A 57,671-nucleotide genomic window follows, 5' to 3' on the forward strand; every position below is an offset into this window, starting at 1 on the left:
TTCCCAGCCCGTCGCACGGAGTGGTGTACCTCGGTCCCATTCCGCTGCGCGGCTACGCGTTCTGCATCATCATCGGCGTCTTCGTCGCCGTCTGGCTCGGCAACAAGCGCTGGGTCGCCCGCGGCGGACGGGCCGGCACGGTGGCCGACATCGCGGTCTGGGCCGTGCCGTTCGGCCTGGTGGGCGGCCGGCTCTACCACGTGATCACGGACTACGAGCTGTACTTCAGCGAGGGCCGTGACTGGGTGGACGCCTTCAAGGTGTGGCAGGGCGGACTCGGCATCTGGGGCGCGATCGCGCTCGGCGCGCTGGGCGCGTGGATCGGTGCCCGCCGCCGGGGCGTCCCGATGCCCGCCTACGCGGACGCGGTCGCCCCGGGCATCGCCTTCGCGCAGGCCCTCGGCCGCTGGGGCAACTGGTTCAACCAGGAGCTGTACGGGCGGGAGACGCACGTCCCCTGGGCGCTGCACATCACCTCGTCGGCGGACGGCCGGGTGCCGGGGTACTACCACCCGACCTTCCTCTACGAGTCCCTGTGGTGCATCGGCGTCGGCGTCCTGGTCATCTGGGCCGACCGCCGCTTCAAGCTGGGCCACGGCCGGGCGTTCGCCCTGTACGTGGCGGCGTACTGCGTGGGCCGCGGCTGGATCGAGTACATGCGCGTCGACGACGCCCACCACATCCTCGGTCTGCGTCTGAACGACTGGACGGCCCTGGTGGTCTTCCTCCTCGCGGTGGCCTACATCTGGATCTCGGCGAAGAAGCGGCCGGGCCGGGAGGCAGAGGTCGAACGGGGCGTGTCCGCCGACGCGGAGGGCACCGGACCGGACGGGGCGGAGACGGAGGCGGCCCAGGCCCCGGCGGGCAAGGGCACCGCCGCCCCCGCGGACTCGGTCCCGCGGCCCGCCGCCGGCACGGCGGACGCCCCGAAGGTGAGCGTCACCAAGGCGGGCGCCACCGAGGCCGCCGGCACGAAGACCGCGGGCGCCAGGACCACCGGCACCGAAGCCACCGGCACCGAGGCGGCCGGTGCGGCTCCCGTTGACGGGGACGCCGCCGGAACCGGCGGCGGCGCCTCGGAGGCGGCCGGTGTGAAGGACGAGGCGGGCTCGGCCAAGAAGGGCTGACCGCCGGCGGTCGTACGTGCGTGGAGGGCGCCCCCGTTCCGGGAGGCGCCCTCCACGCGTGCGGGGTCAGTACCTGCGGGCCAGCGCCAGGGTCCGCCGGGCCGCCGCCACGACCGCCGCGTCGATGAAACGGCCGTCGGGCAGGGCGTGGGCGCCCCGGTCCACGGTGGCCGCCTTGACGACCGTCTCGGCCTCCTCCAGCTCGCGGTCGGTCGGCAGGTAGGCGCGTTCGATGATCGGCAACTGCCGGGGGTGGATGGCCGCCCGGCCGAGGAACCCCAGGGCGCGGCCGTGCGCGCAGGAGGCCGCCAGTCCTTCCAGGTCGCGGATGTCGGGGTGGACGGACTGGGCGGGCGGGGCGAGCCCCGCCGCGCGGGCGGCGACGACGACCCGCGCACGGCACCAGTCGAGGCCGGCGTCCTGGCGCACCCCGAGGTCGGCGCGGAGATCGGCCTCGCCGATCGAGACACCCCGCAGGGACGGGTGCGCGGAGGCGATGGCATAGGCCTGCTCGACGGCCAGGGCGTTCTCCAGCAGGGCGTACAGCGGCGGTCCCGCGCCGTGGGCAGCGTCCCCCGGCAGGGCGTACCCGGGCCCGGTGGCCTCCTCCGGCAGGGCGTGCCCGGGCCCGGAGGCCGCCCCGCGCTCCCCGTCCGCGGCACACCCGCAGGCTGCGGCCGCCGGTTCCCGGCAGGTTCCCTGCCCCCGGACCGCGCACCGGCTCGCCCCGGCCCCACCGCGCCCGCGCGTCCCGGCCGCCTCCACGGCCTCCTCGCCCCCGTGTCCGCCCCCGCCGCACTCGCGGTGCGCGCCGCGCCCCCCGTGCGCCGCGCACCCCGCGAGCCGCGCCCGGGGGCCGCCGGGCTCCGTGCGCTCCGCGATCCGGATCACCTGTCCGGCCGACGTCACCTTCGGCAGCCGCAGTCCGGCGAGGCCCACGCGCGGGACCACGGCCGCGAGGTCCGCCGCCACCAGCGGTCCGTCCAGCGCGTTGACGCGCACGTGGACCGGGACCGGCGGCGGTTCCGTCAGGAGTTCGGCGGTGGCGGCGCGGGCGTACTCCTTGCGGTCCGGCGCGACCGCGTCCTCCAGGTCGATCACGACCACGTCCGCGCCGGAGGCGAGGGCCTTGGTCACGACGTGGGGGCGGTCGCCGGGGACGTAGAGCCAGGTGAGCGGGAAGGGGGCGGTGGCCGTCACAGGGCGCCCTCCGCGCGCAGCGCCGCCAGCTCCTCGGGGGTCAGACCGAGTTCGGTCAGCACCGCGTCGGTGTCCGCGCCGTGCGGGCGGCCCGCCCAGCGGATCGCGCCTGGAGTGGCGGACAGCCGGAAGAGGACGTTCTGCATCCGCATCCGGCCCAGCTCCGGGTCGTACAGCGTGGTCAGGCTGCCCAGGGCCTGGTACTGCGGGTCCGCGACCACGTCCCGGACGTCCTGGATCGGGGCGATCGCCGCCTGGGCCTTCTCGAAGGCGGCCATGACCTCGGTGCGGGTGTGCCGGGCGATCCAGCCGCCGACCGCCTCGTCGAGGACGTCGGCGTGGGCCGCCCGCCCGGCGCCGGTCGCGAACCACGGTTCGCCGGTCAGCTCCGGGCGTCCCACCAGCCGCAGCACGCGCTCCGCCACCGACTGCGCCGAGGCGGACACGGCGACCCAGGTGCCGTCCGCGGTGCGGTAGGTGTTGCGCGGGGCGTTGTTCTGGGTGCGGTTGCCGGTGCGGGGCTGGACGTAGCCGAGCTGGTCGTACCAGAGGGGCTGCGGCCCGAGGACGGTCAGGATGGGTTCGATGATCGCCATGTCGACGATCTGTCCCGCTCCGGTGCGTTCCCGGGCGGCGAGGGCGGTCATCACGGCGTACGCCGTGGCCAGGCCCGCGATCGAGTCGGCGAGCCCGAAGGGCGGCAGGGTCGGCGGTGCGTCGGGCTCGCCGGTGATCGCGGCGAAGCCGCTCATCGCCTCCGCGAGGGTGCCGAACCCGGGCCGGGACGCGTACGGGCCGAACTGGCCGAAGCCGGTGACCCGGGCGAGGACCAGGCGCGGGTTGGCCGCGGACAGTTCCGGCCAGCCCAGTTCCCACCGCTCCAGGGTGCCGGGGCGGAAGTTCTCCACGATCACGTCGGCGGTCGCGGCCAGCCTGAGCAGGGTGGCACGGCCGCCGGGCCGGGACAGGTCCAGGGTGATGGCGCGTTTGTTGCGGCCGAGGAGCTTCCACCACAGGCCGACGCCGTTCTTCGACGGGCCGTGGCCCCGGGCGGGGTCGGGTCTGGCCGGGTGCTCGACCTTGATGACCTCGGCACCGAAGTCACCGAGCATCATGGCGGCGATCGGCCCGGCGAACAGGGTGGCCAGGTCCAGGACCCGCAGCCCGGCGAGCGGCGGCGAGGCCTGCGGCGCGTCCGGGTCCGGGGCGGGGCCGTGCGCGTGTGGGCCGGGCGTGGGGCCGTGCGCGTGCGGGGTCATGGGCGGGATGCCTCCTGGTGGGTGAGGCGGGCCAGGGCGTCGAAGCCGGTGCCGTCGAAGTCGCCGACGGTCGTGGCGAGCCGGTTCTTGAGCGGCGCGGTCCACCGGTCGGGGAGCGCGGCGGGCGAGCCGGCGAGGAGACCGGCGACGGATCCGGCGGTGGCGCCGTTGGAGTCGGTGTCCCAGCCGCCCGAGACCACCCGGCAGATGGAGGCCGTGAAGTCGCCGTCGGCGTGGGTGAGGGCGGCGGCGATCAGAGCGGTGTTCGGCACGGCGTGCACCCAGTGGTAGCCGGCGTGCGCGGCGTGCAGTTCGTCCACGACGGTGTCGAAGTCCTCGTGCGCGGCGGCCAGCCGGATGGCGTGACGGACCGCGCGGGCGAGCCGGGAGCCGGGCGGTACGACCTTCAGTCCCGTGGCCAGGCAGGCGTGCACGTCATGGGTGCCGGTCGCCGCGGCGGCGATCACGGCGGCGGCGAACATGGCGGCGTAGACGCCGTTCGCGGTGTGGCTGAGGACGGCGTCGCGGTACGCCTGTCCGGCCGCGGCGGCCGGATCGCCCGGGTTGGTCCAGCCGTGCGCGTCGGCGCGGATGAGGGCGCCGATCCACTCGCGGAACGGGTTGCGGTGGCGGGCGGTGCGCGGTGGTTCGATGCCGAGCAGGAGGTTGCGGTAGGCGACGCGTTCGGCGGTGAAGGTGCGGCCCGCGGGCAGTTCGTCCAGCCAGAGGCGGGCCAGGTCGGCGGTGGTGAAGTCGCGGCCGTGGCGGCGCAGGAGGAGCAGCGCCAGCAGCGGGTGGTCGAGATCGTCGTCCTCGGGCATGCCGTCGATGTTCTCGGCCAGGCAGGTGCCCGCCGAGCGGCGGTTCCAGGGGTGGGCGGCCGCCAGGTCCTCGGGCACGCCCCGCGCGGTGAACCAGGTGCTGAGCGGCCAGTTGCCGGTGGCGCGGGCCAGTTGGCGGATGCCGTCGAGGGGGAGTTTCTCCACGGGTTTGCCCAGCAGGCAGCCCGCGGCCCGGCCCAGCCAGGCGGCTTCGAAGCGGTCCGGGGCGGGCACGGCGGGCCGGTCCCCGGCTCCGGCCTCCCCGGCTCCCTTCTCCGGGGTCCTGCCTGCCCCGGCTCCGCTCTCCGGGGCAGGCCAGTCGGGGCACAGGGCCCTGATCGCCGCGAGGCCGGTGGGTTCCGCCTCCGCGAACCGGCTCGGCAGTTCGGCCAGTTCGTCCAGGAGGTCCTCGGCCAGCAGGCGGAGGTAGCGGGAGGCCGGCTGCGGCGAGGCGCCGGACCGGGCCGGGGCGTCGAAGCCGCCCGCGGCCCGCCACCGGGCGGCGACCGCGGAGGGCTCGCGGCCGTCCTGCACCGCCTGGCGCAGCTCGTGGCCCAGCAGGTCCTCCGGCTGGACCCAGGTCAGGCGGAGCATCCCGGACCTCCCATCCCGGCGAACGCCCGTTCGTGCGCCCGCCGCCGTCGTACGTCCTTCTCGAAGACCTCCCGGGCCACCGCGGCCAGCGTGCGCGCGGGCTCCCACAGGTCCAGCCGGCTGGCCTCCGCCACCGTCTTCGCCCAGTCCTGCGGCACCGGCGAGCCGAGCGCTCCCGCCAGCGCCCCGGCCATCGTCGCGATGGAGTCGCAGTCACGGCCGTAGTTCACCGCGCCGAGGACGGCCCGCCGGTAGTCGCCGCGCGCCACCAGCAGCATGCCCAGCGCGACGGGCAGTTCCTCGATCGCGTGCAGCCGGGAGGGGCGGCGGGCGCCGAGCGAGGGGCTGCGGTAGTCCGGCCCGACCGTGTCGTACGGGGCGACGGCCGCCCGCAGCGGGCCCAGCGCCGACTCGAAGTCGGTGTGGTCGCGGGCCACTTCGCACACGTCCTCGATCGCCGCCCGGGTGCCGTCCTTGGCCAGGGACAGACAGGCCGTCACGACCGAGTCGGGCGTGGCCCCCGGCGCGCAGGCCGCGGCCACCCCGGCCGCGAGCACGCCCGCCGCCTCCCGCCCGTACGACGACTGGTGGGCGCCCGCGACGTCCAGGGCCTCGGCGTACGCGGCCCGGGGGTCGGCCGCGTTGACCAGGCCGACCGGGGCCATGTACATCGCGGCACCGCAGTTGACGATGTTGCCGGTGCCCGCCTCCCGCGGGTCGACGTGGCCGTAGTGCAACCGCGCCACGAGCCACTTCTCGGCCAGGAAGACGCGGTGCAGCGGCAGGGCCTCCGCCTCCAGTTCCGGGATCCAGCGCGGCTCGGTCATCAGGTCGGGGACGAGGCGGTCGGCGACGGCGTAGGCGTCGAGGTGGTCGCGGACCTGCGCGTATACCCGCACCAGTGCGTGCGTCATCAGGGTGTCGTCGGTGACGTGGCCGTCCCCCTTGTGGTACGGCGCGATCGGGCGGGCGGTGCGCCACTCGTCGCCGTTCCAGGGGCCGACGATGCCGTGGACCCGGCCGCCGTGGCGCTCCACGATCTGATCGGGGGAGTAGCCCTCGACGGGACCGCCGAGCGCGTCGCCGACGGCCGCGCCGACGAGGGAGCCGGTGATCCGTTCGTCCAGACTCGCACCCGGTCCGATGGTTTCTTCTCCTCTGGGCGTCATGCCCCGAATCATCCTCCTGGCGGGACTGGTTGCGCGGCTTCCAGGAGTCCGGCGAGTTCCACCAGGTCGGTGCCGGTGAGGCGGGGCAGTACGCAGCCGGCCAGGGTGCGGCAGGCGTCGCGCCAGGACCGGGGGACCGCCGCGCCGCCGCCCAGCGCGCCGGTGAGCGCGCCCGTCAGGGCCGGGGCGGAGTCCGCGACCCGGGACAGGCAGGCGGCGGCGGGCAGTGCCCGCGCGAGACGGCCGTCCGCCGCGGTGGCCAGGGCGAGTGCGACCGGTACGGTCTCGGCGGCGGCGACGCCGTAGCTGTAGACGTGGTCGACGATCTGGTGCTCCAGCAGCGGCACCAGCTCGAACGCGTCCTCGCAGTCGGCCGTCAGCGCCAGCGCGTGCCGCGCGTTGCGGCCGATCTCGGTGCCCTCGGGCAGCTCGGCGAGGGCGGCCGAGACGCAGGTGCCGACCTGTGCTCCGGTCAGGGCCAGGGCGAGCGCCGCCGCCATCGCGCGGGCGCCGTGCACGCCGTCGCCGTCCTGCGTGTAGCGGGCGTCGAACTCGGCGAGGTCGGCGGCGGCCCGGGCGTCTCCCGGGTGGGCGACGGCCAGGGCGCAGGCCCGCACGCAGGCCGCGTCGTCGAAGTAGTGCGGGTTGTCGTGGCCGGTGGCGGGCGGGCGCAGGCCGGTGGCGAGGTTGCCGAGACCCGCCCGGACGGAGATGCGGGCCCGCAGCGGCAGCACGGCGGACTCGATCTCGGCGGCGCGTTCGGCCGCCGCCGCGACCTCGCTCGCCACGGCGTTCCAGGTGAGGTCGATCGCGGCCCGCATCCGGCGCTCCCGGCTCAGGTCGCCGAGCGCGCCGTCGTCCCCGGCCCGCAGCACCGCCTCCGCCGCGAACGCCGCCCACTCGGCGTCGTCGGAGGGGCCCAGGCGCAGCGGCTCGGGGGACTGGTTGAGGGCGACGGGGACGGGCAGCGTGGTGGTCGCGTTCTCCTCGGCGAAGGTGTCCAGCTCCCGGGTGAGCCGCCGGGTCCACCGCGGCATCCGGGCGGCCCGGTGCCGCGCGGCCGGCCACCCGGCGGCGTCCCCCGCCGCCAGCCCGAGCAGCAGACCCTCGACCCGCCGGTGCCCGCTCACCGCCCGGCCTCGCCTTCGTCGCAGGTGAGGACGTAGGTGGCGGGGTCGGGTCGGGGCTCTGAAGGGGGATCGGCGGGGTCGTCCTGGGGTGTGCCGGCCGTTCGTGCGTCACCTCGGGGGTGCGCGGGGGCGCCGACGCCGGCGGGGGAGGAGGCGTGGGGGCAGGCGGGGGTGGACGGGGCCGCGGCCGTCGCTGCGGCGCCGGCGAGCGCCGGTGCGGGAAGGACCGGGTCCGGGCGGCGCTCGCCGGCGGGTCCGGCCTGACCGGTCACCGGGGAGCCGGGCCGCCCGGCGGAGTCGGGGCGGGCGGGAGCGGACGGGGTGCCCGGCGCGGCGGTGGCGGCGGGGGCGGTCTTGGCCGGAGGTACGGAGGTGGGGTTGGAGGCGGTCGTCGCGAGGGGGAGGGAGGCGGTGGCGGGCGTGCTCGCCGCCATGGGTACCGGGGCAGCGGCGGCGGTCGTCGCGGGTGCGGGGGTGGTGGCGGTCGTGGTCAGGGGCGCGGGGGTGCCGGGGGGCGGGGGAGCGGGCGAGTCGTCCCGTACGGGCGCGCCCGCGGCCGGACGGGCGGGGGCGGCCGGGTGACCGGCCGCGGCGGCCCGGGTCAGCAGGAGGTCGGCCACCTCCAGCACGTGCCGCCCGGCCACCGACGGCAGGCAGCTGCCCCGGGCCGGGCCGATGGGGGCCGCCCATTCCTCCGGGATGGCGGTCACCCCTTGGGTCGCGCCGGCCAGGGCGCCCGCGACCGCGGCCGTGGTGTCGGCGTCGCGGCCCATGTTGACGGCGGTCAGCACGGCGTCGCGGAAGTCACCGTCGGCGGCGGCGTACGCGCCGAAGGCGAGGGCGACCGCCTCGGGGGCGAGGTCGGACCACGGGTAGCCGGCGATGACGACGGCGGAGCGGACCGCGCGTTCGCCGCGGTGGGCGGCGGCCGTGGCGCGGCGCAGTGAGCGGGCCGTCCAGGAGTCGTCGGGGACGACGGCGAGCGCGGCGGCCACGACCGCGACCGGCGGCGCGCCCGCCATGGCCGCGGCGACTCCGGCCGCCACGGCCCGGCCGCCGTGGATGCCCTCGCCCTCGTGGCTGACGGAGCCGTCGACGGCCACCAGGCGGGCCGCCTCGGCGGGGCGTCCGGCGGCGAACACGCCGAAGGGCGCCGCCCGCATGGCCAGCCCGTCGCTCCAGGCGTGCCGGTGCTGTGCGGAGACCGGCGCGGCCAGGCCCCGGCGCAGGTTCTCCAGGGTGCCCCGCTCGCTGAAACCCGCGCCGCGGAAGGGCGCCTCGGCGCGGACGGTGATGTGCTCGTGCCAGGCCGCTTCCACGTCGGCGGGGGTGAGGGCGGCGCCGTGCCGGGCGAGCAGCAGGCCCGAGAAGAGGGCGTACTCGGTGTCGTCGGTGCCGGCCGGGTGGTCGGTGACGTAGCCGGTGACGCGGCCCCAGCGGGCGCGGATCTCGGAGGGTCTCAGGTTCTCGGCGGGCGCGCCGAGCGCATCCCCGACGGCCAGGCCGAGCAGTGCGCCGCGCGCACGGTCCCGCAGGCGGGCCGGTGCGGCGCAGGCGGTCGATGCCATCGCGGACTCTCCTCTCCAGGGCACCGCCGGTGACCCGCGCGGGACGCGGCCGGTTCCGCGCGGGCCCCGGCGGCACACCAGCGCCTCGCGCGGACGCAGGCGGTCCCCGTGGGCCCCAGCGGTCCTCACGGATCCCGGCGCCCACGGAACGCCGGCACACGCGCGGCCCTCGCGGGCCCGCCAGGCCGCACGGACTCCTGCGGCCCCGCGGACGCCGTCACGTCCGTGCCGGCCCCAGGGGGCCGGCGGTCTCGGAGGGCAAGTGGACCGGCGGTCCCGGCGGGCTCCTCTGCGGAACTGTCCCCGGTCACGGCCCCGACGCAGCCTGAACCGCCTCAGCATCACCCGTACGACATTTGTGCGTACTTCTGCACGGATGAGCAAAGAATGGTAAAGCCCCAGGTTAGCCCAGCCTTTCCTTGCTGGCGGCGGTGAAATTTCCGGCGTAGGTTCTGTGTTGTCAAAAAGTAGAACCAGTCCAAAAGCAAGCCTTGCCTAAGCTCCTGGGGGGACTCTCATGGCCATCCTCGACACCGAAGCGACCCTGCACGAGGCGCACCGCGACAACCACACGCACCGTGACGTGAACGGCGGCTGGCTGCGCCCGGCGGTCTTCGGCGCGATGGACGGCCTGGTCTCCAACCTCGCCCTGATGACCGGTGTCGCGGGCGGCGCCGTCAGCCGGCAGGCCATCGTCCTCACCGGCCTCGCCGGCCTGGCCGCCGGCGCCTTCTCCATGGCGGCCGGCGAGTACACCTCCGTCGCCTCCCAGCGGGAGCTGGTCGAGGCCGAGCTGGACGTCGAGCGGCGCGAGCTGCGCAAGCACCCGCAGGACGAGGAGGACGAGCTGGCCGCCCTGTACGCGGCGCGGGGTGTCGAGCCCGAGCTGGCGCGGGAGGTGGCCCGCCAGCTGTCCAGGGACCCGGAGCAGGCCCTGGAGATCCACGCCCGCGAGGAGCTGGGCATCGACCCCGGAGACCTGCCCTCCCCGCTGGTCGCGGCCGTCTCCTCGTTCGGCTCCTTCGCGCTGGGCGCGCTGCTGCCGCTGCTGCCCTACCTGCTGGGTGCCGGCGCGCTGTGGCCCGCCGTGCTGCTCGCCCTGACCGGCCTGTTCGCCTGCGGCGCGGTGGTGGCCAGGGTGACCGCGCGCACCTGGTGGTACAGCGGTTTGCGGCAGCTTGTCCTGGGTGGTGCCGCCGCCGGTGTGACGTACGCCCTGGGCACCCTGTTCGGAACGGCCGTAGGATGACGTCACTGGAACTTATGCGAGGGACCGCATAAGTAAGCCGTTACCCGCTGGTTTCGACCGTATGACCGCGGGGCATGAGCCGTAAGCGCTGTGGGCAATGAGGCCCGCCGCGCACCCCTGGGACGGGTGGCGACGCCGCCCACCCCCGCCTTCCTGGGCCCGGCCGAGGGCCAGGGATCCGAACGATTCCCGCCTCCCGCCGGCCCCCGCACAGACCTCCACCGCCGGGCGCGGAAACCCCCGCCGCCGACCCCGCGGTGTCCGCATGCTGGAACGGAGTATCCGGTTCCCGAGAACCGCTCCATCATGTAACCTGCACGAAATTTCGCACTTCACGCAGAGGGCCAACGTCGTCCCTCGGCACCAGCACATGCCAGATGACGACGACGGGAGAGCCGATGCGTACGCCGCGCCAGCCGTCCCAGCACTCCGCGAATGGCCAGAACTGGTCGTTCATGGATGCTCGCCCTGCTGCGCAGGGTATGTACGACCCCCGCGACGAGCACGACGCCTGCGGCGTCGGATTCGTGGCCACCCTCACCGGCGAGGCGAGCCATGCGCTGGTCGAGCAGGCGCTCACGGTTCTGCGCAACCTGGAGCACCGCGGCGCCACCGGCTCCGAGCCCGACTCGGGCGACGGCGCCGGCATCCTCTCCCAGGTGCCCGACGCGTTCCTGCGCGAGGTGGCCGGATTCGAACTGCCCGCCGCCGGTGCCTACGCCGTCGGCATCGCCTTCCTGCCCGAGGAGGGCACCGAGGACGCCGTCTCGCGCATCGAGACGATCGCCGCCGAGGAGGGCCTGACCGTCCTCGGCTGGCGCGAGGTCCCCGTGGCCCCCGCACTGCTCGGCGCCACCGCCCGCTCCACCATGCCCGCCTTCCGCCAGCTGTTCGTCGGCGACGGCGTGAGCGAGGGCATCGCCCTGGACCGCAAGGCGTTCGTGCTGCGCAAGCGCGCCGAGCGCGAGGCCGGCGTCTACTTCCCCTCGCTGTCCGCGCGCACCATCGTCTACAAGGGCATGCTGACCACCGGCCAGCTCGAACCCTTCTTCCCGGACCTGTCCGACCGCCGCTTCGCCTCCGCGATCGCGCTCGTGCACTCCCGGTTCTCCACGAACACCTTCCCGAGCTGGCCGCTCGCCCACCCCTACCGGTTCGTCGCCCACAACGGCGAGATCAACACCGTCAAGGGCAACCGCAACTGGATGCGCGCCCGCGAGTCCCAGCTCGCCTCGCAGCTGTTCGGCGGCGACGGGAACCTGGAGCGGATCTTCCCGATCTGCACCCCGGACGCCTCCGACTCCGCCTCCTTCGACGAGGTCCTGGAACTCCTGCACCTCGGCGGACGCTCGCTGCCGCACTCCGTGCTGATGATGATCCCGGAGGCGTGGGAGAACCACGAGTCCATGAACATCAAGGACTCGGCCCGCCGCGCGTTCTACGAGTACCACTCCACGATGATGGAGCCCTGGGACGGCCCGGCCTGCGTCACCTTCACCGACGGCACCCAGGTCGGCGCCGTCCTCGACCGCAACGGCCTGCGCCCCGGCCGCTACTGGGTCACCGACGACGGCCTCGTCGTCCTCGGCTCCGAGGTCGGCGTCCTGGACATCGACCCCGCCAAGGTCGTCCGCAAGGGCCGCCTGCAGCCCGGCCGCATGTTCCTCGTCGACACCGCCCAGCACCGCATCATCGAGGACGACGAGATCAAGGCGTCCCTCGCCGCCGAGCAGCCGTACGCCGAATGGCTCCAGGCCGGCGAGATCGAGCTGGGCGACCTGCCCGAGCGCGAGCACATCGTCCACACCCACGCCTCGGTCACCCGCCGCCAGCAGACCTTCGGCTACACCGAGGAAGAGCTGCGCGTCATCCTCGCCCCGATGGCCAAGACCGGCGCCGAGCCGATCGGCTCCATGGGCACCGACAGCCCCATCGCCGCCCTCTCCGAGCGGCCCCGCCTGCTCTTCGACTACTTCACCCAGCTCTTCGCGCAGGTCACCAACCCGCCGCTGGACGCCATCCGCGAGGAACTCGTCACCTCCCTGCGCTCCTCGCTCGGCCCGCAGGGCAACCTCCTGGACCCCACCGCGGCCTCCTGCCGCAGCGTCGTCCTGCCCTTCCCGGTGATCGACAACGACGAGCTGGCCAAGCTCATCCACATCAACGCCGACGGCGACATGCCCGGCTTCAAGGCCGCCACCCTCTCCGGCCTGTACCGGGTCTCCGGCGGCGGCCAGGCGCTGGCCGCGCGGATCGAGGAGATCTGCGCCGAGGCCGACGCCGCCATCGACAACGGCGCCCGCCTGATCGTCCTGTCGGACCGGCACTCCGACGCCGAGCACGCGCCGATCCCCTCGCTGCTGCTCACCGCGGCCGTCCACCACCACCTCATCCGCACCAAGCAGCGCACCCACGTGGGCCTGCTCGTCGAGGCCGGCGACGTCCGCGAGGTCCACCACGTCGCCCTGCTCATCGGCTACGGCGCCGCCGCCGTCAACCCCTACCTGGCGATGGAGTCCGTCGAGGACCTCGTCCGCGCCGGCACCTTCCTGCCGGACATCGAACCCGAGAAGGCCATCCGCAACCTGATCTACGCCCTCGGCAAGGGCGTCCTGAAGGTCATGTCCAAGATGGGCATCTCCACGGTCGCCTCCTACCGCGGCGCCCAGGTCTTCGAGGCCGTCGGCCTGGACGACGCCTTCGTCGAGAAGTACTTCGACGGCACCACCACCAAGATCGGCGGCGTCGGCATCGACGTCATCGCCCAGGAGGTCGCCGCCCGCCACGCCAAGGCCTACCCCGTCTCCGGCATCGCCCCGGCGCACCGCGCCCTGGACATCGGCGGCGAGTACCAGTGGCGCCGCGAGGGCGAACCGCACCTGTTCGACCCGGAGACCGTCTTCCGCCTCCAGCACTCCACGCGCTCGGGCCGCTACGACATCTTCAAGAAGTACACCGACCGCGTGAACGAGCAGTCCGAGCGCCTGATGACGCTGCGCGGCCTGTTCGGCTTCACCTCCGACCGCGCCCCGATCCCCGTCGACGAGGTCGAGCCGGTCTCCGAGATCGTCAAGCGCTTCTCCACCGGCGCCATGTCGTACGGCTCCATCTCCAAGGAGGCGCACGAGACCCTCGCCATCGCCATGAACCAGCTGGGCGGCAAGTCCAACACCGGTGAGGGCGGCGAGGACCCCGACCGCCTGTACGACCCGGCGCGCCGCTCCGCGATCAAGCAGGTCGCCTCCGGCCGCTTCGGCGTCACCAGCGAGTACCTGGTCAACTCCGACGACATCCAGATCAAGATGGCCCAGGGCGCCAAGCCCGGCGAGGGCGGCCAGCTGCCCGGCCACAAGGTCTACCCGTGGGTCGCCAAGACCCGGCACAGCACTCCCGGCGTGGGCCTCATCTCCCCGCCGCCGCACCACGACATCTACTCCATCGAGGACCTCGCCCAGCTCATCCACGACCTGAAGAACGCCAACCCGGCCGCCCGCATCCACGTGAAGCTGGTCTCCGAGGTCGGCGTCGGCACGGTCGCGGCGGGCGTGTCCAAGGCGCACGCGGACGTCGTGCTGATCTCCGGCCACGACGGCGGCACCGGCGCCTCCCCGCTGACCTCGCTGAAGCACGCGGGCGGCCCCTGGGAACTCGGCCTGGCCGAGACCCAGCAGACCCTGCTCCTCAACGGCCTGCGCGACCGGATCGTCGTCCAGACCGACGGCCAGCTCAAGACCGGCCGCGACGTCGTCATCGCCGCCCTGCTCGGCGCCGAGGAGTTCGGCTTCGCCACCGCCCCGCTCGTCGTCTCCGGCTGCGTCATGATGCGCGTCTGCCACCTGGACACCTGCCCGGTCGGCATCGCCACCCAGAACCCGGTGCTGCGCGACCGCTTCGCCGGCAAGGCCGAGTACGTGGTGAACTTCTTCAGGTTCATCGCCGAGGAGGTCCGCGAACTCCTCGCCGAACTCGGCTTCCGCTCCATCGAGGAGGCCGTCGGCCACGCCGAGATCCTCGACGTCACCCGCGCCGTCGACCACTGGAAGGCACAGGGCCTCGACCTGGCACCGCTCTTCCACGTGCCCGAGCTGCCCGAAGGCGCCGCCCGCCACCAGGTGATCACCCAGGACCACGGCCTGGAGAAGGCACTCGACAACGAGCTGATCAAGCTCGCCGCCGACGCCCTCGCCGCACCCGGCGCCACCGAGGCCCAGCCGGTGCGCGCCCAGGTCGCCATCCGCAACATCAACCGCACCGTCGGCACCATGCTCGGCCACGAGGTGACGAAGAAGTTCGGCGGCGCCGGACTGCCCGACGACACCATCGACATCACCTTCACCGGCTCCGCCGGCCAGTCCTTCGGCGCCTTCCTCCCGCGCGGCATCACCCTGCGCCTGGAGGGCGACGCCAACGACTACGTCGGCAAGGGCCTGTCCGGCGGCCGCATCGTCGTCCGCCCCGACCGCGCCGCCGACCACCTCGCCGAGTACAGCGTCATCGCCGGCAACACCCTCGCCTACGGCGCCACCGGCGGCGAGATGTTCCTGCGCGGCCGCACCGGCGAACGGTTCTGCGTGCGCAACTCCGGCGCCCTCGTCGTCTCCGAGGGCGTGGGCGACCACGGCTGCGAGTACATGACCGGCGGCCACGCCGTCGTCCTCGGCGAGACCGGGCGCAACTTCGCGGCCGGCATGTCCGGCGGCATCGCCTACGTGATCGACCTGGACCGCGACCACGTCAACGCCGGCAACCTCGACGCCGTCGAGGCCCTGGACGAGACGGACCGGCAGTGGCTGCACGACGTCGTGCGCCGCCACGCCGAGGAGACCGGCTCCACCGTCGCAGAGAAGCTGCTCGCCGACTGGTCCGCCTCCGCCGACCGCTTCAGCAAGATCATCCCCCGTACGTACAAGGCAGTGCTCGCCGCCAAGGACGCCGCCGAGCGAGCCGGTCTGTCCGAGACCGAGATCACCGAGAAGATGATGGAGGCGGCGATCAATGGCTGACCCGAAGGGCTTTTTGAACCACGGCCGCGAGGTCGCCACGTCCCGCCCGGTCGAGGAGCGCAAGAAGGACTGGAACGAGGTCTACGTCCCCGGCTCCCTGCTGCCGATCATCTCCAAGCAGGCCAGCCGGTGCATGGACTGCGGCATCCCGTTCTGCCACAACGGCTGTCCGCTCGGAAACCTCATCCCCGAGTGGAACGACTACGCCTACCGCGAGGACTGGGCCGCCGCCCAGGAACGCCTGCACGCGACCAACAACTTCCCCGAGTTCACCGGTCGCCTCTGCCCGGCCCCCTGCGAGTCGGCGTGCGTGCTCGGCATCAACCAGCAGCCGGTCACCATCAAGAACGTCGAGGTCTCCATCATCGACAAGGCGTGGGAGACCGGGGACGTCGCCCCGCAGATCCCCGAGCGCCTGTCCGGCAAGACCGTCGCCGTCATCGGCTCCGGCCCGGCCGGCCTCGCCGCCGCCCAGCAGCTCACCCGGGCCGGCCACACCGTCGCCGTCTACGAACGCGCGGACCGCATCGGAGGCCTCCTGCGGTACGGCATCCCCGAGTTCAAGATGGAGAAGCGGCACATCAACCGCCGTATCGAGCAGATGCGCGCGGAAGGCACCCGCTTCCGCACCGGCGTCGAGGTCGGCCGCGACATCCTGGCCACGGACCTGAAGAAGCGCTACGACGCCGTCGTCATCGCCGCCGGCGCCACCACCGCCCGTGACCTGCCCGTGCCCGGCCGCGAACTCAACGGCATCCACCAGGCCATGGAGTACCTGCCGCTGTCCAACAAGGTCCAGGAAGGCGACTACGTCACCGCGCCGATCTCGGCCGAGGGCAAGCACGTCGTCGTCATCGGCGGCGGCGACACCGGCGCCGACTGCGTGGGCACCGCCCACCGCCAGGGCGCCGCCTCCGTCACCCAGCTGGAGATCATGCCCCGCCCGAACGACGAGCGGCACCCGACCCAGCAGCCCTGGCCGACCTTCCCGATCCTCTACAAGGTCACCTCGGCCCACGAAGAGGGCGGCGAGCGGATCTACTCCGCCTCCACCACCCACTTCGAGGGCGACGAGGACGGCAACGTACAGTGGCTGCACCTGGCCGAGGTCGAGTTCGTCGACGGCAAGCTCCACCAGAAGCCGGGCACCGAGCGGAAGATCCCCGCGCAGCTGGTCACCCTCGCCATGGGCTTCACCGGCACCGACCGCGCCAACGGCATGGTCGACCAGTTCGGCCTGGAACTCGACGAACGCGGTAACATCGCCCGCGACGCCGACTTCCAGACCAACGTGCCCGGAGTGTTCGTCGCCGGTGACGCGGGCCGCGGCCAGTCGCTCATCGTGTGGGCGATCGCCGAGGGCCGCTCGGCAGCCCGCGGTGCCGACCGGTACCTGACCGGTGCCAGCGACCTGCCGGCCCCGATCCGCCCGACGGACCGCGCACTGACGGTCTGACCCGCGGCCACCACACAAAGACGTCCCGTACAACGGCGTACGGGCGGGTCATCTGGGGGGACCTCCCCCCAGACCCCCCGTGCCGGCGCCTGCCCGCCCGTCCCCGACCGGACAACAGGGCAGGCGCCGTCGCATGTCCCGAAACCATCCGCCGCGCCCCCGCGTCCCCCATGCTGAACGACAGGGGAGGAGCAGGCGACATGGCCGCGATCAGTCTGAGCAAGGTGGAGGAGACCGCCCCCGCGCTGGTCAGCCTCTACAAGAGCGCCGGGACCTCACTCGTCGAGCACGGGCTCGACCAACAGCGGGCCGCCGTGTACCTCGTCCTCGACCACTCCGGCTCCATGCGCCCCTACTACCGCGACGGCAGCGTGCAGGCCCTCGCCGACCGCGTGCTGTCCCTGTCCGCCCACCTGGACGACGACGGACGCGTCCCCGTGATCTTCTTCTCCACCGACGTCGACGCCGTCAGCGAGATCTCCCTCGACGACCACCAAGGCGGCATCCGGCGCATCGCCGCCGGTCTCGCCCACATGGGCCGCACCCACTACGAAGCCGCCATGGACGCCGTCATCGACCACTACCTCGACTGCGGCGCCACCGACCCGGCCCTGGTGATCTTCCAGACCGACGGCGCCCCCACCAGCAGGGCGGCCGCCGAACGCCACCTGTGCAAGGCCGCGAAACTCCCCCTCTTCTGGCAGTTCATCGGCTTCGGCGACGTCCGCAGCCACCAGTTCGACTTCCTGCGCCGACTCGACGACCTGCCCGTACCCGGCAAGAGGATCGTCGACAACGCCGGCTTCTTCCCCGCCGGCCGCGACCCGCGGCGCCTCACCGACGCCCGGCTCTACGACAGCCTCCTCGCCGAATTCCCCCTCTGGCTGACCGCGGCCCGCGCCCAGGGCATCATCACCTGAGCAGCACCACCACCCACCGGAACGCCACGCCAGGACCACCTCGAAGGACTTCCGCCCGGGCCCCGCCTGACCCCGGACGGCACACCCTAGGCCCTGTCGTCACATTCCCGCCTGCCTCGCGACGCCATGCACGCACTCTCGCCGCACCGGGCCCAGACCCGAGTACGTCCAGTACGAGGGTCAGGGCCCGGCACGCCGAGAGCACGCACCTGACGCCGCGAGGCCCGCCCTCCGGGCGGACGACGGGAATGTGACGACAGGACCTAGGTATCGCACTCCAGCACCGTCCGGCACAACCCGCACCGCGCCCGCACCCTGCCCCGCACCGGCACCCTGATCCGCTGATGACACGTCGGACACGGGAACGACACCCGCAGCGGATCGGAACCACCCGCCGTGAACGAGTACGGCACACCCGCCGCCGCCCCCGCCCCCCGGACGTGCTCCTGGGCGTACCGCCGCTCCCGCGCATAACGGCGGCGCCCCGCCCACCCCGCCGCCGTCAGCGGCGGCTGCCGCCCGTCCTCCCGCGCCCGCGCCAGACCCTTCACGTACGCCTCATAACCCTGCGCACTGGTGAACCACGTCGAAGGATCCTCCCCGAACACCAGCGCCCGCTTGCCCAGCACGTAACCGAACTCCTCCGGCGTGAGATAGCCCAGCTTCTGCGAGGACGCCCCGTCCTCCCGGAACGCGTCCAGCAGCAGCCAGCCCGCCCCCAGATACGTCGCCGCCGTGTCCGTCAGGATCTCGTTGTCCCGCGTCCCCGGGAACGACAGGTCCAGCCGGTGCAGATAGACGTGCATCACCTCGTGCGCCAGCGCCGCCCCGATGTCCCTGCGATGCGTACGGAACCGGTCGTTCAGCTCGACGAAATACTCCGGGCCCGCCGTCAGCTCCACGTTCGCCGCATGCGTCATCTCCCGGAAACTCACGATCAGCCGCGCATCCGGCAACCCGTAGTGCCGCACCAGCTCCCGGGCCACCCGCTGCGCCCCCAGATGCAGATCGTCACTGTCGCAGAACGCCACGTCCACCGGCGCCACACTCGTCGCGAACGTCCGCACCGTCTCGTACGACAACCGCCGGTACAGCGCCGTGATCGCGGCACGCACCGTCTCCAGATGCGGGAAGCCGTGCTCGACCGGTCCGCCGTCCGCCACGTCCGCACCCCCAAAGACGCCCCTGAACCCCTTCCCACTCTACGGCCCGCCCCCCTGGACGGCCCGCCCACCGGACACCCCCGGCCACGGCCCCGCCCACCCCGTAGGGTTGACCCCCATGACCACCAGCAGCACCGGTAACGGCGACGTCGACCCCGCCGTCCGCAAGGAACTCGCACGGCTGCGCGACAGCATCGACAACATCGACGCGGCCGTCGTCCACATGCTCGCCGAACGCTTCAAAGCCACCCAGCAGGTCGGCCACCTCAAGGCCGCCCACCAGCTCCCGCCCGCCGACCCGGCCCGCGAAGCCCGCCAGATCGCCCGCCTGCGCGGCCTGGCCGAGGACGCCAGACTCGACCCCGCCTTCGCCGAGAAATTCCTCAACTTCATCATCGCCGAAGTCATCCGCCACCACGAACGCATCGCCGAGGACTCCACCGGCGACCGACCCGCCACCACCAGCTGAACCGAGCCCCCGCACGCCCCTCGCGCGCCGGCCCCACCGGCGCGCACGCCCCCGTCCACGCCCCCGGCGCACCCCCGCACAGCCCGGCGAAGCCCCTCCCCGAGCCCGTCCTCCGAACCCCCTCGTGCCCCGCCCCCGCCATCAGGCAGCATGGCGTCCATGTCCGTACTCACGCGCGACGAAGCGCAGACCCGTGCCCAGCTCCTCGACGTCCACCACTACACCGTCGACCTCGACCTGACCGGCGGCGAGGACACCTTCGACTCCCGCACCGAGATCCGGTTCACCGTACGCACCGGCCCCGACGGCACAGGCAGCACGGACACCTTCGTCGAGCTGAAGCCCGCCGAACTGCGCTCCGCCACCCTCGACGGACACCCCCTCGACCCCACCGCCCTCACCGGCAACCGCCTCCCCCTGACCGGCCTCACCCCCGGCGCACACACACTGCGCATCGACGCCCTCATGCGCTACTCCCGCACCGGCGAAGGCATGCACCGCTTCACCGACCCCTCCGACGGCGAGACCTACGTCTACACCCAGCTCTTCATGGAAGACGTCCAGCGCGTCTTCGCCGCCTTCGACCAGCCCGACCTCAAAGCCGTCTTCGACCTCACCGTCACCGCCCCCGACGGCTGGACCGTCCTCGCCAACGGCATCACCGAACACACCGGCGACGGCACCTGGAAAGCCGCCACCACCCCGCCCGTCTCCACCTACCTCGTCGCCGTCGCCGCCGGCCCCTGGCACTCCGTACGCACCGAACACCGCGGCCTGCCCTTCGGCCTCCACTGCCGCCGCTCCCTCGCCCCCCACCTCGACGCCGACGCCGACGAGATCCTCGGCGTCACCCGCGCCTGCTTCGACCGCTACCACGAGAAGTTCGACGAGCCCTACCCCTTCGACTCCTACGACCAGGCCTTCGTCCCCGAATTCAACGCCGGCGCCATGGAGAACCCCGGACTCGTCACCTTCCGCGACGAGTTCGTCTACCGCTCCGCCGTCACCGACACCGAACGCCAGACCCGCGCCATGGTCATCGCCCACGAAATGGCCCACATGTGGTTCGGCGACCTCGTCACCCTCAAGTGGTGGGACGACATCTGGCTCAACGAGTCCTTCGCCGAGTACATGGGCTACCAGACCACCGCCGAAGCCACCCGCTTCACCGGCACCTGGACCGAGTTCGGCCTCTCCCGCAAATCCTGGGGCTACGACGCCGACCAGCGCCCCTCCACCCACCCCGTCGCCCCCGAGAACGTCGAGGACACCGCCTCCGCCCTCCTCAACTTCGACGGCATCTCCTACGCCAAGGGCGCCTCCGCCCTGCGCCAGCTCGTCGCCTGGCTCGGCGAGAAGGACTTCCTCGCCGGCATCAACACCCACTTCCGACGGCACAAGTTCGCCAACGCCACCCTCGCCGACTTCATCGACTCCCTCGCCTCCGCCACCGACCGCGACGTCCACGCCTGGGCCCAGGCCTGGCTGCGCACCACCGGCGTCGACACCCTCACCCCCCGCATCGCCCCGGCCGCCGACGGCACCTGCACCCTCACCGTCGACCACCACGGCAGCCGCCCCCACCACATCACCGCCGGCCTCTACGACCAGGACCTCACCGACGAGGGACGCCTCACCCTGCGCACCCGCCTCCCGCTCGACATCCCCCACACCGGACCCCACCCCATCGGCAAACGCCCCGCCCTGCTCGTCCTCAACGACGGCGACCTCACCTACGCCAAGATCCGCTTCGAGCCCGAATCCTTCCGCGCCGTCCGCGAAGGCCTGTCCGCACTGCCCGACCCGCTCACCCGCGCCGTCGTCTGGAACGCCCTGCGCGACGCCGTCCGCGACGGCGAACTCCCCGCCGGCACCTACCTCGACACCGCGCGCACCCACCTGCCCCACGAGAGCGACCTCGCCCTCGCCGAAGCCGTCCTCGCCTTCGCCCGCACCCACATCGCCGACCGCTACCTCACCCCCGACCGGCGGCCCGCCGCGCTCGCCACCCTCACCGGCCTGTGCCGCGACCTCATCCGCCGCACCGAGGACGGCGACAACCCCGGCCTGCGCCTGATCGCCGTACGCCACTTCATCGACGTCGCCGCCCACCCCGACACCATCGCCGCCTGGCTCGCCGACGGCACCGTCCCCGGCGGCCCCGAACTCGACCCCGAACTGCGCTGGCGCATCCTCGCCCGGCTCGCCGTCCTCGGCGCCACCGACGAGGCCGCCATCGCCGCCGAACTGGACCGCGACCCCTCCGCCACCGGCCAGGAAGGCGCCGCCCGCTGCCGCGCCGCGCTGCCCGACCCGGACGCCAAACGCGCCGCCTGGGACGCCATGTTCACCTCCGACGACCTGTCCAACTACCTGTTCACGGCCACCGCCAGGGGCTTCTGGCAGCCAGAACAGGCCGACCTCGTACGGGACTACGTACCGCGCTACTACGAGGACGCCGTCGCCGTGGCCGCCCGCCGCGGCCCCGCCATCGCCGACGCCGCCGCCCGCTGGGCCTTCCCCGCGCACGCCGTCGACGCCGAGACCCTCCGCCTGGGCGAGGCCTGCCTGGCCGGCGGCGACCCGATCCCCTCCCTGCGCCGCAGGCTCGCCGACCAGCTCGACGACCTGGCCCGCGCGCTGCGCGTCCGCCAGGCCCAGGAGACAGGGGAGCCGCAGACCCCGGCGCAGGTGCCGCAGCCGTAGGGGAGGCGCGGACGCGGACGCGAGCGTGGCAGCCGGCGAAGACGCAGGCGCCTTCGCCGGCTGCCGGACGGGGGCGTACGACCGGGACGTACGACCCGGGACGTACGACGCACCTGGTCCCTGACGACGATGCGGAGGCCGATCGTCCTTTCTAGGCTCGCAGGCCTGAAGGGTGATCAGCCCGAGACCAGCCCGAGCCACGGAGGAAACCGTGATCGTAGTCACCGGCGCCACCGGAAACGTCGGCCGTGCCCTCGTCGAGCGCCTCGCCGCCGCCGGCCGGCCCGTGCGGGCGCTGACCCGCGACCCGCAGCGGGCCGGACTGCCCGGACACGCCGAGGTGGTCCGGTTCCAGCCGGACGACCCGGCCGCCCTGTTCACCGGAGCGAGCGGACTCTTCCTCTACGTCCAGGCCGCCGGCGACCGCACCGCCGAGTTCCTCGCGGCGGCGCGCGAGGCGGGCGTCCGGCACGTGGTCTTCCTGTCCTCCGCGATCATCCACGAGGGCGCGGACGAGACCCACCCCATCCACGTCATGCACGCCGGCGTGGAACGGGCCGTCCGCGACAGCGGCCTGGAGTGGACGTTCCTGCGCCCGGGCGCCTTCGCCACCAACGCCTTCCAGTGGGCCGGGCAGATCCGCGCCGGGGACACCGTCCGCGGAGTCTTCGGGAACGGCACGAGCGCGCCCATCCACGAGGACGACATCGCCGCCGTCGCCGAACGCGCCCTCCTGGACGGCGGCCACGAGGGCGCCGTCCACCGCCTCACCGGACCCGAGGCCATCAGCAACGCCGACCAGGTCGCGGCGATCGGCCACGCCCTCGGCCGGGAGCTGACCTTCACCGAGGTGCCGCCCGAGGAGGCCGGACCCGAACTCTTCCCGCACGTCCCGCCGCACGCGCTGCAGGGCCTGCTGAACACCCTGCGCGACTCCGTCGGCGCGACCCCCGAGATCACCGACACCGTGGAGAAGATCACCGGCACCCCGGCCCGCACCTTCGCCCAGTGGGCGAAGGACCACACGGCGGACTTCCGCGCCTGACCCCCGGGGGGTGCCTCTATGTCTTTCGTCAAGCGAGTCGAGGGTTCCTCGGTTCGTAGAAGGTTCCGTCGCGGAGCATGGCGAACAGGACGCTGATGCGGTGGCGGGCGAGGCGGAGGAGGGCCTGGGTGTGGGTCTTGCCGCGGGCTCGGCAGCGGTCGTAGTAGGTGCGGGAGGCGGGATCGTGGAGGGCTGCGAACGCGGAGAGGAACATCGCCCGTTTCAGCTGCCGGTTCCCGCCTCTGGGGGCGTGTTCACCATGGATCGACGTGCCGGACTGCCGGGTTGCCGGGGCGAGGCCGGCGTAGGAGGCCAGGTGGGCGGCGGTGGGAAAGCTGCTGCCGTCACCGACGGTGGTCAGGAGGACTGCGGCGGTCCTGACTCCGATGCCGGGCATCGACGTCAGGACCTCGGAAAGAGGGTGGGCCTCCAGCAGGGCTTCGATCCTGGCCTGAAGGGCCCGGCGTTGTTCGTGGACGGCGGCCAGCGACTTCGCCAGCGACGGGACGATCACGTCGAGAGTGCCGGTGCCGGGGACGGTGACGGTCTGTTCGTCGAGTGCGGTGAAGATGTCGTCGACCAGCCGCTCGGCCATCCGCGGTGCCCTCGGACGGACGATCTCGACCAGCCTGCGGCGGCCTGCCTTGCGCAGGGCCTGCGGGGATCCGTAGCGCTCGAGGAGCCAGGTGACGGCCTGGTGGTCCAGGCGGGGGCCGAGGACGCGTTCGAGGCTGGGGTGGAACTGGGTGAGCAGGCCGCGGATGCGGTTGGAGGTGCGGTTGGCCTCGCCGGCGAGGTCCTGGTCGAAGCCGACCAGCATGGTCAGCTCGGCGGTGGCCTCGTCGGTCAGGTCGAGGGTGCGCAGGGTGTGGGGCATGGTGCGGGCGGCGTCCGCGATGACGGCGGCGTCCTTCGCGTCGGTCTTGGCCTCGCCGGGGTAGAGGTCGGCGATCCTGCGCATTGCCAGGCCGGGCAGGTAGGCGACCTGGCAGCCGGTGTCCCGGGCGACGGTCAGCGGCAGGGCGCCGATGGAGGCGGGCTGGTCCACGACCACCAGGACGGTGCCGAACTTGGTCTTGAGCTTGTCGAAGACGGCCCGCAGCTTTGGTTCGCTGTTCGGCAACGCCTTGTCGAAGACCGTCTTCCCGGCCGGGGTCAGACCGTGTCCGTGATGCGTCTGCTTGCCGACGTCCAGGCCCAGGAAGACGTCCACCCCGTCGATGCTGATCACCGTGCCCCCACATGCGTCGATGCGTGCCGGCCCCAGGGTCGGGAGCCGTTCTCGCGCAGCCACGTTATGCAGACCTGCCGCCCGCGAGCGGCCGGGCATTGCGCCCGGCAGGACGGTGGTCGGACCTCTGATCAGCGTCTCCGACGGCACCCCTCGGACCCGGTGACACCACCCCCCAGGTCATCCGATCGACAGGGGGCAACAGTCATGCCGGGCCCGGAGGCCAGCGGCCCTCTTGCAGGACCGCGAAAAAGATAACGGGGCAGGGCGGGAGCGGGGGAGTGGGGGACGGGGGGCGCCGGGGGCCCGGGTGAGTGGGGTCGAGGGGGGCGCAAGCAGACCAGGGACCCGGGATCTGCGTTCCCAGGGGACGGCCCGGAGCCCCCGCAGGCCCGGCGCTCGGCCGGCGCGGCCGAGCGCCTGCCGCCCGGGCCCCACGTGCTCCTCGCGCGGCAATACCACTTCCGGGTTCCGGTCGTTGGACTTTCCGGGCACCACGGACTCCAGGCGGACAAGCCGGGCGCCCCGCCCCGCGCACCCCGGAGGACAGCCCATGGGTACTCCGCACCCGCCCGCACCCCCAGTACCGCCGACCCCACCGGCCCCCCAGGACCCGGCGGCAACTCCGCAAACCCAGGCTGAGGCACAGGCCCCGCCACGCCCGGAAGTCCCGCGGGGTCCCCATGACCCGGCGGGTCCGCAAGCCTCCCCGGAGGTTCAAGCCCCGCCACGCCCGCAAGTCCCTCCGGACCCAGCCTCACGACCGGACCAGCAAGCCTCACGACCGGACCCGCAAGCCTCACGACCGGACCCGCAAGCCTCACCCCGCCCGCAGAACCCGCCGCCGCCCGCCCCGCTCGCCTCCGGCCACGGCGGCACCCACGCCCTGCGGCCCCTGCTCGACACCGTGCTCGGCGCACTCGACAGCGGACGGCGCGCCCGCGGCGGCCCGCTGCCCGCCGGCGGCCCCGACGCCGTCGCCGCCCGGATCCGTGCCGCCGCCGGTGACCTCCTCCCCGACGACGGCGACCCCCACGCCCTGCGCGCCCTCGTCCACGCCCTCGCCGAAGGCGCCGCCGACCCCGCCGACCCGCTCTGCGCCGCCCACCTGCACTGCCCGCCCCTCGCCGTCGCCACCGCCGCCGACCTCGCCGCCAGCGCCCTCAACCCCTCCCTCGACTCCTGGGACCAGGCCCCCGCCGCCTCCGTCCTCGAAACCCTCGTCACCCACGCCCTGGCCCGGCAGGCAGGACTCACCGACGCCCTCGTCACCACCGGCGGCACCGAGTCCAACCACCTCGCCCTCCTCCTCGCCCGCGAGACCCACCCCGGCATCCGGCTCCTGTGCGGCGCCAACGCCCACCACTCCCTGCCCCGCGCCGCCTGGCTCCTCGGCATGCCCGAACCCGTGATCGTCCCCGCACCCGCCGGCACCCTCGACCCCGCCGCCCTCCACGCGGCCCTCACCGGCCTCGGCGGCCCCCGCACCCCCCTCCTCGTCGCCGCCACCGCCGGAACCACCGACGCCGGCCTCATCGACCCGCTCCCCGAGATCGCCGCCCTCTGCGCCACCCACGGCGCCCGCCTGCACATCGACGCCGCACACGGCGGCGGCCTCCTCTTCAGCGACCGCCACCGCCACCGCCTCACCGGCCTCGACGCCGCCCACACCGTCACCCTCGACCTGCACAAACTGGGCTGGCAGCCCGTCGCCGCCGGCCTCCTCGCCGTCCGCGACCCCGCCGACCTCACCGCCCTGCACCAGCACACCGACTACCTCAACGCCGACGACGACACCGAAGCCGGCCTCCCCGACCTCCTCGGCCGCTCCCTGCGCACCACCCGCCGCCCCGACATCCTCAAGATCGCCGTCACCCTCAAGACCCTCGGCCGCAGCGGCCTCGGCGCCCTCGTCGACCAGGTCTGCGACCTCGCCCGCACCTTCGCCGACCTCATCGACGACCACCCCCGCTTCGAACTCCACGACCGCCCCACCATCAGCACCGTCCTCTTCCGGCCCGCCCACGCCGGCGACGACACCGTCGCCGCCCTGCGCCGCAAACTCCTCACCGACGGCCGGGCCGTCCTCGGCCGCGCCCGCCTCGACGGCCGGCTCTGGCTCAAAGCCACCCTCCTCAACCCCCGCACCCGCCCCGCCGACCTGGCCACCCTCCTCGAACTGGTGGAAGGAACCACCCCCCGATGAACCACCCGGACACCCCCGCACCGCCCCTCCGCCACACCCCCGCCACACCCCGCGACCTCGTCGGCATCGGCATCGGACCGTTCAACCTCTCCCTCGCCGCCCTCGCCCACCCCCTCACCGGACTGTCCACCGCCTTCTACGAACAACGCCCCGGCTTCCACTGGCACCCCGGACTCCTCCTCGACGGCGCCCGCATCCAGGTCCCCTTCCTCGCCGACCTCGTCACCCTCGCCGACCCCACCAGCCACTGGACCTTCCTCAACTACCTCAGATCCCGCGAACGGCTCTTCCCCTTCTACTTCGCCGAACACCTCCACATCCAGCGCGCCGAATACGACGCCTACTGCCGCTGGGTCTCCGACAACCTCCCCGCCCTCCACTACGGCCACCAGGTCGACGCCGTCCGCTGGAACCCCGAACACGCCCTGTTCGAAGTCGACTTCACCCAACTCGACACCGACGGCGAAGCCGAAGCCCTCGGCCGCACCTACACCCGCAACATCGCCATCGGCATCGGCACCGAACCCCACGTCCCCGAACCCCTGCGGCCCCTCGCGAACGCCCCCGGCACCCCCGTCGTCCATGCCGCCGACTACCTCGACCACCGCGACACACTCCTCGCCGCCGGCCACGTCACCGTCGTCGGCTCAGGCCAGTCCGGCGCCGAAGTCTTCCTCGACCTGCTCCGCGCCCGCCCCGCGGGCCGCGAACGCCTCCACTGGATCGGCCGCACCCAGGCCTTCGCCCCCATGGAGTACTCCAAGCTCGGCCTGGAACACTTCACCCCCGACTACACCCGCTACTTCCACGCCCTGCCCGAACCCGTCCGCGACCGGCTCGTCCCCGCCCAATGGCAACTCCACAAGGCCGTCGACGCCGACACCCTCGCCGCCATCCACGACGAGCTCTACCGCCGCACCCTCCACGGCGGCTGGCCCGACACCACCCTCACCCCCGGCGTCCGCGTCCGCACCGCAGGCCGCGTCGCCGGCACCAAAATCGAACTCCACCTCGAACACGTCGAACAGGGCGCCCGCACCAGCCTCACCACCGACGCCGTCGTCCTCGCCACCGGCTACCGGCCCCGCCCCCTCAGCCCCCTCCTCACCGCCCTCGACCCCTACATCCACCGCGACACCGGCGAACGCCCCAGCATCGACGAGCACTACCGCCTCGTCCTCGACCCCGCACTCACCACCGCCGGCTGCCACATCTACGTCCAGAACGCCGAACACCACACCCACGGCGTCGGCACCCCCGACCTCGGCCTCGCCGCCTGGCGCAGCGCCACCATCCTCAACACCGTCACAGGGAAAGCCACCTACCCGCTGCCCGCCCGCACCGCCTTCACCACCTTCGGACTGCAACGACAACGGCCCCAGATCCCACCCGCACACCAGCTCAGGGCACTCACCCCCCTGGCAGACGGAATCTGAGGCCGCCCCCCACCACCGGACCACCCGCCCACCGGTCACAACACCCGCGTACGGTTCAGGACACCGGCGTACCCGTCAGAACACCGGCACACCGTCCCGCGTCAGCCGCCAGTCCACCGACGCGAAGTCCTCCGGATCCAGCACACCCTTCGCCGTCACCCACTCCGCGATCCGGGTCCGGATCTCCGTCGACTCCGACCACAACTCCTTCGCCGACGCCACATGCGGGAACGCCCCACCACCATTGGCCCGGTAGTTGTTCACCGCCAGCACGAACTGCTGCGCGTCATCCAGCGCCACACCCTGATACGTCAGGTTCCTGATCCGCGAACCGGCAGGCTGCGCCACGTCGATGTCGTACGCGAGCCCCGACACATAGTCGTAGTTGTAGTCCGGACGGCCCCCCGCGTTCGTCAGCTTCTCCACGTCCACCGCCGCACCCGCCGCCGTCTGCACGAAATACCCCGCCGAATACTCCAGGTACGCCCGCACCTGCGCACCCGTCATCAGCTTCGCCACCAGCGTGTTGTCGTACACGTACAGACTCGACAGGTCCCGGATCGTCACATCCCCGGCATGGATCTCCGACGTCCGCGAGAACGGCGACGCCTGCGCGATCACCGGCAGCGCCGCATACGCGGTACCCGCCAGCGCCGACCGCACCACGTCCTCCTGCACCTTCGTGATCAGGTCGATGATCGGCGCGTCCTTGTACCGCGCCTCCACCGTCGTCAGCGTCTGCGTCGCCCGGCCCACCACCTGATTGACGTACCCCACGACCTTCTCGTGCTCATCCGCCAGCAACCCGCTGATCCGCGGATCGTCCGCCACCGTGTTCGAGTTGCGCAGCGACGCCGAGACCGACTCCACCTCCCACCGGCCCCGCGAGAACACCAGCTCGATGTCGAACAGCGTCAACCGCTCCGCATAACACAACGGCTCCGACAGCACCACCGTCCGCCCGGACTTCTCGTTGACGACCTTCAGCTCCGGAATCTCCAGATGCGCGTGCCCCACCAGGATCGCGTCGATACCCGGCACCTGCCGCGCCACGTTCGCCGCCGCGTCCTCCACGTACGGCAACTGGTCACCGTACGACGACTGACCCGACGTACCCGAGTGCGCCGACACGATCACCACGTCCGCACCCATCGAACGCAGCTTCGGCACCCACTTCGCCGCCTGCTCCTCCAGACCCGGGAACGTCAACTTCCCCTGCACGTACGCCTTGTCCCAGATCGCGATCCCCGGGTTCGTCAGCCCCAGCACGGCCACCTTCACCGGCCGGGCCCCGTGCACACGGAACTCCTTCATCACGTACGGCGCGAAAGCCGGCCGCTGCGTCCTCGCGTCCAGCGCGTTCGCACCCAGCAACGGGAAGTCGCACTGCTGCTCGAACTTCCGCAGCGTCTCGATACCGTAGTTGAACTCGTGGTTGCCCAGCGCCGCCGCGTCGTACCCGATCGCGTTCATCGCCTGCGCCATCGGGTGCACCGGACCACCCTTCGCGGTGATCGGGTCCACCTTCGCGTAGTAGTACGTCAGCGGAGTGCCCTGGATCGTGTCACCCGCGTCGATGAGCAGCGTGTTCTGCCGCCCCTTCTCCGCACGCACCTGATTCACCAGCGTCGAGATACGCGCCAGACCCTGCGCGTTGCCCGTCGCGTCCTTGTACTCCCCGTCCTTGAAATAATCCCAGTTGAAGACGTGCCCGTGCAGGTCCGTCGTACCCATCACGGTCAGCGAGTACCGCTTGGGGTGCGGGCCCCGCCCGTGCCCGGCACCGGGCGCGGCAGCCGCGGCCTGCGCCGCCGGAGCCGCCGCCGCACCCGTCAGCGCCACCCCCGCCCCGGTCACGGCGGACTTCTTCAGGAACTTCCGGCGGTTCAACGCCATGTCAGGCACTCCTCGCGAAGGATCGGCTTGCGTACGACCGGCCCGCGGCCGGCCCCGCCCGCGGACAGCCCGGCTCACGGACGGTCCGCGGACGAGCGACGACGCGCGTAGATGGACGCGCGTAGATTCTGGCCGGGACACGCCGGACCGCAACAGCCCCCGCAGGTTGCGATCTGATGACCGCCCCCCCCACACCCCCGCCGACGAGTGACACAGTGGAACCCATGACCCCACCCACCCCCGACGACCCCCACCCCACCGCCCCCTACGGCACCCCCGACGCCCCCCGCATCACCGTCCGCGGCGAAGCCCACCTCGAAGTCGACCCCGAGATCGCCCGCATCGGCATCACCGTCTCCGCCCGCGGCAAGGACCGCCGAACCGCCCTCGACGACCTCACCCGCCGCAACACCACCGTCCTCGACCTCGTCAGGTCCTACGGCCCCGCCGTCGAACACCTGGAGACCGGCACCTTCTCCCTCACCCCCGAACTCACCCGCCACGGCCGCACCGAACGCATCCGCACCCACCACGGCACCGTCCACCTCACCGCCACCCTCACCGACTTCACCGCCCTCGGCGAACTCACCACCCGACTGGCCGACTTGGACCTCACCCGAGTGGACGGCCCCTGGTGGACACTCCGCCCCGACTCACCCGCCCACCGGCAGGCCCGACGGCAAGCCGTACACGACGCCGTCCAGCGCGCCAAGGAGTACGCCGAAGCCCTCGGCACCAGCCTCGCCGCCCTCATCGAGATCGCCGACACCGGCGCCGAGGGCCCCGCCTCCCTCCCACCGCACTTCGGAGCCGCCCGCGGGACAGCTGCCTACGGCAAGGCCCCCGGAGCCGTCCCCGACGAGGCGACCCCCCTCGACCTCGAACCCCAGCGCCAGCACGTCCATGCGCAACTCAACGCGCGATTCACCATGAAACCGCCCAAACTGTAAACACGTCAGTCACCCGACCCGCCGACCACAGCCCACCACCGACCACCCCTCCGGACGCTCGCAGGAGCACCACCCCGCACACCTCGACACCCGTCAACACCCCTTCACCCAAAGGTCGTTGAACAGACACCTCACACCAGATCGCTACCGACAGGTAAGGCCTAGGCTCACACCATGCGCCGAGCGAAGATCGTCTGCACCCTGGGGCCCGCCACCGACACCTACGACCAGATCAAAGCCCTGGTCGACGCCGGAATGGACGTAGCCCGCTTCAACCTCAGCCACGGCGAACACGCCGAACACGAAGCGCGCTACCAGCACGTACGCGAAGCCGCCGACGAAACCGGCCGCAGCGTCGGCCTCCTCGCCGACCTCCAAGGCCCGAAGATCCGCCTCGGCCGCTTCCACGAAGGCCCCGTACTCCTCGAACGCGGCGACACCTTCACCATCACCGTCGAAGAAGGCGTCGAAGGCGACCGCCACCACTGCGGAACCACCCACGCCGGCCTCGCCGACGACCTCACCCCCGGCGAACGCATCCTCGTCGACGACGGCAGAGTCGCCCTCCGCGTCACCGCCGTCGACGGCCCCCGCGTCCACACCGAGGTCACCGAAGGCGGCATCGTCTCCGACCACAAAGGCCTCAACCTCCCCGGCGTCGCCGTCTCCGTCCCCGCCCTCTCCAAGAAGGACGAGGACGACCTCCGCTGGGCCCTGCGCACCGGCTTCGACGTCATCGCACTCTCGTTCGTACGCAGCGGACGAGACATCCTCGACGTCCACCGCATCATGGACGACGAAGGCCGCCGCCTCCCCGTCATCGCCAAAATCGAAAAACCCCAGGCGGTCGAAGCCCTCGGCGAGATCATCGACGCCTTCGACGGCATCATGGTCGCCCGCGGCGACCTCGGCGTCGAAATGCCCCTCGAACAAGTCCCCATCGTCCAGAAACGCGCCGTGAAACTGGCCAAACGCAACGCCAAACCGGTGATCGTCGCCACCCAGATGCTCGACTCCATGATCGACAACTCCCGCCCCACCCGCGCCGAGGCCAGCGACGTCGCCAACGCCGTCATCGACGGCACCGACGCCGTCATGCTCTCCGGCGAGACCAGCGTCGGCAGGCACCCCGTCGTCACCGTCCGCACCATGGCGAAGATCGTCACCGCCGCCGAGGAGGGCATCCTCGCCCGCGGCCTGCCCCCGCTGACCGAACACAACAAGCCCCGCACCCAGGGCGGCGCCGTCGCCCGCGCCGCAGCCGAGATCGGCGACTTCCTCGGAGCCAGGTTCCTCGTCGCCTTCACCCAGTCGGGCGACACCGCCCGCCGCCTCTCCCGCTACCGCTCACCCATCCCCCTCCTCGCCTTCACCCCCGAACCGGCCACCCGCTCCCAGCTCAGCGCCACCTGGGGCGTCGAAACATTCGTGGGCCCCCAGGTCGACTCCACCGACGCCATGGTCGCCCAGGTCGACGAACTGCTCCTCAAGTACGGCCGCTGCGAGAAGGGCGACGTCGTCGTCATCACAGCGGGCTCCCCGCCCGGGGTGCCGGGCTCCACGAACCTGGTCCGGGTCCACCACATCGGCGAGGACGACCGGCCCCGGTAGGGAAGCCGTCAGTACTTGGGACCGACGTGGGCGTCCATGAGGGCTACGGAGGCTTTGCGGGCTACGGAGATCGTCACGGCAGCCCGGCTCTGGTGGAGTGACTTCCACTCGACGCCGAGCTTGTCGAGGGTGTCGGTGAAGAGCTGGATGATGTCGGTCGATGTGTTGGTGAAGAAGTACCGGGGATATTCGTAGCGTTTGCGCTCACCGCCGACGAGGCGAGTCGTCCAGTTGGTGATCCGGCAGCCGTCGGAGTGGATGAGCCCCCGGACGAACTCCCAGGGATGCGCGTCGACGATCTCCTGCTGCCAGGGTTCGAGTGCGATGCTGCGCTCGTGCTTCCTGCCGGGGCCGTGCTGGGGGAAGAGGCAGGGCCAGTGCCGGGAGTAGCTGGTGACCATGGCGCACCCCTGCTTCTGCACCGAGTACACGCCGATGCCGGGCCGCACCGCCGTGATGGCTTCCCGGCATTCCTGCAGAAGCCCGGGCCAGGCATCGGCGCATGCGATCCGGAGGTAGTAGCCGGCTCGGGGGTGCCGACTGAGACACCCGTCGCCGAGGTAGAGGCCCAGCAGATAGGCGTATGCCGCCTCGTCCGCAGGCGGTCCCGGGTCCGTGCGGGACATGCGGGGCAGTGGCTCGAGACGGTTGTGCCAGGAGCGGAGAGCGGCACGAGAGACGCCGGTCTGCTTGCTGACGGAGTTCAGACTGCGGCCCTGAGCGACCAGGGCCAGGGCGTGCCTGCGTGTGCTGAGGTCGTACACATGAACACTCTCAGGGAGTGATCGGGACGTCGCCCAGTAAAGAGCGGATGTTCACGAGAACGTGGACATCCGCTTGTCGAGTGTGACCTTGGAAACCAAGGAAAAGTGCCCCGGGTGGGACTCGAACCCACACTGTATGGTGTTTGAGACCACTGTCTGCTACCGATTGGACTACCGGGGCCAAACGAATCGAAGGTAACCACCGACCCGCTGCCTGACCACCTTACCGCAGCTAGGTAGGCTCTTGGGAGCAGTATCTTGCCTCCCCCGGAACAAGGAGCGCCCCCGTGACCGCCCCCGAGTCGCCCCAGCCCGTTGACGCCGTCGACGACGACAAGTCGCACGTCCCGCCGCTGACGACCCGTGTCGTCATCGCCGAGGACGAGGCGCTGATCCGTCTTGATCTGAAGGAGATGCTGGAGGAGGAGGGGTACAGGGTCGTCGGTGAGGCCGGGGACGGTGAGCGGGCGGTGGAGCTGGCCCGTGAGCACCGGCCCGATCTGGTGATCCTGGATGTGAAGATGCCGAAGCTGGACGGTATCTCGGCGGCGGAGAAGATCGCCGAGGAGAGTATCGCGCCGGTGTTGATGCTGACGGCGTTCTCGCAGCGGGACCTGGTGGAGCGGGCGCGGGACGCGGGTGCGATGGCGTACCTGGTGAAGCCGTTCAGCAAGAGTGATGTGGTGCCGGCGATCGAGATGGCGGTGTCGCGGTTCACGGAGCTGAAGGAGCTGGAGAAGGAGGTCGCGGACCTCTCGCAGCGGCTGGAGACGCGGAAGCTGGTGGACCGGGCGAAGTCGGTGTTGCAGACGGAGTACGGGCTGTCGGAGCCGGCGGCTTTCCGTTGGATCCAGAAGACGTCGATGGATCGTCGTATGTCGATGCAGCAGGTGGCGGAGGCTGTCATTCAGGACAGCGAGGAGAAGAAGGCGGCGAAGGGCGGGAAGGCGGGGAAGTCCGGTCAGGACTGACCGCGGGTCCGCAGCCCGGGTTCGCAGGACGAGGCCCGCATCCCTGACGGGGGGTGCGGGCCTTTTGGTGTGGTGGGTGGTTCAGTCTTCGGGTTCAGTCTTCGCCGAGGTAGGCCTTGCGGACGGATTCGTCGTGGAGGAGGTCTTGTCCGGTGCCGGAGAGGACGATGTTGCCGACTTCCATGACGTGTCCTTGGTCGGCGAGGGAGAGCGCGGCTTGGGCGTTCTGTTCGACGAGGAGGATGGTGGTGCCCTGGGATTTGAGTTCGACGATGGTCGACATGATTTTTTGCATCATGATGGGTGAGAGGCCCATGGAGGGTTCGTCGAGCATGAGGAGTTTGGGCTGGGACATGAGGGCGCGGCCCATGGCGAGCATTTGCTGTTCGCCGCCGGAGAGGGTGCCGGCGGCTTGTTTGCGGCGTTCGCCGAGGATGGGGAAGAGGTCGTAGGCGCGCTGGATGTCTTTTTCGATGCCTTCTTTGTCTTTGCGGAGGAAGGCGCCGAGCTGGAGGTTTTCGGCGATGCTGAGGCGGGGGAAGATGTGGCGGCCTTCGGGGGAGTGGGCGAGTCCGAGGGCGACGATTTTGTGGGCGGGGATGCCGGTGAGGGGTTTGCCGTCGAAGGTGATTTTTCCGGCGGTGGGTCTGAGGAGGCCGGAGAGGGTGCGCAGGGTGGTGGTCTTGCCGGCGCCGTTGGTGCCGATGAGGGTGACGACCTGGCCTGCTTCGACGCTGAAGGAGATGCCTTTGACGGCTTCGATCTTGCCGTAGGCGACCCGGAGGTCCTCGACCTCGAGGAGTGCGGTCACTGGGCTTCTCCCTTGGTGCTGTTCGCTGTGTTCGCGTTGGCGCCGGTGCCCGTGTTCGTTGGGGTGGGGGTGTCGGCGGCGGCTTCGGCTGCTTCGACCTCTGCGGCTTCGGCTTGGCCGGGGGCGCCTTCGAAGGGTTCGCCGAGGTAGGCGGCGACGACGCGTTCGTCGGCCTGGACGATGTCGGAGGTGCCTTCGATGAGTTTTTCGCCTTGGACGAGGACGGCGACGCGGTCGCAGAGGTTGAAGATGAATCGCATGTCGTGCTCGATGACGAGGACGGCGATGCCTTGGTCGCGGATGGCGAAGACGAGTTCTTCGGTGGTGCGGGTTTCTTGGGGGTTCATGCCGGCGGTGGGCTCGTCGAGGAGCAGGAGGCCGGGTTCGCTGGCGAGTGCGCGGGCGATTTCGAGTTTGCGTTGTTCGCCGTAGGGGAGGTTGCGGGCGAGGTGGTCGCGTTTGTGGGCGAGGCCGATGAACTCGAGGAGTTCCATGGCGCGTTCTTCGCTGGCTTTTTCGGCTTTTTTGAATCCGGGGCCGCGGAGGAGTGCGGACCAGAGTCCTTCTTTGGTGCGGGTGTGGCGGCCGATGAGGACGTTTTCCAGGACGGTCATGTTGGCGAAGAGCCTGATGTTCTGGAAGGTTCTGGCGATTCCGGCCTGGGTGACGAGGTGGGGTTTGGGTGGGAGGACGGTGTTTTTGTAGGAGACGGTTCCTTCGGTGGGGATGTAGAGGCCGGTGAGGCAGTTGAAGAAGGTGGTTTTGCCTGCGCCGTTGGGGCCGATGAGTCCGACGATCTCGCCGCTGTTGACGGTGAGGTCGACGGAGCGTACGGCGGTGAGGCCGCCGAAGCGCATGGTGACGTCACGGGCTTGGAGTACAGGTGTCGTCATCGTTCTTACGCCCCTGCCTTGGTGACGGCCTGGTCTTCGGGCAGTGTTTTTTGTTCGGGTATGTCGAGTTGGCCGGTGTCGTGGAATTCGAGTTGGCGGCGGCGGTTGGCGATGATGCCTTCGGGCCTGAATCGCATGAGGAGGACGAGGGCGATTCCGAAGGCGAGGAGTTCGTAGTTCTTGAGGAATTGGAGTTTTTCGGGGATGAGGTAGAGCATGCTGGCGCCGAGGAGGGGGCCGCTGACGGTGCCCATGCCGCCGAGGACGACGGCGGCGAGGAGGAAGGCGGAGTTGGGCGGTGCGGCGCCGGCGAATTGGTAGGGGGTGGGGACGACGGAGTAGCTGACGTGGGCGCTGACGGTGCCGGCGAGGCCGGCGAGTGCGGCGCCGAGGGCGAAGGCGATGAGTTTGACGCGGAAGCCGTTGATGCCCATGGCGGTGGCGGCGGTTTCGTCTTCGCGGATGGCGACCCAGGAGCGGCCGATGCGGGAGTCGGCGGCGCGGGTGAAGACGAGGACGACGACGGCGGTGAAGAGGAGCATGAGCAGGAAGTAGTTGGCGAATCGGCCGAGGGTGAAGGAGCCGATGTCGTGGGGGTCGCCGAAGTTGAATCCGAGGATTTCGAGGTCGGGGATGTTGGCGATGCCGTTGGGGCCGTTGGTGATGTCGGGGCCGGAGGAGCCGTCGAGGTTGTTGACGGCGATGCGGAAGATTTCTCCGAAGCCGAGGGTGACGATGGCGAGGTAGTCGCCGCGGAGTCGGAGGGTGGGGGCGCCGATGAGGACGCCGAAGACGAGGGAGGCGCCCATGCCGACGAGGACGGCGCCCCAGAAGGGGAGTTGGGTGCCGGAGAAGCGGGAGTACTCGGAGCCGGAGACGAGGGCTGCGGCGTAGGCGCCGACGCCGAGGAAGGCGACGTAGCCGAGGTCGAGGAGGCCGGTGAGGCCGACGACGATGTTCAGGCCGAGGGCGACGGTGGCGAAGATGAGGATGTTGACGCCGATGTTGGCGTTGTGGTCTTCGGACTGGGTGAAGGGGAAGACGGCCGCGGCGAGGAAGGCCATGGAGGTGGCGAATCCTTTGTGGCGGGCGTTGAGTGCGGCGAAGCGGTCGGTGAGGCCTGCGGTGAAGAGGGCCCAGGCGGCGAAGACGACGAGGAGTCCGAAGCCGCTGAAGGTTTCGCCGTATTCGTCGTCGGGGGTGCTGATGCCGTAGGTGAAGACGATGAGGCCGAGGGCGAGGGAGAGGGTGATGGTGATGCGTTCGGCCCAGGCGGGGACGGGGGTGGCGCGGGGGATGGGGTCGGCTTTGGCGAAGTAGGACTTCCAGGTGTTGCCGGGGCGGGGGAGGGCGAGGGTGCCGATGACGGGGAGCAGGGAGGCGATGGCGGCGACGTAGCCGCCGGGTTCGAGGTTGGCGAGGCCGCCGAGTTCGATGGCGATCGCGAGGATCGTGTACCAGGTGACGGCGAAGGCGGCGAGGGCGGTGAGGAAGACGGGGGCGGTGGCGCGGGCGGGGTTGAGCCAGCGCAGTCCGCGGGTGTTCCAGAGGGTGAGGGCGTAGAGGAGGGTGAGGATGCCGCCGGTGAGGGTGAGGAGTTGGAGGCCGGCGGGGTAGGCGGTGACGGTGAGGTCGCCGGGGAATGCGGCGGTCCAGGTCCAGGCGAGCATGGTGCTGGCGATGGTGGCGAGGGCGCCGATGGTGGTGAGGAGGCGGGCGGCGTTGTGCGGCAGTGGGATGAGGGGGGTGCCTTGGGTGGGGCGGGTGGTGTCGGTCATGGTGGTCACGCCCTGTCCGCGACGCGTTCGCCGAGCAGGCCTTGTGGCCTGAAGAGGAGGACGAGGATGAGGAGGACGAAGGCCCAGACGGAGGCCCAGCCCTGGCCGCCGAACTGGTCCATGCCGGGGATGTCGGCGATGTAGGCGGTGGCGAGTCCTTCGGCGAGGCCGAGGACGATGCCGCCGAGCATGGCGCCGTAGATGTTGCCGATGCCGCCGAGGACGGCGGCGGTGAAGGCTTTGAGGCCGGCGACGAAGCCCATGTCGTAGTTGACGCTGCCGACGCGGAAGCCCCAGGCGACGCCGGCGACGGCGGCGAAGAAGCCGCCGATGGCGAAGGCGATGACGATGATGCGGTTGGTGTCGATGCCCATGAGCTGGGCGGTGTCGGGGTCTTGTGCGGTGGCTTGCATGGCGCGGCCGGTGCGGGAGGTGCGGACGAAGAAGGCGAGGGCGGCCATGCAGAGGGGGGCGGCTATGAGGACGAAGAGTTCACCGGACTGGATTTTGAGGTTGTCGGTGATGTTGAAGGGGCCGCCGGGGAGCTGGGGGAATTTGCGGGCGTTGTCGGCGTGGGGGTACCAGTTGAAGACGGCCTGCTGGAGGGCGAGGGAGAGGCCGATGGCGGTGATGAGGGGGGCGAGGCGTGGTGCGCCTCTGAGCGGCCGGTAGGCGAATCGTTCCGCTCCCACTGCGATGAGGACGGCGACGAGGCCGCCGCCGATCAGCATGAGGGGGAGGGCGATCCACATGGATGTGCCGTCGGGCAGGACGAGATAGACGCTGAGGGCGCCGAAGCCGCCGGTCATGAAGATCTCGCCGTGGGCGAAGTTGATGAGCTGGACGATGCCGTACACCATCGTGTAGCCGATGGCGATCAGCCCGTACATCGAGCCGAGGATCAGCCCGTTGGCCAGCTGTTGCGGCAGGGTGTGCACCGCAAGGCCTCCATGTGGGTGCGGAGAGTGACGGGGGAGAGAGGTCGGGCCGCGCGGTGACGGGTCGTCGTGGCCGCGCGGCCCTGGGTCGTCCTTGCTGGTGCCGGGTCAGCCGGCGTTGTACGTACCGGTCTTGACGGACTTCCACACGCCGCCGGTGACTTGGTACAGGGTGAGCTGCTTGTTCTTGGTGTCGCCGTACTGGTCGAAGCCGACGGGGCCGGCGATGCCCTCGAAGTCGATCTTCTGGACCTCGTCGACGACCTTCTGGCGGGCGTCGGCGGGGACCTTGCCGTCCTTCACGACGTTGCCGACGGCCTTGATGAGGGCGGTGGCGGCGTCGTAGGAGTAGCCGCCGTAGGTGCCGTAGTCGCCCTTGTAGCCGCCGGACTTGTACTTGTCGATGAAGTCCTTGGCGGCGGGCAGGGTGTCGACGGGGACGCCGACGGAGGTGACGAGGTCGCCTTCGGCGGCCTTGCCGGCGGTCTGGATGTAGGTCGGGGTGAACATGCCGTCGCCGCCCATGAGCGGGATCTTGGCGCCGGCGTCCTTGAGCTGCTTGGTGAGGACCTGTGACTCGTCGTACTGGCCGCCGTAGTAGAGGAGTTCGGCGCCGCTGTTCTTGATCTTGGTGACGAGGGTGGCGAAGTCCTTGTCGCCGACGTTGACGTGGTCGGTGCCGACGACGGTGCCGCCCGCCTCCTTGAACTTCTTGCCGAAGATGCCCGCGAGACCGGCGCCGTAGGTCTGCTTGTCGTCTACGACGAAGACCTTCTTCTTCTTGAGGGTCTTGAGGACGTAGTCGGCCGCGAAGCCGCCCTGCACCTCGTCGGTGATGGCGGTGCGGAAGTAGGTCTTGAACGGGCGGGTCTTGTTGCCGGAGACCCAGTTCTTGCCCTGGGTCAGCTCGGGTGCGGTGTTGGAGGGGGAGATCTCGGCGAGGTTGGCGGAGGCGAAGACCTTCTGCATGGTCTGGGCGACGCCGGAGTTGAGGGGGCCGACGACGCCGAGGACGTCCTTGTTGGCGACGAGCTGGGAGGCGTTCTGCTGGCCGGTCGGCGGCAGGGCCTTGTCGTCGAGGGCCACGACCTTGAAGGTGACGCCGGGGACGAGTTTCTTCGCGTTGGCGTCCTTGACGGCGATCTCGACGCCGGACTGGATGCCGAGGCCGGTGGCGGAGTTCTGACCGGTCAGTGGGGCGTCGACACCGATGACGACGGTGGTGCCGCCCTTGCTGCTGTCCTTGTCGTCGCTGCCGCGGGAGCCACACGCGGTGAGGGCCAGAGCTCCGGTTGTGAGGACGGAGGTGAGTATCACCAGGGAACGCTGTCGCACAATCAGTCCTTTCCGCAGGCAGGGCTGCCCCGGTGGGGGTGGCGCATGCCGCGCTGGTACCGAACTCCCGGTGGAGCGGTGACTGGCCGTGACTCTAAGCCTGGTTGTGGCCATGGGCATGGTGGTGGACTGGCTTGTGACTTTCTTGTTATGCCGTTCCGGTTCAGGGGCTTCTCGGAGGGTCACTCTCGGCCGGTTTGGCGGAATTCCCGTCTGTTCCGCATTCTGAGAATGCGCACTTCCGGTTGGCCGTCGCGGGGCGGGCCGGGCGTCGTGCGGCGGGAGGGGCGGAGCGCCCAAGGGAAGATCATCCGAGGGGGCGCCCGCTAAGTGGAATCCGCGCCTCTATATTGCGTATGCGTTACGCAGTGTTACGCGAAAAAATGGAAGATCGCATTCAGCGATGGGCGAGAACAGACGGGAACACGCGAATACGGATATCTCGAGCGCGATACGCCGTGTTGTCCGGTCATGCGGGAGAAACGGCGGGTTGGGGACCGCGGTTTTCGGAAGGCCCGGACGCGGGGCTGCGGGACTGCCGGGGGGCGCCGCAGTTCTGGGGGAGTGGCGGAGGCCGCCGCAGTCCCCGGGGCGGGCGGGGCCCAGGGCTGCCAGAGGTCGAAGGCCGGGCGCGGGACTTGGGGTGCCGGAGGCCGGGGTGGGGCGAGGTGGAGCGGGCTTTGGGACCTGGGGGGAGACCGGGGGCACTGCGGCCCAGGGGCTGCCGGAGTTCGGGGACCGGGCGCGTGGCTTGGGGTGCCGGAGGGCCGGGAGGGGCGGGGTTTCGGCCTGGGGGAGACCGGGGGTACTGCGGCCCAGGGGCTGCCGGAGTTCGGGGGCCCGGCGCGGGCCTTGGGCTGTCGGAGGCCGGGGGAGTCCGGGCGGGCGCGAGAGCCGGCGGCGGTCGGGAGGGGTCCGGGAGCGGCGGAGTTCGGGAGGGGGCCGGGGGCTGGAGCCGGGGCCGGCGCAGGACGGGGGGCGGTCCGTCGGACCGCCCCGCGGCATCAGTTCGTGGCGGGGACCTGGTCGGCGTCCGCCGGCCGCACCTCGCGCAGCAGGCAGGTCAGGCGTGCGCTGCACACCCGCCGCCCCTGCTCGTCACTGATGACGACCTCGTACGTCGCCGTCGAACGTCCCCGGTGGAGGGGGGTGGCCACGCCGGTGACCAGGCCGGAGCGCACCCCGCGGTGGTGGGTGCAGTTCAGGTCGACACCGACGGCGATCCTGGAGCTGCCGCCGTGCAGCATGGCGCCGACGGAGCCCAGGGTCTCGGCCAGCACGGCGGAGGCACCGCCGTGCAGCAGTCCGTACGGCTGGGTGTTGCCCTCCACCGGCATGGTGGCGACGACGCGTTCCGCGGAGGCCTCGACGATCCGGACGCCCATGCGGGTGCCCAGGTGCCCGGCGGAGAACAGGGCGGGCAGGTCGACGCCGAGCGCGGCGTACTCGTCGATGACCTCTTGCGGGAACTTCACGTCGTGCTGCTCGCCCATGGGCCCGGCTCCGTTCGTCGTCGATCGGCACTGCTTCGCTGAGCGAACGCTCAGTCGGCCGCCGATTGTTCCAGACGCACCACGACGGACTTGCTGGCCGGGGTGTTGCTGGTGTCCGCGGTGGCGTCCAGCGGCACCAGGACGTTCGTCTCCGGGTAGTAGGAGGCCGCGCACCCGCGCGCGGTCGGGTAGTGCACGACGCGGAAGCCGCGGGCCCGCCGCTCCACGCCGTCCTTCCACTCGCCGACCAGGTCGACGTACGAGCCGTCGGCCACCCCGAGCCGCCGCGCGTCGTCGGGGTTGACCAGCACCACCCGCCGTCCGTTCTTGATGCCGCGGTAGCGGTCGTCGAGGCCGTAGATCGTGGTGTTGTACTGGTCGTGCGAGCGCAGCGTCTGCAGCAGCAGCCGGCCCTCGGGCAGTTCGGGGTACTCCACCGGCGCGGCCGTGAAGTTGGCCTTGCCGGTGGCCGTCGGGAAGCGGCGCTCGTCGCGCGGGGCGTGCGGCAGCGCGAAGCCGCCCGGGGCGGCCACACGGGCGTTGAAGTCCTCGAAGCCGGGGATCACCCGGGCGATGCGGTCGCGGATCGCCGCGTAGTCCTTCTCGAACTCCTCCCACGGCACCACGCTGTTCTCGCCCAGCACGCGGCGGGCCAGCTGGCACACGATGGCCGGCTCGGACAGCAGGTGCCGGCCGGCGGGCTCCAGCCGGCCGCGGGAGGCGTGCACCATGCCCATGGAGTCCTCGACCGTGACGAACTGCTCGCCGCCGCCCTGCACGTCCCGCTCGGTACGGCCGAGCGTCGGCAGGATCAGGGCGCGGGCGCCGGTGACGGCGTGCGAGCGGTTGAGCTTGGTCGACACGTGCACGGTCAGCCGGGCGCGCCGCATGGCGGCCTCGGTGACGTCGGTGTCGGGGGAGGCGGAGACGAAGTTGCCGCCCATGGCGAAGAACACCTTCGCCTCGCCGTCGCGCAGGGCGCGGATGGCGCGGACCACGTCGTAGCCGTGGTCGCGGGGCGGGGCGAAGCCGAACTCCTTCTCCAGGGCGTCGAGGAAGGCCGGGGCGGGGCGCTCGAAGATGCCCATCGTGCGGTCGCCCTGCACGTTGGAGTGGCCGCGCACCGGGCAGACGCCCGCGCCGGGGCGCCCGATGTTGCCGCGCAGCAGGAGGAAGTTGACCACTTCGCGGATGGTGGGCACGGAGTGCTTGTGCTGGGTGAGGCCCATAGCCCAGCACACGATGGTGCGCCGGGAGGCGAGCACCATCTGGAGGGCGCGGTCGATCTCCGCGCGCGTGAGGCCGGTCGCGGCGAGCGTCTCGTCCCAGTCGGCGTCCCGGGCGGCGGCGGCGAACTCCTGGAAGCCGTGCGTGTGTTCGCGTACGAACAGTTCGTCGACGGCGCCCTCGGTCTGGAGGATCAGCTTGTTGAGGAGGCGGAAGAGGGCCTGGTCGCCGCCGATGCGGATCTGCAGGAACAGGTCGGTGAGCGCGGCGCCGGCGGTGAGGCCCTTGGGGGTCTGCGGGTTCTTGAACCGCTCCAGGCCGGCCTCGGGCAGCGGGTTCACGCTGATGATCTTCGCGCCGTTGGCCTTGGCCTTCTCCAGGGCGGAGAGCATGCGGGGGTGGTTCGTCCCCGGGTTCTGGCCGGCCACGATGATCAGGTCGGCCTGGTAGAGGTCCTCCAGCAGGACGCTGCCCTTGCCGATGCCGATCGTCTCCGACAGGGCCGAGCCGGAGGACTCGTGGCACATGTTGGAGCAGTCGGGCAGGTTGTTCGTGCCCAGCTCACGGGCGAACAGCTGGTACAGGAACGCGGCTTCGTTGCTGGTGCGGCCGGAGGTGTAGAAGACGGCCTCGTCGGGGGAGGAGAGGGCGGCGATCTCCTCGGCGACGATGTCGAAGGCCCGTTCCCAGGTGACCGGCTCGTAGCGGTCGGCGCCCTCGGGCAGGTACATGGGGTGGGTGAGCCGGCCCTGCTGGCCCAGCCAGTAGCCGCTGCGGGTCGCCAGGTCGGCGACGGGGTGCGCGGCGAAGAACTCGGGGGTGACCCGGCGCAGGGTGGCCTCCTCGGCGACCGCTTTCGCGCCGTTCTCGCAGAACTCCGCGGTGTGCCGGTGCTCCGGCTCCGGCCAGGCGCAGCCGGGGCAGTCGAAGCCGTCCTTCTGGTTGACCCGCAGCAGGGTGAGCGCGGTGCGCTTCATGCCCATCTGCTGCTGGGCCATGCGCAGGGAGTGGCGGACCGCGGGGAGTCCGGCGGCCGCGTGCTGGGGCCCGGCTACCTGCGGCGCGTCCTGGATCGGATCGCCCTTGGGCGGTTTGGTGGCCATCGCACGCTCTCCTTCGACTGCGCGTGTGCTCTTTCCCGGGGCGGTTTCGCCGGCCGCACCGGCGCGGCGCCGCGGACCCGGATCCCGGACGCCTCCGATCCTCGCACGCGGCAGTGACAGTGGACCTGGCCGGGATGCGTAAGAGAGGGGAAGAGGGCGTGAGGGGCGCCGCGGTTGCTCTCTGGGGCCGAGGCGGCGGCGCGTCCGTTCCCGGGCGGCCCCGGGGCTGAGGCGGGGTCTGCACCTCCTCAGTCGCTTCCGGGACTGAGGAGGGGGCTGCCCGTCCTCAGCCGCCTCCGGGCCCGGGTCGGGGCCCGCCCGTCCTCAGCCGCTTCCAGGCCCGGCGTGACCCTCCCCAGTCGCTCCCAGGTCCGAGGCGGGGGTGCGCCCGTTCCGGCCGCTCCCGGGGCCGAGGCGTGGGTCCGCCCCGGCGCGCCCCCGGCCCGTTCCTGGGTGCGGCGGCGAGGCCGGATCAGGCCGCGCATCCGTTGCCGCGGACCGGCCGTCCTCCGAGTGTCAGTGGGTCGTGGCAGGATCGGGGGCGTGGCAGAGACAGCATCGAAGAAGACCGACACCACCCCCGGCGGCACCCGTCCGCGGCTGATGCTCATGGACGGGCACTCGCTGGCCTACCGCGCGTTCTTCGCGCTGCCCGCGGAGAACTTCACCACCGCGACGGGCCAGCCGACGAACGCGATCTACGGCTTCGCGTCGATGCTGGCCAACACCCTGCGTGACGAGGCGCCCACGCACTTCGCGGTGGCGTTCGACGTCTCCCGCAAGACCTGGCGATCGGAGGAGTTCACCGAGTACAAGGCGAACCGTTCCAAGACGCCGGACGAGTTCAAGGGCCAGGTGCAGCTGATCTGCGAGCTGCTCGACGCGATGCAGGCCTCCCGCTTCGCCGTCGAGGGGTTCGAGGCGGACGACATCATCGCCACGCTCGCCACCCAGGCCGAGGCCGAGGGCTTCGAGGTGCTGATCGTCACCGGTGACCGCGACTCCTTCCAGCTGGTCTCCGAGCACACGACGGTGCTCTACCCGACCAAGGGCGTCTCCGAGCTGACCCGGTTCACCCCGGAGAAGGTCTTCGAGAAGTACGGATTGACGCCGGCGCAGTACCCGGACTTCGCGGCCCTGCGCGGCGACCCGTCGGACAACCTGCCGGGCATCCCGGGCGTGGGCGAGAAGACGGCGGCGAAGTGGATCAACCAGTTCGGTTCGTTCGCCCAGCTCGTCGAGCGTGCCGAGGAGGTCAAGGGCAAGGCCGGGCAGAACCTGCGCGATCATCTGGAGGCCGTCAAGCTCAACCGCCGCCTCACCGAGCTGGAGCGCAACGTCGAGCTGCCGAAGGGCGTCACCGACCTCGCCAGGACGGCGTACGACCGCAAGGCCGTCGCGATGGTCCTGGACACCCTGGAGATCCGCAATCCGTCGCTGCGCGAGCGGCTCTTCGCCGTCGACCCGGGGGCCGAGGAGGCCGAGGCCACGCCGATCGCGGCGGACGGCGTGGAGTTGGACGGCACGGTGCTGGGCACCGGTGAGCTGACGGCCTGGCTCGCCGAGCACGGCACGCAGACCCTGGGTGTCGCCACGGTCGACGCGTGGGCGCTGGGCGCGGGCTCGGTCGCCGAGGTCGCGCTGGCCGCCGCCGGCGGACCCGCCGCCTGGTTCGACCCGTCCCAGCTCGACGAGGCCGACGAGCGCGCGTTCGCGGACTGGCTGGCCGACGCCGGCCGGACCAAGGTGTTCCACAACGCCAAGGGCGCCATGCGGGTCTTCGCCGAGCACGGCTGGAGCGTGGCGGGCGTCACCATGGACACCGCGCTCGCCGCCTACCTGGTGAAGCCCGGCCGCCGCTCCTTCGACCTGGACGCGCTCTCCCTGGAGTACCTGCACCGCGAGCTGGCACCGGCCGCCGCGGCCGACGGCCAGCTGGCCTTCGGCGCGGACGACGCGGCCGAGGCCGAGGCCCTGATGATCCAGGCCCGCGCCATCCTGGACCTGGGCGGGGCCTTCGAGGAGCGCCTGGAGGAGGTCGGCGCGGCGGATCTGCTGCGCGACATGGAGCTGCCCACCTCTGCGCTGCTCGCCCGTATGGAGCGCCACGGCATCGCCGCCGACCGGACCCACCTCGAAGCCATGGAACAGATGTTCGCCGGTGCGGTGCAGCAGGCCGTGAAGGAGGCCCACGCGGCGGCGGGGCACGAGTTCAACCTCGGCTCGCCCAAGCAGCTCCAGGAGGTCCTCTTCGGCGAGCTGGCGCTGCCCAGGACCAAGAAGACCAAGACCGGTTACACCACCGACGCCGACGCCCTGGCCTGGCTGGCCGGGCAGACGGACAACGAGCTGCCGGTGATCATGCTCCGCCACCGGGAGCAGGCCAAGCTCCGGGTCACCGTCGAGGGCCTGATCAAGACCATCGCGACGGACGGCCGCATCCACACCACGTTCAACCAGACGGTCGCCGCGACCGGCCGTCTGTCGTCCACGGACCCGAACCTGCAGAACATCCCCGTCCGCACCGACGAGGGCCGGGCCATCCGCCGCGGCTTCGTCGTCGGCGAGGGCTTCGAGTCGCTGATGACGGCCGACTACAGCCAGATCGAGCTGCGGGTCATGGCCCACCTGTCGGAGGACGCCGGCCTGATCGAGGCGTTCACCTCCGGCGAGGACCTGCACACCACGGCGGCCTCCCAGGTCTTCGCCGTGGAGCGCTCGGCGGTCGACGCGGAGATGCGCCGCAAGATCAAGGCGATGTCGTACGGCCTGGCGTACGGCCTGTCCGCCTTCGGCCTCTCCCAGCAGCTGAACATCGAGGCTGCCGAGGCCCGCGCGCTGATGGACGCCTACTTCGAGCGGTTCGGCGGTGTGCGGGACTACCTGCGCCGGGCGGTCGACGAGGCGCGCGCGACGGGCTACACGGCGACGCTCTTCGGCCGCCGCCGTTACCTGCCCGACCTCAACAGCGACAACCGGCAGCGCCGCGAGGCCGCCGAGCGGATGGCCCTCAACGCCCCGATCCAGGGCACGGCCGCGGACATCGTCAAGATCGCCATGCTGAACGTGGACCGGGCACTCGGCGAGGCGGGCCTCAAGTCCCGCATGCTGCTCCAGGTCCACGACGAGATCGTCCTGGAGATCGCTCCCGGCGAGCGCGCGGCGGCCGAGGAGATCGTCCGCCGCGAGATGTCCGGAGCGGTCCGGCTCCGTGCGCCGCTGGACGTCTCGGTGGGCGTGGGCCCGGACTGGGAGTCGGCGGCGCACTGAGCCAGAGGCGGGGGCGGAGGCGGGGGCGGAGGCGGGGGCGTCCACCGGCCCGTACGGGCCCAGGTGGACGCCTCGGGCCGTTCCCGGCGCGGCTGACGCCCCGGCCGTTCCCCGGCCGCCGTCGGCCCCCGCAGCCTTTCCCGGCGCGCGGCCGTCCGCGTCGGGGCCGTCACTCACGTGGCCCCCGCAGAGACGCACCCGCCACCCCGGCCCGACAGGATCTGGGCATGGGTATACGCACGCTCAACCACCGGCCGGCGGTATCCCAGACACCCGTCGGCGCGGCCCCGGCCGCGCCGCCCCCGCCGGTCCCGGCCCTCGCGGCCGACGCAAGCACCGCCCGCATCCCGACCGACCTGGCGGTCACCCTCCGGCGCGCCGCGAGAGACCTCCGCCGTCGGCTCACCCCAGGTCCACGCCTTCCCTGGCCCCTGTGGGTTGACCTCACCCGCGGCTACGTCGCGCTCCTGCTCGCCCGGATGCCGCGCCCCGTCCCCGCCCGCACCCTCACCGTCTTCGTCGCGGCCACGACCGCCGACCCCGGCCGCCCCGGCGGCCCACCGCCACGGGAACCCCGCCCGGACCGCGCACCCTGAGCCCACTGAGCCCACTGAGCACACTGAGGCCCTGGAAGTCCCCTCCCCACCGGGCAGCTCCCCGCCCCGCGCCGTGCCAGCCCGCGCCCCGCCAGGCCCTGCGCCCCCCGCAGCCGGACCCGCGCCCCGCCCCGCCCCCCGGGGCACCCCCGCCCCCCGGCCCCCTGGCCCACCTCGCACCCCGCCGCGCCCACCGCACCCCGTCGTGCCCGGCCAGGCCCCGTCGTGACCCGGCTCACCCCTCCCCGTTCCCCCCGGCCTCGCGCCCCGCCCTCCAGGCAGTGCTGCCCCCGCATGCCTAGAAACGGGCGGCACAGAACTCCCCGCCCGGACGCCCGTGTCCCGCGGCCTCCCGCCCTCACCACCGAAGACGGACAAGCGGTGGAAACCGGGCGCGAACCGCTCCCCGCTCAAAGGAACTTGTCGTAGGGTCACCTGGGTCGTGCATCCGGAAGGCTCCACGAGGGCAACCAGTACCGCGAGTCAACCGTCACAACAGGGCGAACAGGCAAGCACAGAAGGACGCTCGGGCGTTCACGGGAGGGGTTCACTCCATGGCGGCGCATTTCGGCAGGAGGCTGTACAAGGGGGCGGCGACCACAGCCGTGGCCGCTGTGGCGGTCGCGGCGCTCTCCGCTTCCGAGGCTCCCGGTGTGACGGTCAGCGACGAGGGAAGACAGCCCGCCGCCGGTGCGACGTCCGTCCCCGACACGCCCGTCGGCGACAGTGCGACCGGTGACACGCACTACTACACGGACCTCCCGCCGCTGAACAGCCCCGACCCGGCGGCCCCCCACACCGGTACCGGCACCCCGGCCTCGCAGGCCGCGGCCGAGGCGGGCATACCCGCCACCGTGCTCGACGCCTACAAGAAGGCCGAGGCCGAACTGCGTTCCTCCAAACCGGGCTGCAACCTGCCCTGGCAACTCCTCGCCGCCATCGGCCGGGTCGAGTCGGGCCAGGCACGCGGCGGCCAGGTCGACGCGAACGGCACGACGTTCAGCCCGATCCTCGGCCCCGTCCTCAACGGCAGCGGTTTCGCGAACATCAGCGACACCGACCACGGCCTCTACGACGGCGACAGCACCTACGACCGCGCGGTCGGGCCCATGCAGTTCATCCCCTCCACCTGGCAGTGGGCGGGCCGCGACGGCAACGGGGACGGCAAGAAGGACCCCAACAACATCTACGACGCCGCCCTCGCCACCGGCCACTACCTGTGCCGCAACGACTGGGACCTGTCCGACCACGCCGACCTGAGCAGCGCGATCCTCAGCTACAACCACTCGCAGGAGTACCTGAACACCGTCCTGTCGTGGCTGGAGTACTACCGCAGGGGCACCCACTCGGTGCCCGACGGCACCGGCCAGCTGCCGGTCCACCACAGCGACGACACCGCCGGCACCCACCCCGGGCCGTCCACCACGCCCTCGCGGCCGTCCTCCCCGACGCCGAGCCACCGGCCGGGCGGCTCCGGCAAGCCGGGCACCCCCGCCCAGCCCGGCACGCCGGGCAAGCCGACCACTCCCAGCACGCCCGGCGGAACCCCGAGCGAGCCGAGCAGGCCGCCCGTGACACCTCCCCCCATTCCTCCCACGCCCACCGACACGGTGGACCACCTGGAGGACGCCGGCACGGACACGCTCACCGCGCGCGCCGGCGAGGCCTTCTCGGAGAGGATCAGCACCCGCGCCGAGACCAAGGCCGGCAAGCCGGTCGCCAAGGTCAGGGTCCGTTTCCTGATCACCGGCGACACCGACACCACCTTCACCGGCGGCGAGAAGGTCGCCACCGTCGTCACCGATGCCTCCGGCGTGGCCCTGGCACCCGTGCTCCGGGCGGGCGAGAAGACGGGCGACTTCACCGTCCGTGCCGTCGTCGTCGGGCGCGCGGTCTCCGCGCTCCCGTACAAGGCCACCGTCACCGCGCGCACCGCCGACGCGCTCGTCCGCACCGGCGACACCCCGCTGGCGTGCACGCCGGGCGGCGAGTTCACCGACCAGGTCGAGGTCAAGGCCACCTACAAGGGCGCCGTCGCCGGCAAGGTCGCCGCCACCGCCACCCTGGTCAAGTCCGCCGACGACCCCGCCGAGAACGACAAGGGCCCCTACTTCAAGGACGCGGACGGCAAGCCCGTACGCACCCTGAAGGGCCTTCAGACGGACGCCGCGGGACTGCTGAAGCTGCCCCGCCTGTACGCGGACGACACCACCGGCACCTTCCTGCTCCGCATCACCACCGCCGGTGGCGCCACGCTGACCGTGGAACTGAAGGTCGCGGCGGCCGGCCTCTCCGCCGAGCCGTCGACGGGCGCGTCCCCGTCCCCGTCAGCGTCCGCCTCCCCGTCCTCGTCCTCGTAGCGTCTTCACCTCCTGAGCCGGGCGTTGGTGTGCCGGGTGGGCTGCGCGGTCGCCGGGTCCTCGGGCCACGGGTGCTTCGGGTACCGGCCGCGCAGCTCCGCCCGTACGCCCTTGTAGCCGTCCCGCCAGAAGGAGGCGAGGTCGGCGGTGACGGCGACGGGCCGCCCGGCGGGGGAGAGCAGGTGCACGAGGACGGGCACCCCGGCCACGACGGGCGAGGCGTCCAGCCCGAACATCTCCTGCAGTTTGACCGCGAGGACCGGCTGTCCGGGATCGCCGTAGTCGACCCGGACCGCCGACCCGCTGGGCACGGTGAGCCGCTCCGGGGCGAGTTCGTCCAGCCGGGCCGCCTCCCCGGAGGCCCACGGCAGCAGCCGCGCCAGCCCCTGCCCGGCGTCGATCCGCGCCAGGTCCGCGCGTCGGCGGGCGCGGCCCAGTTCCGGCTCCAGCCACTCCTCCACGCGCGCGTGGAGGGCTTCGTCGCGGACGTCGGGCCAGGGGGCGCCGAGCCGCTGGTGCAGGAACGCGAGCCGCTGCCGCAGCACTTCGGCCCCCGGCGACCACCGCAGCAGCCGCAACCCCTCCTGCCGCAGCCCCTGAAGGAGCGCGTCGCGTACGAGCGAGGGCGCCGGGTCGGCGAGCGGCCGGGCCCTCAGCTCCACCGCCCCGAGCCGTTCGACCCGCCGGGCGACCACGTCCCCGTCGGCCCAGCGGACCTCCGCACGCTCCTCGTGCAGGGGCCCCGCCGCGAGCCGGGCGACGTCCTCGTCGACGGCCGCGGCGAGCTGCACGCGCGCGTGCCCCCTGCCGAGCGGCCGGTCGGCCACGGCGACCGCGATCCACGGCACCCCGCGCAGCGCCGACCCCTCGGCGAGTTCGGCCCGCGTCCCCGAGACCATGAGGTAGGAGCCGCCCTCCAGCCTGGCGACCCGCTCGGGAAAGGCCAGAGCGGCCACGAGCCCGGCGACGCCGTCCTCCCCGGCGACCGGTGCCCCGGCCCCCGCAGAACCCCCGCCGGACCCACCCGCCGACAGCCCCGGAACCGACGACGGACCGGAAACCGACGCCCCATCGGCAGCCCGCCGAGCACCGGAAGCCGGCGACGCGCCGGCGGCCCCTGGCGCGTCGGCCGCCCGGGACCGGCCCCCGGAGGCGGGCCTTCCCACCCCGGGGCCGGCGCCCCCGGGCGGCGCGTCCCCCGAGGGGTGCCTTTCCACCCCGGCCGTGACACCCCCGGACGCCGCGCCCCCGGACAGGGGCCTCTCCACGCCGGTTGCGGCGCCCCCGGACGCGGGCCTCTCCGTAGCCGAGGAGGTGTCCCCCGGCGCGGGCGCGTCCGCCGTCCCGGACGCCTCCGCCGCGGCGGCCCGCAGCCGGCGCACCTCCGCGCGCCACCGTCCCGCGTACGCGTCGCCGCCACGCCGGACGCGGCGCAGCGCGGCGGCGAGATCGTCGCCGTACTCCCGGGGCACTTCCTCACTGAGCAGCGCGACCACGTCCGCGACCGCGCCGCCCGCCCCGGTGAGGGCGCCCGCGTCGAGGAGGGACCGCCCCAGCCGCACGGGCACGCCCAGCCGCGCCAGCCGCGTTCCGCGCGGCGTGGCGCGTCCGGCCGGGTCGACCGCGCCCACGGCGGTCAGCACCTCCCGGGCCGCCGCCATGGCGCCGGCCGGCGGCGGATCCAGCAAAGCCAGTCCCGAGGCGTCCGGATCGCCCCAGCAGGCCGCCTGGAGGGCGAACGCCGTCAGATCGGCCACCTTGATCTCCGGCGCCGGGAAACGCGGCAGACGCCCGTCCTCGGCCTCCGCCCAGCACCGGTAGACCGCGCCCGGCGCCTCGCGTCCGGCGCGGCCCGCCCGCTGCCGTCCGGCCGCCTGGGAGGCGCGCACCGTCGTCAGCGCGCCCAACCCGCGCGCGTGGTCCACCCGCGGCTCCCGGGCGAGGCCCGCGTCGACCACGACCCTGACCCCGGGCACCGTCAGCGACGACTCGGCCACGGACGTGGCGAGCACCACGCGGCGCCGCGGGCCCGGCGCCAGCACCGCGTCCTGCACCGCCGCCGGGGCCCGCCCGTGCACCTGGAGCACGTCCACCCCGTCCAGGTCCCCGAGCCCGCCCGCGACCCGCGCGATCTCGCCCGCACCGGGCAGGAAGCAGAGCACGTCCCCCGTCCGCTCGGCGAGAGCACGCCGCACCACGGAACCCACATGGGCCAGCAGCACGGGATCGACGCGCATGCCGTGCGGCGGGCGTACGGGGCGTGCGGGCGGCGCCCAGACCACCTCCACCGGGTACGACACGCCCTGGGCCTCGACCACCGGCGCGTCGCCGAGCAGCCGCGCCCAGCCCTGCGCGTCCGTGGTCGCGGACGCCGCCACCAGCCGCAGCTCGGGCCGCAGCGCCTCCCGTACGTCGCACAGGAAGGCCGCGGCCGTGTCCGCGTCCAGATGCCGTTCGTGGCACTCGTCGAGCACCACCACGTCGACCCCGGCAAGTTCCTGGTCGCGTTGCAGCCGCTGCAGCAGCACACCGGTGGTGACGACCTCCACGCGCGTGCGGCGTCCGACCACCCGTTCCCCGCGGACGGTGTGGCCGACGCTCTCGCCGGCACGCTCACCCAGCAGCCACGCCATCCGCCGGGCCGCGGCGCGCGCGGCGATCCGCCGCGGTTCGGCCACGACCACCCGCCGGGCCGGTCCCCGCCCGAGCAGTCCGGCCAGGGCGAGCGGCACCAGCGTCGTCTTGCCGGTACCGGGCGGCGCCACCAGGACGGCGCTCCCGTGAGCGTCGAGCGCGTCGTTCAGGCCGGGGAGGGCCCCGCGCACGGGCAGTGCGTCGAGGGCGTCGTAACGGATCACCCCCCTAGTGTCGCCAAGTGGCGCACGGGCGGGGAAACGCCCTCCACGCGCGCGTGGAGGGCGTCCGGCCTGCGGGTCAGTCGCGTTCGCAGACGAAGATCGCGGTCCCCGGGATCAGGTGCCCGCGCAGCGGGGACCAGCCGCCCCATTCGGAGGTGTTCCAGTCGGGCCACTCCGGTTCGACGAGGTCCACGAGCCGGAAACCCGAGGCCACGATGTCGCGGACCCGGTCGCCCAGGGTGCGGTGGTGCTCGACGTAGACCGCGTGGCCGTCCTCGTCCTGCTCCACGTACGGCGTGCGGTCGAAGTAGGAGGCGGACACCGACAGCCCCTCCGGGCCGGGCTCGTCCGGGAAGGCCCACCGGATCGGGTGCGTCACCGAGAACACGAACCGGCCGCCCGGCCGCAGCACCCGGCGCACCTCGCGCAGCACCAGCCGCGGGTCGGCGACGAAGGGCAGCGCCCCGTACGCCGAGCAGGCCAGGTCGAAGGAGCCGTCGGCGAAGGGCAGCACGGCGGCGTCCGCGCACACCAGGGGGAAGGGGCCGCCGATGCGCAGCGCGTGCTGGAGCTGGCGGTGGGAGAGGTCGAGCGCCACCGGGCGTGCGCCCTGTGCGGCCAGCCAGCGCGAGCACTGGGCGGCACCGGCACCGATCTCCAGGACGTCCCGGTCCTTCAGCTCCTCCGACGGACCGAGGAGTTCCGCCTCGACCTCGTCCAGGCCCTCGGGGCACCACACGAAGCGGTCGTCGCCGAGGAAGGTGCCGTGTTCGACCTGGTACTCGTCCGCGTTCCGGTCCCACCAGCCCCGGTTGGCGCGGGCGCTCTCGGTGACCGAGGCCGCACGTCGGGTGGCCTCGGGCTCGGGCAGTTCGGGCTCTTGGATGATCGGCTCCCTCGTACTAGTCTGCGGCTCTTCCGTGCAGCCCCCGGTGTGCGCCCTCGGGGGGCGCCGCGGTGCCGGCAGGGCCTCCGGAGACAGGTTCTGCGCCGGGGATGCGGCGTTCTGTCCCGGGTGTGCGGCTTCGCGCATTGACCCTGCCCGGCTGCCCCCGTATGCTACAAGTTGCGCTGCGGGCCTGCGCGCCTCAGACGGAGCAGGCTGCGCTCGCATCTGTTGTATGTCCCCTCGGTTCTCGAGGCGCCACCAGCGGTTTTGTGTGGGGCTTCCTTGGCTGTCCGGCTTCTGCAGAGCGAAACGGGCTCCCGGCGTAAGCAGTACCTACGACTTCAATGTCCGTACCGGAGCCCTTTCCCACATGACGAGCAGCACCGAGACCACCGCCACCACCCCGCAGGTAGCGGTCAACGACATCGGTAACGAGGAAGCATTCCTCGCCGCGATCGACGAGACGATCAAGTACTTCAACGACGGCGACATCGTCGACGGCGTCATCGTGAAGGTCGACCGGGACGAGGTCCTGCTCGACATCGGTTACAAGACCGAAGGTGTCATCCCGAGCCGCGAGCTCTCGATCAAGCACGACGTCGACCCGAACGAGGTCGTCGCCGTCGGTGACGAGATCGAGGCCCTTGTTCTCCAGAAGGAGGACAAGGAAGGCCGCCTGATCCTCTCGAAGAAGCGCGCCCAGTACGAGCGTGCCTGGGGCACCATCGAGAAGATCAAGGAAGAGGACGGCATCGTCACCGGTACCGTCATCGAGGTCGTCAAGGGTGGTCTCATCCTCGACATCGGCCTCCGCGGCTTCCTCCCGGCCTCCCTGGTCGAGATGCGCCGCGTCCGCGACCTCCAGCCCTACGTGGGCAAGGAGCTCGAGGCGAAGATCATCGAGCTGGACAAGAACCGCAACAACGTGGTCCTGTCCCGCCGTGCCTGGCTGGAGCAGACCCAGTCCGAGGTCCGCCAGACGTTCCTCACGACCCTGCAGAAGGGTCAGGTCCGTTCCGGTGTGGTCTCCTCGATCGTCAACTTCGGTGCCTTCGTGGACCTGGGTGGCGTCGACGGTCTGGTCCACGTCTCCGAGCTGTCCTGGAAGCACATCGACCACCCCTCCGAGGTCGTCGAGGTCGGCCAGGAGGTCACCGTCGAGGTCCTCGACGTCGACATGGACCGCGAGCGCGTCTCCCTGTCGCTGAAGGCGACCCAGGAAGACCCGTGGCAGCAGTTCGCCCGGACCCACCAGATCGGCCAGGTCGTGCCCGGCAAGGTCACGAAGCTGGTTCCGTTCGGTGCGTTCGTCCGCGTGGACGAGGGCATCGAGGGTCTGGTCCACATCTCCGAGCTGGCCGAGCGCCACGTGGAGATCCCGGAGCAGGTCGTCCAGGTCAACGACGAGATCTTCGTCAAGGTCATCGACATCGACCTCGAGCGCCGTCGCATCAGCCTCTCGCTGAAGCAGGCCAACGAGTCCTTCGGTGCCGACCCGTCGGCGGTCGAGTTCGACCCGACCCTGTACGGCATGGCCGCGTCCTACGACGACCAGGGCAACTACATCTACCCCGAGGGCTTCGACCCCGAGACCAACGACTGGCTCGAGGGCTACGAGAAGCAGCGCGAGGAGTGGGAGCGCCAGTACGCCGAGGCGCAGTCTCGCTTCGAGCAGCACCAGGCGCAGGTCATCAAGTCCCGCGAGGCGGACGAGAAGGCCGCTGCCGAGGGTGGCGAGGCTGCTGCTCCGGTCGCGTCCGGTGGCGGTTCGTACTCCTCCGAGGGTGGCGACAGCTCCGGCGCGCTGGCTTCGGACGAGGCCCTGGCGGCCCTGCGCGAGAAGCTGGCCGGCGGCCAGAGCTGACCGCTCACCGCTGCTAGGCGCTAGCCGTTGACCGCGGCCCGCACCCCCCGCCCGGGGGTGCGGGCCGCAGTCGTACCCGCACAAGGCACCCGCCCCGCCCGCCTGCCTCACTCGTGACCGCTGCCGGAAGCCTCCGTCGTCACGATTCCGGGTGATCGTGCGGCGTCCGGGAATGCCCGCGCCCCGCTCCTCGTTGTGAACCTACGAACACGAGGAGGGGCGGTCACAGTGCTTGATCCGCAGGGTTTGTACGCATGGGAGCCGAAGGGCCTGGCGGTCGTCGACATGGCGCTCGCGCAGGAGTCGGCCGGGCTCGTCATGCTCTACCACTTCGACGGATACATCGACGCGGGGGAGACCGGCGACCAGATCGTCGACCGGCTGCTCGACTCCCTGCCCCACCAGCTCGTGGCGCGCTTCGACCACGACCGGCTCGTGGACTACCGGGCCCGCCGCCCCCTGCTGACCTTCAAGCGCGACCGCTGGACCGAGTACGAGGAACCGGCGATCGAGGTGCGCCTCGTCCAGGACGCCACGGGAGCGCCGTTCCTGCTGCTGTCCGGCCCCGAACCGGATGTCGAGTGGGAGCGCTTCTCCGCCGCCGTGCGGGAGATCGTGGAGCGGCTCGGCGTGCGCCTGGCGGTCAACTTCCACGGCATCCCCATGGGCGTCCCGCACACCCGCCCCGTCGGGCTCACCCCGCACGGCAACCGCAGCGACCTCGTCCCGGGCCACCGCAGCCCCTTCGACGAGGCGCAGGTCCCCGGCAGCGCCGAGGCCCTGGTGGAGTACCGGCTGATGGAGGCCGGGCACGACGTCCTGGGCGTCGCCGCCCACGTCCCGCACTACATCGCCCGCTCCCCGTACCCCGACGCGGCACTGACCGTGCTGGAAGCCATCACCGCGGCCACCGGCCTGGTCCTGCCGAGCGTCGCCCACACCCTGCGCAACGACGCCCACCGCACGCAGACCGAGATCGACCGGCAGATCCGTGAGGGCGACGAGGAACTCACCTCCCTCGTGCAGGGGCTGGAGCACCAGTACGACGCCGCAGCGGGCGCCGAGACCCGGGGCAACATGCTCGCCGAGCCCGTCGAGATCCCGTCCGCCGACGAGATCGGCCGCGAGTTCGAACGCTTCCTGGCCGAGCGCGAGGGCGAGAACTGACGCCCGCCGGGCCGGCCGCGCACGTCAGGGCCTAAGCTGCGGCACATGCTGAAGGTGGGCCTGACCGGGGGCATCGGAGCCGGTAAGAGCGAGGTGTCACGGCTGCTCGTGGAGTGCGGCGCGGTGCTGATCGACGCCGACCGCATCGCGCGCGAGGTGGTCGCCCCGGGCACGCCGGGCCTCGCCGCGGTCGTCGACGCCTTCGGCGAGGAGGTGCTCGCCGCGGACGGCAGCCTGGACCGGCCCCGCCTCGGAGCCATCGTCTTCGCCGACCCCGAACGGCTCGCCGTGCTGAACAAGATCGTGCACCCCCTGGTGGGCGCCCGCTCCCGCCGGCTCGAAGAGGCCGCCGACGAGGACGCCGTCGTGGTCCACGACGTCCCGCTCCTCACCGAGAACGGTCTCGCACCGCTGTACGACCTCGTGATCGTCGTCGACGCGAGCCCCGCGACCCAGCTCGACCGGCTCGTACGACTGCGCGGCATGACCGAGGACGACGCGCGCGCCCGCATGGCCGCCCAGGCCGGCCGGGACAAGCGCCTGGAGATCGCCGACATCGTCATCGACAACGACGTCCCGCTGGAGCAGCTCCGGCAGCGGGTCCGCGAGGTCTGGACGGAACTGGTCCGCCGGGCCCACGGCCCGCGCCGCCCGTCCGCGGAGACCCAGGAATAGGCCCCGCGGAGACACCCAGGGACACGCCCCGAAGACACCGAGGGAGAGGCCCGGCCCCGCCCGTCCGGCCCCGCCCGTCCGCAGACGCCCGGAGCCAGGCCGCCGGAGGAACCCAGGGACGGGCCCCGGCGAGAGCGGTGCGCGTGGCGTCCGGCGGCCGCGCGGACAGCCGTCCGTCACGGCCGGTGCCTGCCGGTGCCGGCCTGTGGCACGCCCCACCCCGGGCGTCCGCCGGAATACGGTTGTCCGGCCGGGGCGTTGAACCCTTCCAGCAAGGGAAGGACTTTGCCGTGCCCGAGACCAGCGGTTCCCCCGGACGTACTCCGGAGACGCATGTCATCGACTTCCGTGCCGCCGAACAACTGCTCGCCGCGCGGGACCCACGGGGCGCGGTGAAGCTGCTCGACGGAGTCATCGCCGCGCACCCCGAGAACACGGCGGCCCGGCTGCTGCGCGCCCGCGCGTTCTTC

Annotated in this window: 39 protein-coding genes and 1 tRNA gene (2 of these 40 cut by a window edge); 20 read left to right on the plus strand and 20 right to left on the minus strand. The window is 72.1% G+C overall.

All coding sequences use genetic code 11. From position 1 onward, the window contains the following. On the plus strand, positions 1-1,127 hold the 3' portion of the coding sequence (gene lgt / locus AC6I72_RS23700) for a prolipoprotein diacylglyceryl transferase (RefSeq protein ID WP_498003217.1). Its footprint begins 16 nt before the window's first position; the window shows 1,127 of its 1,143 coding nt (coding positions 17-1,143); its start codon lies off the left edge, out of view; the stop codon is at positions 1,125-1,127. A gap of 66 nt (positions 1,128-1,193) precedes the next feature. Here lgt and AC6I72_RS23705 read toward each other — a convergent pair whose 3' ends face one another. From AC6I72_RS23705 to AC6I72_RS23730, 6 genes are read right to left on the minus strand one after another with little or no spacing between them, the layout of a single operon-like run. Beyond that, a complete protein-coding gene (locus tag AC6I72_RS23705) occupies positions 1,194-2,327 on the minus strand; it encodes an HpcH/HpaI aldolase/citrate lyase family protein (RefSeq protein ID WP_498003218.1) in 1,134 nt (377 codons plus the stop codon). Further along, on the minus strand, positions 2,324-3,586 hold the full coding sequence (locus tag AC6I72_RS23710) for a CaiB/BaiF CoA transferase family protein (protein WP_498003219.1): 1,263 nt from the start codon (positions 3,584-3,586) through the stop codon (positions 2,324-2,326). Before AC6I72_RS23710 ends, AC6I72_RS23705 begins: the two co-directional genes overlap by 4 nt. After that, the gene (locus tag AC6I72_RS23715) at positions 3,583-5,001 is read right to left on the minus strand and encodes an ADP-ribosylglycohydrolase family protein (protein WP_498003220.1); all 1,419 of its coding nucleotides are present in this window, start codon (positions 4,999-5,001) and stop codon (positions 3,583-3,585) included. Before AC6I72_RS23715 ends, AC6I72_RS23710 begins: the two co-directional genes overlap by 4 nt. Beyond that, positions 4,989-6,170 (minus strand): ADP-ribosylglycohydrolase family protein, encoded by a 1,182-nt coding sequence (locus AC6I72_RS23720; protein WP_498003221.1) that lies wholly within the window; start codon positions 6,168-6,170, stop codon positions 4,989-4,991. Before AC6I72_RS23720 ends, AC6I72_RS23715 begins: the two co-directional genes overlap by 13 nt. 8 nt (positions 6,171-6,178) lie before the next feature. Beyond that, positions 6,179-7,300: an ADP-ribosylglycohydrolase family protein gene (locus tag AC6I72_RS23725; protein ID WP_498003222.1), complete on the minus strand. Its 1,122-nt coding sequence runs from the start codon at positions 7,298-7,300 to the stop codon at positions 6,179-6,181. Next, positions 7,297-8,868, minus strand: coding sequence for an ADP-ribosylglycohydrolase family protein (locus tag AC6I72_RS23730; protein WP_498003223.1), 1,572 nt, complete (start codon positions 8,866-8,868; stop codon positions 7,297-7,299). Before AC6I72_RS23730 ends, AC6I72_RS23725 begins: the two co-directional genes overlap by 4 nt. A 517-nt stretch (positions 8,869-9,385) precedes the next feature. Between AC6I72_RS23730 and AC6I72_RS23735 the strand changes: the two genes are divergently transcribed. The 4 genes from AC6I72_RS23735 (at position 9,386) to AC6I72_RS23750 (ending at position 17,496) form a co-directional block, all read left to right on the plus strand. After that, positions 9,386-10,117, plus strand: a complete 732-nt coding sequence (locus AC6I72_RS23735) for a VIT1/CCC1 transporter family protein (RefSeq protein WP_498003224.1) — start codon at positions 9,386-9,388, stop codon at positions 10,115-10,117. 482 nt (positions 10,118-10,599) lie between these two features. Next, positions 10,600-15,120 (plus strand): glutamate synthase large subunit, encoded by a 4,521-nt coding sequence (gene gltB, locus AC6I72_RS23740; protein WP_498003225.1) that lies wholly within the window; start codon positions 10,600-10,602, stop codon positions 15,118-15,120. After that, a complete protein-coding gene (locus tag AC6I72_RS23745; protein ID WP_498003226.1) occupies positions 15,113-16,576 on the plus strand; it encodes a glutamate synthase subunit beta in 1,464 nt (487 codons plus the stop codon). Before gltB ends, AC6I72_RS23745 begins: the two co-directional genes overlap by 8 nt. A gap of 200 nt (positions 16,577-16,776) precedes the next feature. Then, entirely contained in the window at positions 16,777-17,496 is a 720-nt protein-coding gene (locus AC6I72_RS23750) for a VWA domain-containing protein (protein ID WP_498003227.1), read from the plus strand. A gap of 263 nt (positions 17,497-17,759) precedes the next feature. On the opposite strand, the gene AC6I72_RS23755 is transcribed toward AC6I72_RS23750, so the two are convergent. Continuing rightward, entirely contained in the window at positions 17,760-18,659 is a 900-nt protein-coding gene (locus tag AC6I72_RS23755; RefSeq protein WP_498003228.1) for a hypothetical protein, read from the minus strand. 118 nt (positions 18,660-18,777) lie between these two features. On the opposite strand from AC6I72_RS23755, the gene AC6I72_RS23760 reads away from it, so the two are divergent. From AC6I72_RS23760 to AC6I72_RS23770, 3 genes are all read left to right on the plus strand, one after another. Continuing rightward, the gene (locus AC6I72_RS23760) at positions 18,778-19,128 is read left to right on the plus strand and encodes a chorismate mutase (protein ID WP_037863577.1); all 351 of its coding nucleotides are present in this window, start codon (positions 18,778-18,780) and stop codon (positions 19,126-19,128) included. 159 nt (positions 19,129-19,287) lie between these two features. Continuing rightward, positions 19,288-21,834: an aminopeptidase N gene (gene pepN, locus AC6I72_RS23765; protein ID WP_498003229.1), complete on the plus strand. Its 2,547-nt coding sequence runs from the start codon at positions 19,288-19,290 to the stop codon at positions 21,832-21,834. A 211-nt stretch (positions 21,835-22,045) separates the two neighbouring features. Then, entirely contained in the window at positions 22,046-22,879 is an 834-nt protein-coding gene (locus AC6I72_RS23770; protein WP_498003230.1) for an NAD(P)H-binding protein, read from the plus strand. Between the two features lie 28 nt (positions 22,880-22,907). Here the strand turns inward: AC6I72_RS23770 and AC6I72_RS23775 are convergent, their stop codons facing one another. Continuing rightward, complete coding sequence (locus AC6I72_RS23775) at positions 22,908-24,110, minus strand: IS110 family RNA-guided transposase (RefSeq protein WP_497999502.1); 1,203 nt, start codon at positions 24,108-24,110, stop codon at positions 22,908-22,910. Between the two features lie 886 nt (positions 24,111-24,996). Between AC6I72_RS23775 and AC6I72_RS23780 the strand changes: the two genes are divergently transcribed. Both AC6I72_RS23780 and AC6I72_RS23785 read left to right on the plus strand, forming a co-directional pair. Beyond that, on the plus strand, positions 24,997-26,316 hold the full coding sequence (locus AC6I72_RS23780; RefSeq protein WP_498004795.1) for a pyridoxal phosphate-dependent decarboxylase family protein: 1,320 nt from the start codon (positions 24,997-24,999) through the stop codon (positions 26,314-26,316). Next, the gene (locus AC6I72_RS23785) at positions 26,313-27,752 is read left to right on the plus strand and encodes a lysine N(6)-hydroxylase/L-ornithine N(5)-oxygenase family protein (RefSeq protein WP_498003231.1); all 1,440 of its coding nucleotides are present in this window, start codon (positions 26,313-26,315) and stop codon (positions 27,750-27,752) included. Before AC6I72_RS23780 ends, AC6I72_RS23785 begins: the two co-directional genes overlap by 4 nt. A 75-nt stretch (positions 27,753-27,827) precedes the next feature. Here the strand turns inward: AC6I72_RS23785 and AC6I72_RS23790 are convergent, their stop codons facing one another. Continuing rightward, positions 27,828-29,648, minus strand: coding sequence for a bifunctional metallophosphatase/5'-nucleotidase (locus tag AC6I72_RS23790; RefSeq protein ID WP_498003232.1), 1,821 nt, complete (start codon positions 29,646-29,648; stop codon positions 27,828-27,830). Positions 29,649-29,872: 224 nt separating this feature from the next. On the opposite strand from AC6I72_RS23790, the gene AC6I72_RS23795 reads away from it, so the two are divergent. Next, a complete protein-coding gene (locus tag AC6I72_RS23795; RefSeq protein ID WP_498003233.1) occupies positions 29,873-30,598 on the plus strand; it encodes an SIMPL domain-containing protein in 726 nt (241 codons plus the stop codon). 174 nt (positions 30,599-30,772) lie between these two features. Continuing rightward, complete coding sequence (pyk, locus tag AC6I72_RS23800; RefSeq protein WP_498003234.1) at positions 30,773-32,209, plus strand: pyruvate kinase; 1,437 nt, start codon at positions 30,773-30,775, stop codon at positions 32,207-32,209. 8 nt (positions 32,210-32,217) lie between these two features. On the opposite strand, the gene AC6I72_RS23805 is transcribed toward pyk, so the two are convergent. Both AC6I72_RS23805 and AC6I72_RS23810 read right to left on the minus strand, forming a co-directional pair. After that, positions 32,218-32,973 carry a helix-turn-helix domain-containing protein gene (locus tag AC6I72_RS23805; protein WP_498003235.1) on the minus strand — a complete coding sequence of 252 codons (756 nt, stop codon included), beginning with the start codon at positions 32,971-32,973 and terminating at the stop codon, positions 32,218-32,220. Positions 32,974-33,079: 106 nt separating this feature from the next. Beyond that, positions 33,080-33,154 (minus strand) — tRNA-Leu (locus AC6I72_RS23810). 106 nt (positions 33,155-33,260) lie between these two features. Between AC6I72_RS23810 and AC6I72_RS23815 the strand changes: the two genes are divergently transcribed. Then, complete coding sequence (locus AC6I72_RS23815; protein ID WP_498003236.1) at positions 33,261-33,944, plus strand: ANTAR domain-containing response regulator; 684 nt, start codon at positions 33,261-33,263, stop codon at positions 33,942-33,944. A 94-nt stretch (positions 33,945-34,038) separates the two neighbouring features. On the opposite strand, the gene AC6I72_RS23820 is transcribed toward AC6I72_RS23815, so the two are convergent. The 7 genes from AC6I72_RS23820 to AC6I72_RS23850 all read right to left on the minus strand — a co-directional run bounded on the left by AC6I72_RS23820 (position 34,039) and on the right by AC6I72_RS23850 (position 43,522). After that, positions 34,039-34,755: an ABC transporter ATP-binding protein gene (locus AC6I72_RS23820; RefSeq protein WP_037860700.1), complete on the minus strand. Its 717-nt coding sequence runs from the start codon at positions 34,753-34,755 to the stop codon at positions 34,039-34,041. Further along, positions 34,752-35,648, minus strand: coding sequence for an ABC transporter ATP-binding protein (locus tag AC6I72_RS23825; RefSeq protein ID WP_498003237.1), 897 nt, complete (start codon positions 35,646-35,648; stop codon positions 34,752-34,754). Before AC6I72_RS23825 ends, AC6I72_RS23820 begins: the two co-directional genes overlap by 4 nt. Positions 35,649-35,653: 5 nt before the next feature. Beyond that, on the minus strand, positions 35,654-37,426 hold the full coding sequence (locus AC6I72_RS23830) for a branched-chain amino acid ABC transporter permease (RefSeq protein WP_498004796.1): 1,773 nt from the start codon (positions 37,424-37,426) through the stop codon (positions 35,654-35,656). 5 nt (positions 37,427-37,431) lie between these two features. Continuing rightward, a complete protein-coding gene (locus AC6I72_RS23835) occupies positions 37,432-38,364 on the minus strand; it encodes a branched-chain amino acid ABC transporter permease (RefSeq protein ID WP_037860704.1) in 933 nt (310 codons plus the stop codon). Positions 38,365-38,472: 108 nt separating this feature from the next. Continuing rightward, positions 38,473-39,699 carry a branched-chain amino acid ABC transporter substrate-binding protein gene (locus AC6I72_RS23840; protein WP_498003238.1) on the minus strand — a complete coding sequence of 409 codons (1,227 nt, stop codon included), beginning with the start codon at positions 39,697-39,699 and terminating at the stop codon, positions 38,473-38,475. Between the two features lie 1,004 nt (positions 39,700-40,703). Then, positions 40,704-41,192: a PaaI family thioesterase gene (locus AC6I72_RS23845; protein ID WP_498003239.1), complete on the minus strand. Its 489-nt coding sequence runs from the start codon at positions 41,190-41,192 to the stop codon at positions 40,704-40,706. Positions 41,193-41,242: 50 nt separating this feature from the next. Further along, positions 41,243-43,522, minus strand: a complete 2,280-nt coding sequence (locus tag AC6I72_RS23850; RefSeq protein ID WP_498003240.1) for an FdhF/YdeP family oxidoreductase — start codon at positions 43,520-43,522, stop codon at positions 41,243-41,245. 543 nt (positions 43,523-44,065) lie between these two features. Between AC6I72_RS23850 and polA the strand changes: the two genes are divergently transcribed. The 3 genes from polA to AC6I72_RS23865 all read left to right on the plus strand — a co-directional run bounded on the left by polA (position 44,066) and on the right by AC6I72_RS23865 (position 49,748). Next, positions 44,066-46,792 (plus strand): DNA polymerase I, encoded by a 2,727-nt coding sequence (gene polA / locus AC6I72_RS23855; protein ID WP_498003241.1) that lies wholly within the window; start codon positions 44,066-44,068, stop codon positions 46,790-46,792. Between the two features lie 227 nt (positions 46,793-47,019). Next, positions 47,020-47,388: a hypothetical protein gene (locus tag AC6I72_RS23860; RefSeq protein WP_498003242.1), complete on the plus strand. Its 369-nt coding sequence runs from the start codon at positions 47,020-47,022 to the stop codon at positions 47,386-47,388. 554 nt (positions 47,389-47,942) lie between these two features. Beyond that, a complete protein-coding gene (locus AC6I72_RS23865; protein WP_498003243.1) occupies positions 47,943-49,748 on the plus strand; it encodes a lytic transglycosylase domain-containing protein in 1,806 nt (601 codons plus the stop codon). Positions 49,749-49,753: 5 nt separating this feature from the next. Here AC6I72_RS23865 and AC6I72_RS23870 read toward each other — a convergent pair whose 3' ends face one another. After that, positions 49,754-52,606 (minus strand): ATP-dependent RNA helicase, encoded by a 2,853-nt coding sequence (locus tag AC6I72_RS23870; protein WP_498003244.1) that lies wholly within the window; start codon positions 52,604-52,606, stop codon positions 49,754-49,756. Positions 52,607-52,682: 76 nt separating this feature from the next. Further along, positions 52,683-53,639: a class I SAM-dependent methyltransferase gene (locus AC6I72_RS23875; protein WP_498003245.1), complete on the minus strand. Its 957-nt coding sequence runs from the start codon at positions 53,637-53,639 to the stop codon at positions 52,683-52,685. 226 nt (positions 53,640-53,865) lie between these two features. Between AC6I72_RS23875 and rpsA the strand changes: the two genes are divergently transcribed. The 4 genes from rpsA to AC6I72_RS23895 form a co-directional block, all read left to right on the plus strand. Then, positions 53,866-55,359: a 30S ribosomal protein S1 gene (gene rpsA, locus AC6I72_RS23880; RefSeq protein WP_366726489.1), complete on the plus strand. Its 1,494-nt coding sequence runs from the start codon at positions 53,866-53,868 to the stop codon at positions 55,357-55,359. A gap of 228 nt (positions 55,360-55,587) precedes the next feature. Next, entirely contained in the window at positions 55,588-56,526 is a 939-nt protein-coding gene (locus AC6I72_RS23885; protein WP_498003246.1) for a PAC2 family protein, read from the plus strand. Between the two features lie 45 nt (positions 56,527-56,571). Continuing rightward, positions 56,572-57,201 (plus strand): dephospho-CoA kinase, encoded by a 630-nt coding sequence (gene coaE, locus AC6I72_RS23890; RefSeq protein WP_498003247.1) that lies wholly within the window; start codon positions 56,572-56,574, stop codon positions 57,199-57,201. A gap of 290 nt (positions 57,202-57,491) precedes the next feature. Then, positions 57,492-57,671: the beginning of a tetratricopeptide repeat protein gene (locus AC6I72_RS23895; RefSeq protein ID WP_498003248.1), read on the plus strand. 201 nt of this gene lie beyond the right edge of the window; only the first 180 of its 381 coding nucleotides appear in the window; it begins with the start codon at positions 57,492-57,494; its stop codon lies beyond the right edge, outside the window.

This window comes from Streptomyces sp. Xyl84 (genome assembly GCF_059731885.1).

What these genes read in the sequence shown, in the direction of transcription:
- AC6I72_RS23710 (WP_498003219.1), bottom strand. Translation starts at nt 3,586, where the DNA reads ATGACCCCGCACGCGCACGGCCCCACGCCCGGCCCACACGCGCACGGC.
- AC6I72_RS23715 (WP_498003220.1), bottom strand. Translation starts at nt 5,001, where the DNA reads ATGCTCCGCCTGACCTGGGTCCAGCCGGAGGACCTGCTGGGCCACGAG.
- AC6I72_RS23720 (WP_498003221.1), bottom strand. Translation starts at nt 6,170, where the DNA reads ATGACGCCCAGAGGAGAAGAAACCATCGGACCGGGTGCGAGTCTGGAC.
- AC6I72_RS23730 (WP_498003223.1), bottom strand. Translation starts at nt 8,868, where the DNA reads ATGGCATCGACCGCCTGCGCCGCACCGGCCCGCCTGCGGGACCGTGCG.
- AC6I72_RS23735 (WP_498003224.1), top strand. Translation starts at nt 9,386, where the DNA reads ATGGCCATCCTCGACACCGAAGCGACCCTGCACGAGGCGCACCGCGAC.
- gltB (WP_498003225.1), top strand. Translation starts at nt 10,600, where the DNA reads ATGTACGACCCCCGCGACGAGCACGACGCCTGCGGCGTCGGATTCGTG.
- AC6I72_RS23745 (WP_498003226.1), top strand. Translation starts at nt 15,113, where the DNA reads ATGGCTGACCCGAAGGGCTTTTTGAACCACGGCCGCGAGGTCGCCACG.
- AC6I72_RS23750 (WP_498003227.1), top strand. Translation starts at nt 16,777, where the DNA reads ATGGCCGCGATCAGTCTGAGCAAGGTGGAGGAGACCGCCCCCGCGCTG.
- AC6I72_RS23760 (WP_037863577.1), top strand. Translation starts at nt 18,778, where the DNA reads ATGACCACCAGCAGCACCGGTAACGGCGACGTCGACCCCGCCGTCCGC.
- pepN (WP_498003229.1), top strand. Translation starts at nt 19,288, where the DNA reads ATGTCCGTACTCACGCGCGACGAAGCGCAGACCCGTGCCCAGCTCCTC.
- AC6I72_RS23785 (WP_498003231.1), top strand. Translation starts at nt 26,313, where the DNA reads ATGAACCACCCGGACACCCCCGCACCGCCCCTCCGCCACACCCCCGCC.
- AC6I72_RS23790 (WP_498003232.1), bottom strand. Translation starts at nt 29,648, where the DNA reads ATGGCGTTGAACCGCCGGAAGTTCCTGAAGAAGTCCGCCGTGACCGGG.
- AC6I72_RS23795 (WP_498003233.1), top strand. Translation starts at nt 29,873, where the DNA reads ATGACCCCACCCACCCCCGACGACCCCCACCCCACCGCCCCCTACGGC.
- pyk (WP_498003234.1), top strand. Translation starts at nt 30,773, where the DNA reads ATGCGCCGAGCGAAGATCGTCTGCACCCTGGGGCCCGCCACCGACACC.
- AC6I72_RS23825 (WP_498003237.1), bottom strand. Translation starts at nt 35,648, where the DNA reads ATGACGACACCTGTACTCCAAGCCCGTGACGTCACCATGCGCTTCGGC.
- AC6I72_RS23830 (WP_498004796.1), bottom strand. Translation starts at nt 37,426, where the DNA reads ATGACCGACACCACCCGCCCCACCCAAGGCACCCCCCTCATCCCACTG.
- AC6I72_RS23845 (WP_498003239.1), bottom strand. Translation starts at nt 41,192, where the DNA reads ATGGGCGAGCAGCACGACGTGAAGTTCCCGCAAGAGGTCATCGACGAG.
- AC6I72_RS23850 (WP_498003240.1), bottom strand. Translation starts at nt 43,522, where the DNA reads ATGGCCACCAAACCGCCCAAGGGCGATCCGATCCAGGACGCGCCGCAG.
- AC6I72_RS23860 (WP_498003242.1), top strand. Translation starts at nt 47,020, where the DNA reads ATGGGTATACGCACGCTCAACCACCGGCCGGCGGTATCCCAGACACCC.
- AC6I72_RS23865 (WP_498003243.1), top strand. Translation starts at nt 47,943, where the DNA reads ATGGCGGCGCATTTCGGCAGGAGGCTGTACAAGGGGGCGGCGACCACA.
- AC6I72_RS23875 (WP_498003245.1), bottom strand. Translation starts at nt 53,639, where the DNA reads ATGCGCGAAGCCGCACACCCGGGACAGAACGCCGCATCCCCGGCGCAG.
- rpsA (WP_366726489.1), top strand. Translation starts at nt 53,866, where the DNA reads ATGACGAGCAGCACCGAGACCACCGCCACCACCCCGCAGGTAGCGGTC.
- coaE (WP_498003247.1), top strand. Translation starts at nt 56,572, where the DNA reads ATGCTGAAGGTGGGCCTGACCGGGGGCATCGGAGCCGGTAAGAGCGAG.